The organism is Gilliamella sp. wkB7 (assembly GCF_001693435.1).
GTDB classification, from domain to species: domain Bacteria; phylum Pseudomonadota; class Gammaproteobacteria; order Enterobacterales; family Orbaceae; genus Gilliamella; species Gilliamella apicola_N.
The window spans coordinates 1,903,158-1,960,828 of sequence record NZ_CM004509.1 but is presented as its reverse complement, the minus strand read 5'-3'; the positions used below and the strand labels follow the sequence as shown (position 1 = coordinate 1,960,828).

The 57,671-nt window shown below is 32.9% G+C and carries 49 protein-coding genes (1 of these 49 only partly in view); 22 read left to right on the top strand and 27 right to left on the bottom strand.

The genetic code is table 11. The annotated features are described in order from the left end of the window. Positions 1-847: 847 nt before the first annotated feature. The 6 genes from A9G17_RS08645 to murA form a co-directional block, all read right to left on the bottom strand. The gene (locus A9G17_RS08645) at positions 848-1,918 is read right to left on the bottom strand and encodes an acyltransferase (protein WP_065738357.1); all 1,071 of its coding nucleotides are present in this window, start codon (positions 1,916-1,918) and stop codon (positions 848-850) included. Between the two features lie 148 nt (positions 1,919-2,066). Beyond that, positions 2,067-2,324 carry a GNAT family N-acetyltransferase gene (locus A9G17_RS08640; protein WP_065738356.1) on the bottom strand — a complete coding sequence of 86 codons (258 nt, stop codon included), beginning with the start codon at positions 2,322-2,324 and terminating at the stop codon, positions 2,067-2,069. A gap of 258 nt (positions 2,325-2,582) precedes the next feature. Beyond that, on the bottom strand, positions 2,583-3,545 hold the full coding sequence (gene pfkA, locus A9G17_RS08635; RefSeq protein ID WP_065738355.1) for a 6-phosphofructokinase: 963 nt from the start codon (positions 3,543-3,545) through the stop codon (positions 2,583-2,585). 92 nt (positions 3,546-3,637) lie between these two features. Further along, a complete protein-coding gene (locus A9G17_RS08630; RefSeq protein WP_065738354.1) occupies positions 3,638-4,534 on the bottom strand; it encodes a cation diffusion facilitator family transporter in 897 nt (298 codons plus the stop codon). Between the two features lie 11 nt (positions 4,535-4,545). After that, positions 4,546-5,121, bottom strand: a complete 576-nt coding sequence (locus A9G17_RS08625) for a DJ-1 family glyoxalase III (RefSeq protein WP_065738353.1) — start codon at positions 5,119-5,121, stop codon at positions 4,546-4,548. 56 nt (positions 5,122-5,177) lie between these two features. Then, on the bottom strand, positions 5,178-6,431 hold the full coding sequence (gene murA / locus A9G17_RS08620) for a UDP-N-acetylglucosamine 1-carboxyvinyltransferase (RefSeq protein WP_065738352.1): 1,254 nt from the start codon (positions 6,429-6,431) through the stop codon (positions 5,178-5,180). Between the two features lie 292 nt (positions 6,432-6,723). Between murA and A9G17_RS08615 the strand changes: the two genes are divergently transcribed. The 4 genes from A9G17_RS08615 (at position 6,724) to can (ending at position 9,977) form a co-directional block, all read left to right on the top strand. Further along, entirely contained in the window at positions 6,724-6,921 is a 198-nt protein-coding gene (locus A9G17_RS08615) for a YbdD/YjiX family protein (protein ID WP_025314505.1), read from the top strand. 16 nt (positions 6,922-6,937) lie between these two features. After that, entirely contained in the window at positions 6,938-7,978 is a 1,041-nt protein-coding gene (locus A9G17_RS08610) for a CobW family GTP-binding protein (protein ID WP_065738351.1), read from the top strand. A 209-nt stretch (positions 7,979-8,187) separates the two neighbouring features. After that, positions 8,188-9,246 (top strand): FAD-binding protein, encoded by a 1,059-nt coding sequence (locus A9G17_RS08605; RefSeq protein ID WP_065738350.1) that lies wholly within the window; start codon positions 8,188-8,190, stop codon positions 9,244-9,246. A 68-nt stretch (positions 9,247-9,314) separates the two neighbouring features. Further along, positions 9,315-9,977 carry a carbonate dehydratase gene (gene can / locus A9G17_RS08600; protein WP_065738349.1) on the top strand — a complete coding sequence of 221 codons (663 nt, stop codon included), beginning with the start codon at positions 9,315-9,317 and terminating at the stop codon, positions 9,975-9,977. 10 nt (positions 9,978-9,987) lie between these two features. Here can and nrdG read toward each other — a convergent pair whose 3' ends face one another. The 5 genes from nrdG to trxA all read right to left on the bottom strand — a co-directional run bounded on the left by nrdG (position 9,988) and on the right by trxA (position 16,515). Continuing rightward, entirely contained in the window at positions 9,988-10,452 is a 465-nt protein-coding gene (nrdG, locus tag A9G17_RS08595; RefSeq protein WP_065738348.1) for an anaerobic ribonucleoside-triphosphate reductase-activating protein, read from the bottom strand. Between the two features lie 17 nt (positions 10,453-10,469). After that, complete coding sequence (gene nrdD, locus A9G17_RS08590; protein ID WP_065738347.1) at positions 10,470-12,605, bottom strand: anaerobic ribonucleoside-triphosphate reductase; 2,136 nt, start codon at positions 12,603-12,605, stop codon at positions 10,470-10,472. 385 nt (positions 12,606-12,990) lie between these two features. Then, a complete protein-coding gene (gene gndA / locus A9G17_RS08585) occupies positions 12,991-14,406 on the bottom strand; it encodes an NADP-dependent phosphogluconate dehydrogenase (RefSeq protein ID WP_065738346.1) in 1,416 nt (471 codons plus the stop codon). Positions 14,407-14,580: 174 nt separating this feature from the next. Then, positions 14,581-15,843: a transcription termination factor Rho gene (gene rho, locus A9G17_RS08580; RefSeq protein ID WP_065565045.1), complete on the bottom strand. Its 1,263-nt coding sequence runs from the start codon at positions 15,841-15,843 to the stop codon at positions 14,581-14,583. Positions 15,844-16,188: 345 nt separating this feature from the next. Further along, on the bottom strand, positions 16,189-16,515 hold the full coding sequence (gene trxA, locus A9G17_RS08575) for a thioredoxin TrxA (protein WP_065738345.1): 327 nt from the start codon (positions 16,513-16,515) through the stop codon (positions 16,189-16,191). Positions 16,516-16,669: 154 nt separating this feature from the next. On the opposite strand from trxA, the gene rhlB reads away from it, so the two are divergent. Continuing rightward, positions 16,670-17,899, top strand: coding sequence for an ATP-dependent RNA helicase RhlB (gene rhlB, locus A9G17_RS08570; protein ID WP_065738344.1), 1,230 nt, complete (start codon positions 16,670-16,672; stop codon positions 17,897-17,899). Between the two features lie 111 nt (positions 17,900-18,010). Here rhlB and A9G17_RS08565 read toward each other — a convergent pair whose 3' ends face one another. Continuing rightward, the gene (locus A9G17_RS08565) at positions 18,011-18,625 is read right to left on the bottom strand and encodes a TfoX/Sxy family protein (protein WP_065738343.1); all 615 of its coding nucleotides are present in this window, start codon (positions 18,623-18,625) and stop codon (positions 18,011-18,013) included. 319 nt (positions 18,626-18,944) lie between these two features. Between A9G17_RS08565 and A9G17_RS08560 the strand changes: the two genes are divergently transcribed. Then, positions 18,945-19,586: a hypothetical protein gene (locus A9G17_RS08560; protein WP_141677576.1), complete on the top strand. Its 642-nt coding sequence runs from the start codon at positions 18,945-18,947 to the stop codon at positions 19,584-19,586. A 6-nt stretch (positions 19,587-19,592) separates the two neighbouring features. On the opposite strand, the gene glnB is transcribed toward A9G17_RS08560, so the two are convergent. Next, positions 19,593-19,931 (bottom strand): nitrogen regulatory protein P-II, encoded by a 339-nt coding sequence (gene glnB / locus A9G17_RS08555; RefSeq protein WP_039126013.1) that lies wholly within the window; start codon positions 19,929-19,931, stop codon positions 19,593-19,595. Positions 19,932-19,955: 24 nt separating this feature from the next. After that, positions 19,956-21,560, bottom strand: coding sequence for an NAD+ synthase (locus A9G17_RS08550; protein ID WP_065738341.1), 1,605 nt, complete (start codon positions 21,558-21,560; stop codon positions 19,956-19,958). A gap of 120 nt (positions 21,561-21,680) precedes the next feature. Between A9G17_RS08550 and aroB the strand changes: the two genes are divergently transcribed. Next, positions 21,681-22,760: a 3-dehydroquinate synthase gene (aroB, locus tag A9G17_RS08545; protein ID WP_065738340.1), complete on the top strand. Its 1,080-nt coding sequence runs from the start codon at positions 21,681-21,683 to the stop codon at positions 22,758-22,760. 94 nt (positions 22,761-22,854) lie between these two features. On the opposite strand, the gene A9G17_RS08540 is transcribed toward aroB, so the two are convergent. Genes A9G17_RS08540 through A9G17_RS08530 form a run of 3 tightly spaced genes read right to left on the bottom strand, consistent with a single transcriptional unit; the run spans position 22,855 to position 27,138 of the window. Further along, complete coding sequence (locus A9G17_RS08540) at positions 22,855-24,075, bottom strand: L-lactate MFS transporter (protein WP_065738339.1); 1,221 nt, start codon at positions 24,073-24,075, stop codon at positions 22,855-22,857. After that, positions 24,050-26,515: a flavocytochrome c gene (locus tag A9G17_RS08535; protein ID WP_065738338.1), complete on the bottom strand. Its 2,466-nt coding sequence runs from the start codon at positions 26,513-26,515 to the stop codon at positions 24,050-24,052. The genes A9G17_RS08540 and A9G17_RS08535 overlap by 26 nt, the downstream gene beginning before the upstream one ends. After that, positions 26,515-27,138: an NADPH-dependent FMN reductase gene (locus A9G17_RS08530; RefSeq protein ID WP_065738337.1), complete on the bottom strand. Its 624-nt coding sequence runs from the start codon at positions 27,136-27,138 to the stop codon at positions 26,515-26,517. Before A9G17_RS08530 ends, A9G17_RS08535 begins: the two co-directional genes overlap by 1 nt. Before the next feature lie 245 nt (positions 27,139-27,383). Between A9G17_RS08530 and A9G17_RS08525 the strand changes: the two genes are divergently transcribed. After that, entirely contained in the window at positions 27,384-28,328 is a 945-nt protein-coding gene (locus A9G17_RS08525; protein WP_065738336.1) for a LysR family transcriptional regulator, read from the top strand. A gap of 24 nt (positions 28,329-28,352) precedes the next feature. On the opposite strand, the gene A9G17_RS08520 is transcribed toward A9G17_RS08525, so the two are convergent. After that, entirely contained in the window at positions 28,353-29,276 is a 924-nt protein-coding gene (locus tag A9G17_RS08520) for an FAD:protein FMN transferase (protein WP_065738335.1), read from the bottom strand. 326 nt (positions 29,277-29,602) lie between these two features. On the opposite strand from A9G17_RS08520, the gene A9G17_RS08515 reads away from it, so the two are divergent. Then, the gene (locus A9G17_RS08515) at positions 29,603-30,688 is read left to right on the top strand and encodes a 3-deoxy-7-phosphoheptulonate synthase (protein WP_065738334.1); all 1,086 of its coding nucleotides are present in this window, start codon (positions 29,603-29,605) and stop codon (positions 30,686-30,688) included. Between the two features lie 61 nt (positions 30,689-30,749). Here the strand turns inward: A9G17_RS08515 and purL are convergent, their stop codons facing one another. Beyond that, positions 30,750-34,652: a phosphoribosylformylglycinamidine synthase gene (gene purL, locus A9G17_RS08510; RefSeq protein WP_065738333.1), complete on the bottom strand. Its 3,903-nt coding sequence runs from the start codon at positions 34,650-34,652 to the stop codon at positions 30,750-30,752. Positions 34,653-35,432: 780 nt separating this feature from the next. On the opposite strand from purL, the gene A9G17_RS08505 reads away from it, so the two are divergent. Beyond that, on the top strand, positions 35,433-35,708 hold the full coding sequence (locus A9G17_RS08505; RefSeq protein WP_065738332.1) for a hypothetical protein: 276 nt from the start codon (positions 35,433-35,435) through the stop codon (positions 35,706-35,708). A gap of 52 nt (positions 35,709-35,760) precedes the next feature. Beyond that, positions 35,761-35,991, top strand: a complete 231-nt coding sequence (locus A9G17_RS08500) for a hypothetical protein (RefSeq protein ID WP_065738331.1) — start codon at positions 35,761-35,763, stop codon at positions 35,989-35,991. Positions 35,992-36,049: 58 nt separating this feature from the next. Here the strand turns inward: A9G17_RS08500 and glnS are convergent, their stop codons facing one another. The 4 genes from glnS to A9G17_RS08480 form a co-directional block, all read right to left on the bottom strand. Further along, entirely contained in the window at positions 36,050-37,726 is a 1,677-nt protein-coding gene (gene glnS, locus A9G17_RS08495) for a glutamine--tRNA ligase (RefSeq protein WP_065738330.1), read from the bottom strand. Between the two features lie 230 nt (positions 37,727-37,956). After that, complete coding sequence (locus tag A9G17_RS08490; RefSeq protein WP_065738329.1) at positions 37,957-39,168, bottom strand: MFS transporter; 1,212 nt, start codon at positions 39,166-39,168, stop codon at positions 37,957-37,959. A gap of 120 nt (positions 39,169-39,288) precedes the next feature. After that, positions 39,289-40,632, bottom strand: a complete 1,344-nt coding sequence (locus tag A9G17_RS08485; protein ID WP_065738328.1) for an ATP-binding protein — start codon at positions 40,630-40,632, stop codon at positions 39,289-39,291. Then, positions 40,629-41,357, bottom strand: coding sequence for a winged helix-turn-helix domain-containing protein (locus A9G17_RS08480; RefSeq protein ID WP_065738327.1), 729 nt, complete (start codon positions 41,355-41,357; stop codon positions 40,629-40,631). The genes A9G17_RS08485 and A9G17_RS08480 overlap by 4 nt, the downstream gene beginning before the upstream one ends. A 158-nt stretch (positions 41,358-41,515) precedes the next feature. On the opposite strand from A9G17_RS08480, the gene A9G17_RS08475 reads away from it, so the two are divergent. From A9G17_RS08475 to A9G17_RS08460, 4 genes are read left to right on the top strand one after another with little or no spacing between them, the layout of a single operon-like run. Then, positions 41,516-42,256, top strand: coding sequence for an MtnX-like HAD-IB family phosphatase (locus A9G17_RS08475; protein ID WP_065738326.1), 741 nt, complete (start codon positions 41,516-41,518; stop codon positions 42,254-42,256). 2 nt (positions 42,257-42,258) lie between these two features. Continuing rightward, entirely contained in the window at positions 42,259-43,092 is an 834-nt protein-coding gene (locus A9G17_RS08470) for an alpha/beta hydrolase (protein WP_218059715.1), read from the top strand. Next, positions 43,092-43,448, top strand: coding sequence for an EamA family transporter (locus A9G17_RS08465; protein ID WP_065738325.1), 357 nt, complete (start codon positions 43,092-43,094; stop codon positions 43,446-43,448). Before A9G17_RS08470 ends, A9G17_RS08465 begins: the two co-directional genes overlap by 1 nt. A gap of 1 nt (position 43,449) precedes the next feature. Then, entirely contained in the window at positions 43,450-43,851 is a 402-nt protein-coding gene (locus A9G17_RS08460) for a DMT family transporter (protein WP_065738324.1), read from the top strand. 79 nt (positions 43,852-43,930) lie between these two features. Here the strand turns inward: A9G17_RS08460 and A9G17_RS08455 are convergent, their stop codons facing one another. The 3 genes from A9G17_RS08455 to A9G17_RS08445 all read right to left on the bottom strand — a co-directional run bounded on the left by A9G17_RS08455 (position 43,931) and on the right by A9G17_RS08445 (position 47,493). Beyond that, positions 43,931-44,803, bottom strand: coding sequence for an arginase family protein (locus A9G17_RS08455; protein ID WP_065738323.1), 873 nt, complete (start codon positions 44,801-44,803; stop codon positions 43,931-43,933). Beyond that, the gene (locus A9G17_RS08450; protein WP_065738322.1) at positions 44,800-45,849 is read right to left on the bottom strand and encodes a GNAT family N-acetyltransferase; all 1,050 of its coding nucleotides are present in this window, start codon (positions 45,847-45,849) and stop codon (positions 44,800-44,802) included. The genes A9G17_RS08455 and A9G17_RS08450 overlap by 4 nt, the downstream gene beginning before the upstream one ends. A 234-nt stretch (positions 45,850-46,083) precedes the next feature. After that, a complete protein-coding gene (locus A9G17_RS08445) occupies positions 46,084-47,493 on the bottom strand; it encodes an aspartate aminotransferase family protein (RefSeq protein WP_086307851.1) in 1,410 nt (469 codons plus the stop codon). Between the two features lie 166 nt (positions 47,494-47,659). Here A9G17_RS08445 and A9G17_RS08440 point away from each other — a divergent pair, with 166 nt between their 5' ends. The 7 genes from A9G17_RS08440 to gyrB all read left to right on the top strand — a co-directional run bounded on the left by A9G17_RS08440 (position 47,660) and on the right by gyrB (position 56,954). After that, positions 47,660-48,409, top strand: a complete 750-nt coding sequence (locus tag A9G17_RS08440) for a MipA/OmpV family protein (RefSeq protein WP_065738321.1) — start codon at positions 47,660-47,662, stop codon at positions 48,407-48,409. 126 nt (positions 48,410-48,535) lie between these two features. Next, a complete protein-coding gene (locus A9G17_RS08435) occupies positions 48,536-49,444 on the top strand; it encodes a recombination-associated protein RdgC (RefSeq protein ID WP_065738320.1) in 909 nt (302 codons plus the stop codon). 191 nt (positions 49,445-49,635) lie between these two features. After that, positions 49,636-50,742: a porin OmpA gene (ompA, locus tag A9G17_RS08430; RefSeq protein WP_065738319.1), complete on the top strand. Its 1,107-nt coding sequence runs from the start codon at positions 49,636-49,638 to the stop codon at positions 50,740-50,742. A 156-nt stretch (positions 50,743-50,898) separates the two neighbouring features. Next, positions 50,899-52,257 carry a chromosomal replication initiator protein DnaA gene (dnaA, locus tag A9G17_RS08425; protein ID WP_065738318.1) on the top strand — a complete coding sequence of 453 codons (1,359 nt, stop codon included), beginning with the start codon at positions 50,899-50,901 and terminating at the stop codon, positions 52,255-52,257. A 16-nt stretch (positions 52,258-52,273) separates the two neighbouring features. After that, a complete protein-coding gene (gene dnaN, locus A9G17_RS08420) occupies positions 52,274-53,377 on the top strand; it encodes a DNA polymerase III subunit beta (RefSeq protein WP_039125981.1) in 1,104 nt (367 codons plus the stop codon). Positions 53,378-53,426: 49 nt separating this feature from the next. Then, positions 53,427-54,500, top strand: a complete 1,074-nt coding sequence (gene recF, locus A9G17_RS08415; RefSeq protein WP_065738317.1) for a DNA replication/repair protein RecF — start codon at positions 53,427-53,429, stop codon at positions 54,498-54,500. A gap of 42 nt (positions 54,501-54,542) precedes the next feature. After that, positions 54,543-56,954, top strand: a complete 2,412-nt coding sequence (gyrB, locus tag A9G17_RS08410; RefSeq protein WP_065738316.1) for a DNA topoisomerase (ATP-hydrolyzing) subunit B — start codon at positions 54,543-54,545, stop codon at positions 56,952-56,954. A gap of 116 nt (positions 56,955-57,070) precedes the next feature. On the opposite strand, the gene A9G17_RS08405 is transcribed toward gyrB, so the two are convergent. Further along, positions 57,071-57,671: the 3' end of a hypothetical protein gene (locus tag A9G17_RS08405; protein WP_065738315.1), read on the bottom strand. 872 nt of this gene lie beyond the right edge of the window; 601 of the gene's 1,473 nt are visible here — the last part of the coding sequence; its start codon lies beyond the right edge, outside the window; it ends in the stop codon at positions 57,071-57,073.

Genomic DNA, 57,671 nt, shown 5'->3' with positions numbered 1-57,671 from the left:
TAATCTTTCGTCTCGCAAGTGCCCACACAGATTGTCTGTTTCTTCTTTTTAAAGAGCTGACAGCTTTTTAAGTTAACTAAATGTTTTGTTATTTAGTTTGCTGTCTCAAGGGCTGCGTATACTACGCTACACCTTCTTATTCGTCAAGATCTTTTTTCAAAATTTTTGACCTTGCTCACTCACACCTTTTTCGTCTGCTTGTCGCTGACGCCGTGTCAGTGGATGCGCATTATAGGCACTTTAAATTTTACTGCAAGTGTTTATTGCTATTTTTTTTCTGTTTGCATTTTTTTTGGACTATTTCTTTTATGAAAAACTTTTCAAGCCGATAATAAAAATTAATATTAAATTATAAAAAACATATTGTTACCCATATTATCCAAGTAAAATTTAACTGTGCACGTATTTTTTTAATTTTCGAAATAAATAATAGAACGAAAAGATTAGATGACTATTAGGCTTTTGTGGTTTTTAGTAGAAAAGCATTTAATCGACTAAAATTGTATATAAAAATTATATTAGAACATAATTTTTTAATGCATTGGTTATTAAATTGATTATGTTTTACATTATTCAATTCTCAAAATCTTTCTTATCAATATTTATTTAATGATACTTAACAGGCTAATCGGATAGTTTTTTATTATAATCAGTAAAAAAATTATTTTTGTAAGAATTAAATGCCACCCATATGATAATTAATGGGTGGCATTTTTTCTGCTAATGTGAAAATAATATTCAATATATAATAATTTTCAGAGATTTGCGTACCTAATAGGCTCATAGGTACGCTAAATAAAAAAATTTATTTTAAAACTGTTAACGTCGGAAGTTTATTAAACTTGTTTTAACGCATTCCTCCGATAAGATATTTTGCTTTATCTTTGAAAACTAATTTTATTATGTTAGCAATGATGACACTTATCACTAAAGTTGAAACTAAAAAGCTAATTGCCCCTAATGATGCTAATTCACCATTACTTGTTTTAATAATATCACCCATTGGTGACATATAAAGCTGGCGCTCAAGTTCTATCACTATAATTTCATGAATAAAATAGATAGGAAAACTCACGTTTGCCATATAGGAAAAGAATTTATAAATCTTTCCTTCATTTACTTTATGATTTAATCCTTCTAAAAAATAAAGGGCGAGTATAAATAAAATAATTTTTTGCAAAGTATCAAAATAAAGATTTTGAATACCAAAATAATCCACATAACGATAGGCAAATGGAACAAAAAAACACAAACCAAAAAGAAGGATAATTAATGATAAGTTATCTTTCACAGACTTCATAATAGTTTCATAATTTTGTTTAAGCATCATACCAATTAAATAAACTGGACCATAATGTAATAAGTTTAAAAGTGGCTTTGTAAAATCAGGTTTAGTAAACATTACCACCCAAAGCATAGCTATTAGACCAGGCACAATTAAATTTTTCTTCGACCAATAAAAAAGAAGTGGTCCCATTAGGTATACAATTATTATCATTGGCATAAACCACAAAGGTAAAAGCTGCGTGCCAGTTAACATCATTCTAATTACTGAGCTAATAACGCTAGGTTCAGTTGAAGAGTACCATGGTAATCCCGATAGATATTGATAGTGATAAAAGAAAAAACAAAAAATAGACACTGAAATATAAGGGCATACTACTGTTTTAAATTTTGATAAATAGTATGTTTTAGTATCAAATTTGTATGTTAAATGTTGAAACAAAAAACCAGCAATCAACACAAAAAAAGTTGTGAAATTAAATGCAAACAAATTTAAAAAAGAGAATAAATAACTATTCGCAATTAGATTAGAGTTTTTAAACACACCTAAACAGTGGCTAAAAACAATCATAATAATTGCAACACCACGCAATACGTGAATAGAATAAATTTTTTGAGGTTTGGCAGATTCCATCTTAAAATCAAAATACTATGCTAATATATATATAGTTATACATTAGCACATATTCAAATAACTGGAACTAACATTTATAAAAATAATATTTAAAATAAAACTTGACAATTTGTTAATTAAAATATGTAAATTATTTAAATCAGTAGGCCTAATTTTGTTTGTTCAATTTTTTAATAGCAAAAGAGCAAATAGGAATAATTTTACGGTTTTCTTGTTGTAACTTTTTTACAACAAGATCTAATAATTTCTCAGCAATACCTTGACCTCGATAATCTGGAGCTATGTAAGTGTGATTGATAGTAGCTTGATTTTGCCCTATTCGAGTAAATGTCATCTCGGCTATTTGTTTATTATTTATATCACATACATAAAAACGCTCATTATCTTCTAAATAATTCAATGACATAATATTTTCCTGCTATTTAAACTATTATTTGGAATTTGAAATTTAATAAACTGAGTAAATACATATCAACAAGTGTCTATAAAATTGTTATCAAAAAGATAAATTAAGTTTATTGATAGTATGTAAGTTAACTGAACATTAAGAAAAAAGTTAATAATGAATGATTGAAAATACGTTCTATCAATCATTCAATTATTAAAGAAAGTTTTATTATTATTTATAGTTCTGTAGATTGTTTAATCGACATAATATTAATAACTAAAATAAACGTTTTGCAGTATTATAAAGATCTACGTCAAATGGACGCTTCATATTATTAATAGCTTCTATTATATCATGATGTACCAATTTACCATTTTGGACACCTACACATCGCCCTGCATGACCTTGTTGTAATAATTCAACAGCATAAGCCCCCATGCGTGAACCTAAAATACGATCGTAAGGAACAGGAGAGCCACCTCGTTGAACGTGACCTAATACTGTTGCACGAGTCTCATGATGCACGGCTGCCTCTATGTCTGCTGCAAGCTGGTTAACGTCACACATATGCTCTGTAACGGTTACAATTGCATGTTTTTTACCTTTTGCAAAGCCTAATTTAATTTCTTCAATTAAATCTTCTTTCGTATAAGACATTTCTGGAATAATCATGAATTCACAACCACCAGCAACTGCAGCATTTAATGTTAAATCACCACAATCCCGTCCCATGATTTCAATCACAGATATTCTATGATGTGAAGAACAGGTATCACGTAATCTATCAATAGATTCAACAGCAGTACTTAGTGCGGTGAAATAACCAATCGTATAATCGGTTCCGCGAATATCATTATCAATGGTGCCCGGTAAACCAATACATGGAAAACCTTCTTCTGTTAAACGCATAGCCCCCATATAAGAACCATCACCACCAATTACGACTAAAGCATCAATTTGATGTTTTTTCAAATTCTCAATAGCTTTTTGTCTTACTGTTTTATCTTTAAACTCTGGGAATCTGGCAGAACCGAGAAACGTACCACCACGAGTAATGATATCTGACACACTAGAACGTTCTAACTGAGTAATTCGATCTTCACAAAGACCTAAGTAACCATCATAAACACCAAAAACTTCTAACCCTTCCGTTAAAGCAGTTCTAACTACTCCTCGTATGGCTGCATTCATCCCTGGTGCATCACCACCACTGGTCAAAATACCTATTTTTTTTATCATAGAAAATAACTCCTAATAATTAACTTTTGATTATTATAGAGTCTTAACAGATTTCTAACAATAGATGATAAAAGGTATTTTGGTGTTTTTTTCTACCGCATCGTTTCAATGGGTACAACCGAAATTGGATCTTGATGAATAATTACTGTTGCAGGAGAAAAGAGTTCAGCAATACGCTTTTCGATTGAATCAGCTATAGCGTGTGCTTTAACTAAGGGCATATTATCATCAAGTTCTATATGCAATTGAATAAATTTTATGGGGCCTGCTTGTCTAGTTTTTAAATCATGAAAACCATGAACATTCGGATATGATGCAACAATATTAGCAATTTTCTCGTTATCACTTTCTGGCAATGCTCTATCAAGCAAATCCTGTATCGCATTGTAAGAAATCTTATAAGCATTATAACAAATATATAAAGCAATCAAGAATGCAAATGTAGCATCAGCAAAAGAAATTCCATACCAACTTAAAAAGAGTGCAATGATAACTGCAATATTCATTAACATATCAGAAGAATAATGTAGCATATCAGCTTGAATGGCCTTACTTTGAGTAATTTTCACAACATATCTTTGATATAAAACAAGTATAGAAGTAATCACTGTAGAAATGGCAGAAACAGTAATTCCCAACAATGGAGCTTTTAGCTCACTAGGATGAACAATAGACTTAATACTTGAAAGCAATAAAATTGTCGCTGAACCTATAATAAATGTACTTTGTGCTAGCGCTGCAAGTGATTCAGCTTTACCATGACCAAAGGTATGATCATCATCAGCTGGTTTTAAAGCATAACGTACCAAAAAGAAATTAAGACCAGAAGCAAGTAAATCAATACTCGAGTCTAACAATGATGCAAATAAACTTATTGAACCTGTTATCCAACAGGTAATAAATTTTATAAAAATTAGAAAGATAGATATTAAAACAGCAATTAATGTTGCTCTTTTAACTAATTTTTCGTACAAATGTGAATTTGACATTTGGTACCTTTTTATTGATAGGATTCAACCCCCACTGGAAGGACTAACTGCTGAGCAACCTCGGCTGCCTTTTCTCGCCCGACCAAAACATCAATAATTTTCAAAGCAAAATCAATTGATGTCGCAGGACCTTGACTAGTAATAACTTTATTTTGCTCATCAAAATATACTCTATCCGTTTTCCAAAGTTTAAATGCACTTTTAGTAGATGGGTAACCTGTCATATATGCATTTGGAAATAAATTGTGATGTTGCAGAACTATTGCAGGAGAAGCACAAATTGCCGCTATAACATCACCTACCTGATGAGTTTTTTTCAATATTTCGATTAATAACGAACAATCTCGAAAATTTTCGGCTCCTTTAACACCACCAGGTAAAATAACCACATCAAAATTTTCATTTTGAATTTCTGAAATAGTTTTTTGGGCTAAAATTGTTACTCCACGAGAACATTTAACTTCACAACAATTTGAAATACTTGCAGTTATGACATTAATACCCGCTCTGGTGAGTAAATCAATTGTTGTTACTGCTTCTGTTTCTTCACAACCTTCTGATAAAAAGACTAATGCTTGCTTCATCATTATTGTACTCCTTTTAACCAATAAATAACTTATTTAAGTTTTAATTATGATGAATTTTATTTCACCCTTTCAATATTTGCTCCTAAACCTCGTAGTTTTTCTTCAATATTGTCATAACCTCTATCAATGTGGTAAATGCGGTCAACGATTGTTGAACCTTCTGCAATACAACCAGCCAACACTAAACTTGCTGATGCTCGTAAATCTGTCGCCATTACTTGTGTACCACTGAGTTTTTCTACGCCATGAGTAATTAGTGTATTACCTTCAATTTCTGCTCTAGCACCCATACGGATTAATTCTGGCACATGCATAAATCGATTTTCAAAAATCGTTTCTTTAATAATTCCAGTACCTTCAGCAACCATATTTAATAATGAAAATTGTGCTTGCATGTCTGTAGGAAAACCTGGATGTGGGGCTGTATGGATATTTACAGCTTTTGCTCGTTTATTTTGCATATCTAAACAAATCCAATCGTCACCGACTTCAATATGTGCACCAGCTTCTTTTAATTTTGATATGACAGCATCAAGCAGGTTTGGATCAGTTTTACGACAAGTAATTTTTCCTTTTGAAATAGCAGCAGCTACTAAAAAAGTTCCTGTTTCAATTCGATCTGAAACAATTTCATGCGTACCACCACCTAAACTTTCAACTCCTTCAATTTCAATGCGCATTGTTCCAGCACCGGTAATTTTAGCACCAAGCATATTTAAGAATTTAGCTGTATCAACAATTTCTGGCTCACATGCTGCATTTTCAATTATCGTTTTACCTTCGGCTAAAGTTGCAGCAGACATAATCGTCACTGTAGCGCCAACACTCACTTTATCCATAACAATATGAGCGCCTTTTAATCGACCATCTACAGTAGCTTTAACATATCCTTCATCCAAAATAATTTTTGCACCTAATTGCTGAAGCCCAGTAATATGAAGATCAACAGGTCTTGCACCAATCGCACAACCGCCAGGTAATGAAACCTGTCCTTGACCAAAACGAGCAACCAATGGTCCCAACGCCCAAATGGAAGCTCGCATAGTTTTTACTAATTCATAAGGTGCGCAATAATTATTAAGATGAGCCGCATTAAGCTGGACAGAACCATTGCGTTGACATTTCACACCTAACTGACTTAATAGTTCCAGTGTAGTATCAATATCTTTTAACTTAGGTACATTTTTTAGCTCTACAGGTTTTTCTGCTAAAATAGCAGCAAATAAAATAGGCAAAGCAGCGTTTTTAGCGCCTGAAATAATAACTTCACCGTTTAAAGAAGTTGGACCTTTAAGGAGAAACTTTTCCATTATTAAACTCTAATAAATAATAAATTAGTCAATATTATAAAAGTTATTTATTAATATATAAATCAATTTAATAAAAATATATTTAATTCATTAAAAGAGCTAAGATAAATTTCATCCATTATTATTCGATAATATTGTCGATTTTTATGTAATTTTATAAATTACTTCAAATCAATGATTGACTCAATTTAGATAGCACCTTATATTGAAAATGCGTTAATTATTAATACGGTCGATTACGAGAAAAATTATAACTCCTAATATTCTTTTCAAAATAATTAAGAGATAAAACATGTTCGATTCACTTGCCAAAGCAGGAAAATATCTCGGTCAAGCTGCTAAGCTTATGGTCGGTATCCCTGATTACGATAATTATGTTCAACACATGAAACTAACCCATCCTGAACAAACACCTATGACTTATGAGGAATTTTTTAAAGAACGACAAGATGCACGTTATGGTGGTAAAGGTGGATTTAAATGTTGCTAAAATTTAGAGATAACAAATGACAAACCCAATTATTTTGCAACCACTACCTGTCACTTTACTAACAGGATTTCTCGGTTCAGGTAAAACTACATTAATTAATCATTTATTAGAAAATAATCGTAACGAAAAAATAATCATTATTGAAAATGAATTTGGTCAAATAAATCTTGATAGTGATTTATTAAATGCCCATTGCGATATTCAAATTGTTGAGATGACCAATGGTTGCATCTGCTGCACCGTACAAGGTGAACTTACCGATGCGCTTCATAAATTACATGCTCAGCGCATAGCTGGTGAATTAACATTCGATCGTCTTATTATCGAAACTACAGGACTTGCCGATCCTGCACCAATTATTCAAACATTTTTTATTGACGATTTGATTCGTGAAACGATTAAACTTGATGCTATTATTACTTTAGTTGATGCTCAACATATTTTACAACACTTAGATGAACATAGAGTAGCACTTTCACAGATTGGATTTGCTGATCGAATTATTATTACTAAAACTGACTGTGTAAGTGAACAGCAAAAAAATGAGATTATTAGTAGAATTAATAAAATTAATAATAAAGCTGCAATCATTGTAGCGATAAATGGACAAATACCAAAATCACAATGGATTGACATTCATTCATTCGATTTAAATGACGATTTAATCATTAATAAAGGTTTTTTTGTTGTCAATCCATTAAAAAAAATTGAAACTAATTTTAAAATTCTTCCATTACAAAATCACACTCAATCATGGAAAGATGATATTTGCTCCTATCTTTTTGAAGCTGGTGAGCTTGATTTGAAAAAGATAGGCTCATTTATGGAAAACTTAATTGAGCAATATGGTAATGACATGTTACGGTATAAAGGTATATTAGCGATTAAAGATAACCCACAACGTTTGATTGTTCAAGGAGTGCATAAAGTTGTTGGTTTCGATTATGGTTCTTCATGGCAAGATCCTTCTGAAAAAATATCTCGATTAGTCGTAATTAGTCGTATTTTGCCATTTGATGATTTGAATCACGAATTTTTAAAAACTATTGCTAAATAAAAATTAGAACATGTTTAACACAATAAAAAAATAATTTCTATTTTATTGGTGATTTGACCATCTATTTTTATACTCAAACGTATAGTTAACCTGAAAGATCTTTACAAAAATCTAAATTAACAAGAGTATAACCATAATAGTCACTTTTTATTTTATATATGATAATATGACAAGCTTTTTTAAATTTATTGAGTAAGTAATATAATAATATGGATTACGATATTGCAATCATTGGCTTAGGCCCTGCAGGTAGTACGTTAGCACGTTTACTTAACCCATCTTTTAAGATTATTGCTTTAGATAAAAAATATCAAACTGGCGATAAAGGCTTTCATAAACCTTGTGGAGGATTATTGGCAAATGATGCTCAAAAATCATTCATTAGACAAAAATTAAATATTCCAACTGATATTTTAACCAATCCACAAATTTTCAGTGTTAAAACTATAGATTTACAAACTAAATTAGTCCGTAACTATCAACGTAGCTATATTAGTTTTGATAGACATAAGTTTGATCTATGGCTAAAGTCACTTATTCCTACCACAGTTACAATTTTACATAACACTCTGTGTAAAGAAGTAAGGAGAATCATTGATGGTTATCAAATTACTTATGTCGATGAAAATCAAATAGAACATAATGTTACTGCTCAATATGTAATTGGGGCTGATGGTGCAAATTCAGTTGTTAGACGAATGCGTTATCCAAATCATTCCATCAGACAATATGTAGCAATTCAACAATGGTTTACAGAAAAACATTCAAATCCTTTTTATTCTTGTATTTTTGATAACCAATTAACCAATTGCTATGCTTGGAGTATGTCTAAAGATGGTTATTTTATACTTGGCGGAGCATTTCCTAAAAAAAATGCCAATAAACATTTTGAACAATTAAAACATAAAATAACTCAACAAGGTTTTATCTTTGGCGAATCGGTGAAAGTTGAAAAATGTTTAGTTATCTATCCTAATCGTTTCCGTGACTTTTATACTGGCAATGAAAATATATTTTTAATAGGTGAAGCAGCAGGATTTATAAGTGCAAGTTCATTAGAAGGAATCAGTTACGCTCTTGACAGCGCTGAGATTTTAAGCAAAATATTAAACAATGGTCAATCGAAACCAAATAAGCGATATTATCAAAAAACAATACCATTACGTCTTAAACTATATAGCAAAATTATTAAAGCCAAAATATTAACTACTCCAATTTGGCGAAAAATTATTATGAAAAGTAAGATCCAACATATAAAAACGAATTAATTAGTATAGAATTTATACCAGTTAAATAACTCAATAATAATAAATATATAATACAAGGAATAGTTACAATGTTTAATGTTAACGATTTAATCCGTTTTAATCACGAATGGTCAGAAAAAATAGAGCAAGAAGATCCCGAATTTTTTAAACAACTTGCCATTGCACAAAATCCAAAATTTTTATGGATTGGTTGTTCAGATAGCCGAGTTCCAGCTGAAAGATTAATTAAGCTGAAACCCGGTGAATTGTTTGTTCATCGAAATGTCGGTAATTTGGTTATTCATACAGATCTAAATTGTCTATCTGTTGTGCAATATGCCGTTGATGTGCTAAAAATAGAAGATATTATAGTATGTGGACATTTAGGATGTGGTGGAATAAGAGCTGCGGTTGAAAATCCCGACATAGGATTAATTAACAACTGGTTGCTGCATATTCGTGATTTATGGTTTCGTAATAGTTCTCTTATTGGTGAGTTTCCACCAGATATCAGATTAGATATTTTGTGTGAGCTTAATGTTATTGAACAAGTTTATAATTTAGGCCATTCAACGATTATTCAATCAGCATGGCAACGCGGTCAAAGAGCGAATTTACATGGCTGGGTTTATGGTATCGATAATGGCAAAATTACTGATTTACATATCACATCATCTAGTCGTGAAAATCTCGAAATTAATTATCGAGAAGCAATTTCCTATCTTTTAAATTTACATAAATTACAACAATAATTTTAAAGCTTTACTTAAAACGGTAAATGATTTGATTGCTACTTCCTCGCCATAACAGTCGAGGATCAGCAAGTTCTCGGACAAATTTACCATCAATTAGCACATCAATATAAGATACAACTTCTTGTTGATCAGTACTTAATTCACCAAGTTTATATCCAGTCCATAGCCAAATATCTTTATTATCACATTCAGATTTAACACGTTTAACAAGTTTTAATATTGCTGGAACATTTTTTGGATGTAAAGGATCACCACCAGAAAGCGATAATCCTTGACGTTTTATTTCTGTATCTTGTAAATCTTTAATGATTTGATCTTCAAGTGATTGTGTAAACGGCGAACCTGAATTAACTCCCCATGTACTTTTGTTATAACAACCCGGACATTGATGTTCACAGCCAGCAACAAAAAGTACACAACGGGTTCCTTCGCCATTTACAACATCAACAGGATAATAGCGATGATAATTCATATTTTTTAAAACAATGATTAACCAATTTGACCATTATTTAAATGTTTAACTCGACGTTTGACTTCTTCTTGTTTTCCAGCATTAAATGGACGGGCATCAGGACTACCTAAGTAACCACAAACACGACGAGTCACTGAGACTTTAGATGAATCATGATTACCACAGCTTGGGCAAACAAAGCCTTTACTGGTACAAGAAAATTCACCCGTATAACCACATTCATAACACTCATCAATTGGTGTATTAGTACCATAGTAAGGTACTCGGCTATAGCTATAGTCCCAAACATCTTCTAATGCTTTAATATTATTTATCATATTAGGATATTCTCCATAACAGATAAATCCGCCACTTGCTACTGGTGGATAAGCTTTCTCAAACTCAATTTTTTCATATGGATTAACTTTTTTCTCAACATCAAGATGAAAACTGTTTGTATAATAACCTTTATCAGTGACACCAGAAATGATGCCAAACTCAGCAGTATCAAGTCTACAGAAACGATCACACAAATTTTCGCTTGGTGTACTGTACAAGCTAAAACCATAACCAGTCTCATCTTTCCATTGTTCTACAGCTTTACGTAAATGTTCAACAATGGCAATACCTTTTTGACGTAAAGTTTCATTATCAAATGGGTGAGTTTGATTACCATAAAGTGCATTTAGAGTTTCATGAATACCTATATAGCCTAATGAAATAGATGCACGACCATTTTTGAATATTTCAGACACGCTATCATCTTCTTTTAGTCGCACACCACAAGCGCCTTCCATATATAAAATAGGTGCTACACGGGCTTTAACCCCTTCTAAACGAGCAATACGTGTCATTAAGGCTTTTTTACATAGAGCTAAACGTTTATCTAAAATTTTCCAAAACTGCGATTCATCGCCATGTGCTTCAATTGCAATACGTGGAAGATTTAAACTAATTACGCCTAAATTATTACGACCGTCATGAATTTTATGACCATCTTCTTCATAAACGCCTAAAAAACTTCGACATCCCATTGGTGTTTTGAATGAACCAGTGACTTCAACGACTTTATCGTAATTTAATATATCTGGGTACATACGTTTGCTTGCGCACTCTAATGCAAGTTGCTTAATATCATAATTTACATCGTTTGGTTTATGATTAATTCCATCTTTAATTGCAAAAACTAATTTTGGAAAAACAGCCGTTTTATGATTTTTACCTAAACCTTTTATACGAACTTTAAGAATTGACTCTTGAATTAAGCGTGACTCCCAGCTTGTCCCTAGACCAAAGCCAAAAGTAACAAATGGAGTTTGACCATTAGCAGTATGTAAAGTATTGACCTCATATTCTAAAGATTGAAAAGCATCATAACACTCTTTTTGAGTACGACTCTCAGCATAAGCTTCTGGATTTGAAATATTCCATTCTTCTGCTACTTGTTTATGTTTTTGATAACTGATAGTGACAAATTTAGCTAAAATTTCATCAATACGATTTATAGTTGTTCCACCATAAATATGACTAGCAACTTGAGCAATAATTTGCGCTGTTACTGCCGTAGCCGTCGCAATTGATTTTGGAGGTTCAATTTCAGCATTCCCCATTTTGAAGCCATTTGTTAACATACCATCTAAATCGATTAGCATACAGTTAAACATTGGAAAAAATGGTGCATAGTCGAGATCATGATAATGAATTTCACCACAATCATGGGCTCGTGAAATTTCTTTAGGTAATAGATATTGTTTAGCGTAATGCTTTGCCACAATCCCCGCAAGCAAGTCTCGTTGTGTAGGAATAACTTTACTATCTTTATTAGCATTTTCATTTAAGATTGCAACATTACTTTGTTCAATTAAACCACGAATATCCTGAGTTAATCGACTACGTTGTTCACGTTCTCGATCGCGATCATGTCTATACTCAATATAGGTTCTTGCTAACTTTTTATAAGGGCCTGACATAAGCTGATTTTCAACTGCGTTTTGAATTTCGTTAATATCGACACTCTCACGCTCAGCCATTTGATTAGTAATCTCTTGGGCAACAGCAGCACAATAATCTGGATCATTAACATTAGCAGCAACTGCTGCTTTAACGATAGCATCTCTGATTCGACCTTCATTAAATGCGGTCTGGCAACCATCACGTTTAATTACTACAGGCATATATACTCCTCAACATTCATTAATAAATAGTAGTTAGCATAGGATTTATATCAATATTAATACTCATGTTCATTGTAATGATTAAAACAATTGATTTTTTTATTAGAATATTAGACTTTATTTGATATAGACCGGAATTTTCACATTGCTTAGATGATACTACATATAGTAAATATAATTGAATTATACACCATATATTGTGTTTTTCCAGATTTTTTAGTAAATAAAATTGCTTGACAAAGCAAAGATCAAGTACTACAAGCCTTTTTATAGGTAGCTTAAAAAATTCGAATGAATTTATTGGATGATAAGAAAACAATTATTATAAGAGTGTAAGGCAATCTTACACTCTTATAACAAAAATTATTGCTTAAATTAAAAATAATTATGATTCAATGTTTAACCAATCAGTATGGAAAACACCCTCTTTATCGATACGTTGATAAGTATGAGCACCAAAATAATCTCGCTGTGCTTGAATTAAATTAGCTGGTAATACAGCAGAACGATAACTATCATAATAGGCTATAGCTGCTGAAAGCGTTGGCACAGCAATACCTTGTTGGATAGCTAACGAGATTACATCACGCAATGACTGTTGATAAACTTCGACAGTTTGATTGAAATAAGGTGCTAATAACAAATTATCAATCTCATTATTATCTGCATAGGCATCTGTAATTTTTTGCAAGAATTGTGCACGAATAATACATCCAGCCCTAAAGATTTTGGCTATTTCTCCATAATTTAAATTCCATTGATATTTATGAGAAGCAGCTTTTAACTGTGCAAACCCTTGTGCATAAGAGATAATTTTACCCATATACAATGCTTTACGCACTTTTTCAATCAACTCTTTCTTGTCACCAGCATAAGGATTTTGTTTAGGCCCTTTTAATACTTTTGATGCAGCCACACGTTGATCTTTAATTGCAGAAAGATAACGAGCAAACACCGATTCAGTTATCAATGATAAAGGTTCGCCAAGATCTAAAGCACTTTGACTCGTCCATTTACCGGTACCTTTATTACCAGCGGCATCTAAAATCACATCAACAAGATATTTGCCATCTTCATCTTTAAATTTAAAAATATCAGCCGTAATCTCAATTAAATAGCTATTTAATTCACCCTTATTCCAGTCAGAAAAAACATTAGCTAATTCATCATTAGTTAGACCTACAACATGTTTTAAAACTGAATAACTTTCAGCTATAAGCTGCATATCACCATATTCAATACCATTATGCGCCATTTTAACATAATGACCTGCACCATTTGGACCAATATAAGCAACACATGGTTCACCATTAGCTTTAGCGGCTATTTTTTCTAATATGGGCGCAACTAATGCATATGCTTCTTTTTGACCCCCAGGCATAATTGAAGGACCTTTTAACGCACCTTCTTCACCACCAGAAACACCGGCCCCAATAAAGTTAAAACCTTCATCGGAAAGCATTTTATTTCGGCGAATGGTATCTTCAAAATACGCATTTCCGCCATCAATAATAATATCACCTTTATCTAATAGTGGACGTAACTCATTAATAACGGCATCTGTTCCTTTACCTGCTTGAACCATAATAAGGATACGGCGAGGTTTTTCTAATGAATTTACAAAATCTTCAATAGTGAAGTAAGGAACCAATTGCTTATCAGAATGCTCCGCCATTACTTGTTCTGTTTTATCTTTAGAACGATTATAGATAGCAACAGAAAATCCACGACTTTCAATATTGAGAGCAAGATTGCGCCCCATAACTGCCATTCCAATAACACCGATTTGTTGTTTAGACATGATTTGGCTCCTATATTAAATCTATATATAACCTTAAACACTAAGGCTTTTTAACAATACCTAAAACTTATTTAAGTTTTATAAATTACGCTATATTTTTCCACAAAAAAACCGTATCAGATATAATACGGCTTTTTTAGCAACTTTAATGATATTTAGTACTCATTACGCAAATCATGAACGCTTCATCATTTCAAAAAACTCATCATTCGTTTTAGTCATGGCAAGTTTATCAATTAAAAATTCCATCGCGTCGATTTCACCCATTGGGTTAAGAATTTTGCGCAAAATCCACATTTTCTGTAATTCATCTGGTGAAGTCATTAAATCTTCTTTACGTGTACCAGAACGATTAAAGTCAATTGCAGGGAATACACGTCGCTCTGCAATTTTACGAGATAAATGTACCTCCATATTACCAGTACCTTTAAACTCTTCGTAAATAACTTCATCCATTTTTGAACCAGTATCAATCAGTGCAGTTGCAATAATAGTTAAACTACCACCTTCTTCTACATTACGCGCAGCACCAAAAAAACGTTTTGGTCGATGTAATGCATTTGCATCTACACCACCAGTTAATACTTTACCTGATGATGGAACAACCGTATTATAGGCTCGAGCTAGGCGGGTAATCGAATCGAGCAAAATAATGACATCTTTTTTATGTTCTACTAAACGTTTAGCCCGTTCAATAACCATTTCAGCAACCTGAACATGCCTTGCAGCAGGCTCATCAAAAGTTGATGCAACTACTTCACCTTTTACTAAACGTTGCATTTCAGTGACTTCTTCTGGACGTTCATCAATCATCAATACCACAAGTTCACACTCAGGATGGTTTACAGCCAAACTTTGTGCAATATTTTGCAGAAGCATGGTTTTACCAGCTTTTGGAGGTGCGACAATCAAACCACGTTGACCTTTACCAATCGGTGAAGCTAAATCAAGTACTCTAGCAGTAATATCTTCAGTAGAACCATTACCGCGTTCCATACGTAATCGAGAGTTTGGATGAAGTGGGGTTAAGTTTTCAAAGAGGATTTTATTGCGAGCATCTTCAGGTTTATCATGATTAACTTCGTTAACTTTAAGTAAAGCAAAATAACGTTCGCCTTCTTTTGGTGGTCTGATTTTACCAGCAATTGTATCACCTGTTCTTAAATTAAATCGCCTAATTTGGCTTGGTGATACATAAATATCGTCAGGTCCAGCTAAATATGAACTATCGGCAGAACGTAAGAAACCAAACCCATCTTGCAAAATTTCAAGTACGCCATCGCCAAAAATATCTTCACCACTTTTAGCATGCTGCTTTAAAATTGCAAAAATAATGTCTTGTTTTCTAAGACGAGCAAGATTTTCAAGACCCATTGTTTTTTCGCCAAGCGTTACAAGCTCGGAGACAGAAGTGTTTTTTAATTCAGTTAAATTCATAATTTTAAAAATTCTTGAGGATAAAATTGATATGTTTGCAATTACCGCTATTTTTTGTATATTTTTTTAATTTACTTATAAAAACCTCTTTCTGGCAATAAACAAACGTAATCAATTATTAATTTCTTATGATAATATACGTTTAGATATAAACTATTTACCCACTTAATCAATAAAAACAATGGATTGCAGAAAGGAGTTCTTGTAAGAGGTTAGCAATGTACACTAAAAAAGGTACTATGTCTATACTTAATTATAGTTTATGTATAGAGATATATTTATTTAAAATAAAAAATAAGAGTAATTTTCATTACTCTTATTTTTTGTAATAACTATTTAACACAATTAAAGTTGCTCATCAATAAAGCTTTTAAGCTGTGCTTTAGATAAGGCTCCCACTTGCGTTGCAACAACTTTACCATGTTTGAAAATCAATAGTGTAGGGATTCCACGTATATTAAATTTAGGGGCTATATTAGGATTTTCCTCAATATTTACTTTAGCAAAAAGCACTTTATTAGCGTATTCTTGTGCAACTTCTTCTAAAATTGGCGCAATCATTTTACAAGGTCCACACCATTCAGCCCAGAAATCAATCAATACTGGTTTTTCAGCATCATTGATTTGTTTGTCAAATGTCGCCTCAGAAAGTGAAACAATATTATTACTCATTTGTTTATCCCCCAATAAATATTTATATTTATAATATTAATAAATTTTCTGTTTTTCCACTAGTAATTAGTATAATAGGACATAATTATTAGTGATGTCTGTATGACTAATATGCTATAATTCTCAAATATTGATAATTACATTTGAAACCACAATGATTCCATCTTATCTTACCAAAACAACTTTTAGTCAATTTCCATTACATCCTCTAGTGATAAAAGCACTTGATAAGAAAGGCTTTACTTATTGTACGCCAATTCAAGAACAAACATTACCGTTAACAACAAATGGAGTTGATATAGCTGGGCAAGGACAGACAGGAACAGGTAAAACCATTGCTTTTTTGGCCTCAACGTTTAATCATTTATTAAATCATGAGCCGTTACCAGATCATAAAGCAAACCAACCTAGGGCGATCATTATAGCCCCAACTCGTGAGCTTGTGGTACAAATTTATCACGATGCAGAAGTATTATCTGAAGAAACAGGTCTTAAATTAGGTTTAGCTTTTGGCGGTGACGGCTATGATAAACAATTAAAAATGTTATCAGCTGGCGTAGATATTTTAATTGCTACCACAGGGCGATTAATCGACTATGCCAAACAAAATTATATAAATTTAGAAGCAATTCAGGTTGCCGTTTTGGATGAAGCCGATCGTATGTTTGACTTAGGGTTTATACGTGATGTCCGCTGGATTTTTAAACATATGTCTCCTCCTTCAAAACGATTGACCATGTTATTTTCAGCAACATTAACACATAATGTACGTGAATTAGCTTTTGAGCATATGAATAATCCACAATATGTTGAGGTTGAGCCTGAGCAAAAAATTGGTCACCGTATCAAAGAAGAGCTATTTTTTCCATCCAATGAAGATAAACTTGCACTGCTACAAACACTTATTGAAGAAGAATGGCCCGATCGCTGTATCGTATTTGCTAACACTAAAGTGGCCTGTGAAAAAATATGGCGACATTTAATTGCAGATGGTCATCGTGTAGGGCTATTAACCGGCGATATTGCTCAGAAAAAACGTTTGTCAATTTTAGAACAGTTTACTCGTGGCGATCTAGATATTTTAGTCGCAACGGATGTTGCCGCACGTGGTTTACATATTCCTGATGTTACACATGTTTTTAATTATGATCTGCCGGATGATTGTGATGACTATCGTCATAGAATTGGAAGAACAGGACGTGCAGGGGCTGAAGGTTACTCAATTTCACTTGCTTGTGAACGTTATTCTCAAAATTTACCGGCAATTGAAAAAGCAATTGATCATACTATTCCCGTTAGCCAATATGATCCATCTGCATTATTAGTTGATTTACCCATGCCAAAAACTTTCAAACGTGCACCTCGTAGAAGATCATCTACATAATACAATAATATAGAATTTACTTATATTATTATAATCAAATACAGTTATCTTAAAATATTAACCATAATTAAGATAACTGTTAGCAAAATAAATTAATTAAAAATTAAATAATTAATTTTCTTTTTTGTCTTTTAAAAAATCTTCATATGCTAATTCAATCTGTTTTTTAGTTGCTTTAGATAATGATGCAACATGACGATGATTCAATGAGCCATATAAAATAAATAAAACATTATTCGAAATACGAGAATTTTTATTTTTCATCCTGTAATATGCTTCTAAATATCCTACTTTATAAAATATTTCTATATTAGTAATACCAACACTAAATAGTAATTTTTCTAATGATAGTGTTATATTGGGGAGTGTTTTAATTCTATGCTTTTTTAACTTGATTTTCTCATCTTGTTCTAACTGAGCATATTTAATAACCATTTTAACCATGGAATGAAATGTTTGTGAATCCTCAAATAATTCATCACTTACCTTGTAATAATCTAACGATTTTGTCGAAATACCTGAAGGTAAAGTTAAAGTTGTCATTCCTAACTCGATAAAAACTGAACGATAATGAGAATGACCTCTTAAATAAAACTCCTGTTCGCCAATCCAACCGAACATTACTCCTCTGCTATTAATGCTAAATCCCCCAAAAAAGGTTTTGATTGAAATATCATCAAAGGAAGATAAATCCTTAAGGATTTTATTTGTAAATGTTGAACTCATAATTTATCTCTACTTAACTTAATTAATTGAATAACATAAATAACTTACTACTTAAATTAAGTTATAGTAAATAATTTAATAATCAAACTATTTTTTTTAATAAATTCATATTTTTGGGATCTATCTTCCATAAATAAACATAAATGAGATTAATACTTGATAAAATATATTTTTGTACTTCTAATATTTGTTTCTAATAAAAAACTAATTATAAATAAACAAATCTTAATAATTCTTTAAAAAGAAAAGATGCTTTAACATTGTTATTATGTTGTAAAAATTATACAATCAACGTACTAAGAATTATATGGTTTCAATATTGTCAATTCACATTAACATGATCAAAATTGCTGTTATTTTGTTTATTTTGTTTTGTTCATCTGCTGCAACTGCAGATAAACTTGCATTAATACAATCATTGACTCTTTGTAATCCTAATTTTTTCAAAGAAGTTTATGTTAACAAAAGTGAATTGCAAAAATATACAACTATCCGAACATTTGATAAGAATAAAGCTTATATTTCTGTCGAAAATCGTACAGATACCTATAAAAACTATACTTATTTCAAAATTCCTATGACTTATAAAAATTTAACAATTAAAGGCTATTACGATAGTGCCATGGATCTAGGAAAAATGGGAAAATATTATTTTTGGGGCTTTATTATTGACAATGACATTAACGAAATTAAAGATACATTGAATTTTATTGATTGGAAAAATATGGAAGACAATTTGCTTTATATTGCTAATCCAATGATTCGTAATATCAATGATGAAATACATGTATGGAATGAAAATACCGGTACCGTAGTTGGTGTAAAAACCATTCCTGCACCGGATACAACTGAAAAGCTATTATTACTTGAAAAAGGGGCAAATATGAATCTGTTAATTTGTTCAATTCAAGGTATTGTCACTGTAGAATTACTTAAACAAGAACGCCCTGATATCAAATAAATTTAACTAAATTGCCGAGTCATCCATTTCTCCAGTACGAATACGAATAACTTGCTCGACATTATAAACAAAAATCTTCCCATCACCGATTTTGCCAGTTTGAGCAGTTTTCATAATGGTTTCGATACACGTTTCTAAAATATCGTCAGAAACTACAAGCTCAATTTTTACTTTTGGTAAAAAATCTACCATATATTCAGCGCCACGATAAAGTTCTGTATGCCCTTTTTGACGACCAAAACCCTTCACTTCAGTAACGGTCATACCCGTTATACCTTGATCGGCTAACGCTTCTCGAATATCATCTAATTTGAATGGTTTGATAATAGCTTCAATTTTTTTCATACTTATTTTTTCCTCAATTCGAGATCACCAATTTTTAAATCCAAATGCAGATGTTATTGGATAACGTCTACCTTTTCCAAAATTGCGTATTGTGATTTTTGGACCAATAGCTGATTGACGTCGTTTATACTCATTAATGTCAACCAGTTTAATAACACGTCTAACTGTAATTTCATCATAACCTTGCTCAATGAGTTGTTCAACAGAAAGATCTTGTTCAACATAACCACTCAATATTCCATCTAAAATATCATATGGCGGTAAACTATCTTCGTCTTTCTGATCTGGAGCCAATTCAGCTGAAGGAGGACGAGTAATTACCCTTTCAGGAATAACATATGAATGGGTATTTCGATATTTTGATAATGCAAACACCATAGTTTTAGGTACATCTTTGAGCACATCAAAGCCTCCAGCCATATCTCCATAAAGCGTAGCATAACCTACTGACATCTCACTTTTATTACCAGTTGTTAATACCAAACGTCGCCTTTTATTAGATAAAGCCATTAAAATAACGCCACGACAACGTGCTTGTAAATTTTCTTCTGTAGTATCTTTTTGTGTCCCTGCAAACATAGGTTTTAAAGATGACATAAACGCATCAAACATTGGTTCGATCGAAATAATATCAAATTCCACACCTAATATTTCAGCTTCTTCTTTGGCATCAGCAATACTAATATCAGCCGTATAACGAAATGGCATCATAACAGCTTGCACCTTATCTTTGCCGAGTGCATCAACCGCAATAGCTAGTGTTAACGCTGAATCAATACCACCAGAAAGACCCAATACTGCGCCTTGAAAACCATTTTTGGTAATATAATCACGTGTTGCAAGTACCAATGCATCATATACTGACGCTAAAGGATGATTTTCATCTTCAGCAATAGTAGTTTGGTTAGGTACACCTAATTCAAAACGAGTGACTTGTTCTACAAACGATTTTAGTTGGCAAACAATATCACCATATTCATTGCAAACAAAAGACCCGCCATCAAAAACAAGTTCATCTTGACCACCAACTTGATTAACATAAATAATAGGTAATCGGGTTCGAGTGGCATGGGCTTTGATTAAATCGTGTCGACGCTGCTGTTTTTCATAGTCATAAGGAGAAGCGTTAATAGTTATTACTAAATCTGCATTCTGAGCACTAATTTGATCGATAGGCTGATTTTGCCAAAGATCTTCACAGATTAATAATCCAATTCTTTTACCTTTAAAATCGACAATACAACTCTGATTATCTGAGGTAAAATAACGTTTCTCATCAAAAACATCATAATTAGGTAGCTGTTGTTTGTGATATCGCGTTAATAACTTTCCTGCATAAAAAAAGGATAATGCATTATAGATATGTCCATCTTGCCAATGTGGATGACCGATAATTACAGCACAATCAGTACTAGCCTGTTGAACTAAAGATAGCGCTTTTTCACACCGATCTTTAAAATCAGCACGATAAATTAAATCTTCTGGCGGATAACCGCAGATAGCAAGTTCCGAAAAAATAATAAGGTCATTAGATGAATGGCAATGTATTAACTCAACAATTTGTTCAGTATTACCCTCTATATCGCCAACTCGCCAATTCTTTTGTGCTAAAACAGTAGATAAAGACATATAAAATTCAAAATCACAAATAAAAATTGGCGTTAAGTTTAAATGATTCTAAGTTGCGCTGCCACTTTTTTATCGTTAACATGAAGTAATAAATTAGCTTTGACTGGATTGGAAATTATTATGCAAAAGATTTTAAATGTAGCACTAGCCAAACGTAGTTATCCTATAATTATTGGTGAAAATTTACTAAATGAATTCCACCATTTTAAACTTCAGGCAGGTCAGCGCGTGTTAATCGCTACCAATGAAACTATTGCTCCACTTTATTTACAACCATTAATTGATATGCTAGAAAAGAATGGTGTGAAAACGGATTTCATTATTGTTCCAGATGGAGAAAAATATAAAACCATGGAAACATGGAATACTATTTTAACTGCTTTGCTTGCTAATAATCATACACGTAACAGCATACTTATTGCTTTAGGTGGTGGCGTAATAGGTGATGTTGCAGGTTTTGCAGCATCGGCATACCAACGAGGAATTAAGTTTATTCAAGTGCCTACGACACTATTATCACAAGTTGATTCTTCAGTCGGTGGTAAAACAGCTATTAACCATCCATTAGGCAAAAATATGATTGGTGCCTTTTATCAACCTCAATCAGTTGTTATTGATTTGAATTGCTTAAAAACTCTACCTCAACGTGAATTTTCCGCAGGTCTGGCCGAAGTCATAAAATATGGGATTATTTTAGATGAAGATTTCTTTAATTGGTTAGAAATACATATTGAAGAGTTACTTAATCTAGATGTCAAAGCACTCAGTTACTGTATTTATCGCTGTTGCCAACTTAAAGCCCAAATAGTTGCAGCTGATGAAACTGAACAAGATATGCGCGCTATATTAAATCTAGGTCATACTTATGGGCATGCAATTGAGGCTGAACTTGGATATGGCAATTGGTTACATGGTGAAGCTATCAGTGTTGGTATACTCATGGCAGCTCAAACCGCTAAATTATTAAATAAATTAACAGATAATGATATTGATCGTATAAAAAACTTATTAATTAAAGCTAAACTTCCTGTAATAAAACCTAAACAAATGTCCATAGAGTCTTACCTTCCACATATGATGCGCGATAAAAAAGTACTATCAGGACAATTACGCTTGGTAATACCAACTAAAATTGGACATGCTGAAATTATTGATGGAATTGAAAAAGAGATAGTATTTGAATCTATACAACAAGTTTAAATCTCTATTTTTAATAATATTAAATATTTCTGTTATAAAATAAAAGGCGTGATACATTACGCCTTTCATTTTTTATAATAAAAATAACTTAATTTTACATTTTTGTTTTTTTAATCTGTTTATAAATAAGATTTAATATTAGCCCCAAGAACGCCACCGCAATTGCAATATAAAATGCTTTAGTATAATCACCATCATTATTGACTAGAATATCAGCAGTTAGTTTTGGCGCAAAAAATGCAGCTGAAGAGTAACCAACAAAGATGATGCCATAGTTTACACCTTGGTTGGCAGGACCATAATTTTCCATCACCATTGGTGGGAAAACACCCATTACGCCCCCAAAACATAAGCCAAGTGCGATTATCCCAATGGCAAATCCTGCTTGTGATGGAATAAATAAAAAAGAAATAAAAGCAAATATAATTACCGAAAAGATAATATCTAATGTTTTATTTCTTCCTAATTTATCTGATACAGTGCCCCATACTACTCGCCCAGCACAATTACTTAGTGAATATAAACTGACATAAAAAGCAGCAAGGGCAGATGTTAATCCAAACATATTTTGCCCAATACCAGAAGCATTTGAAGCAATCATCAATCCGGAAAAAGCGCCAGTACCTAACATAAAGAAAATTAGATAAAAATATGGCGTTTTTAACATCTCTTGCCAGTTTTTATTAATGATAGGTTTACTTTGTTGACTGTTTGCTTGAACCCAACCTTCAGGTTGATAATTAGCTGGTGCTACTTTAATAAAAAAACTAGCAACCATAACAACCACGATATAGGTACAACCTAAAATTTTAAAGGCATACAGCACATCAAAACTTTCAATCAAATAGTTACCGATTGGTGCAGCAATAATTGCTGCACCTCCCATACCGGCAGTAATAATACCTGATGCAAGTCCACGTTTATCTGGAAAGAATTTAATTGTATTACTTAAGCAACCTGAATAAGCTAATCCTTGTCCAAAACCACTTAATAAACCATAAGTAATATAAAGCATCAAAGGACTAGTCACATAACCACTCAGATAAAACCCAAGCCCAAACAACAAACCACCAATAACACTAGACCATTTAGCTAAACCTTTATCCGTTAAAAAACCACCTAATATCATAGGAATTGGCCCAACGGCGGAATTTATGCCAAATGCAATCATAACATCTGACATACTCCAATTTTTTGCAATACTCAACGGTCCTGCAAAAACACTAAAGGCATAAATAGCACCAGTACAAAGTAATATTGATGTTGATGCAACTAGAATAATCCATCTGTTAACATAATTTTTCGCTTTTACCATTATTAGACTCCATTCTTAGATTTATATCCTTTAATGCAGTCTTGCCAGCAATTCGACCGAAAGTGAAAATATCGGTTAATGAATTACCACCAAGCCTATTACCTGCATGAATACCGCCAGCAACTTCACCTGCGGCATATAAGCCTTTAATTTTTTGTCCTGATTTATCTAACACATGGGTTTGTGTATCAATCCTTAGTCCACCCATAGTATGATGAACAGCTGGTTTTCTTGGTGTAGCATAAAATGGAGGAATTTGGACTTTTAAATCAAAAACATCTTTTCCAAATTCAGGATCGTTTCCAGCATCAACATAACTATTATAATTAGTTATAGTCTGTTTGAAGACGTTTGCATCCATACCCAGTTTTTGTGCTAACTCTTCTAAAGTATTAGCACAAAATAATGTGCCAGCCGCAATTTGTTTATCAATTTTTTCTTGAGAAGTGTTATAAGCAGTTTTCTTGATTGCTTCATCAGCAATTAAATAAAATAACCCACCATTATCAATTGCAGCTTGGGTAAGTTTGTCTCGACTACCATACTCATTAACAAAACGCCTACCTTGCTTATTAACCATAATGAAGTTTTGAGGAGGAACTTGTAATCCACTAAACAACGCACCTGTTTCAGGATCAGAAACAGGCATCATTTGTGAAAAGCCCATACCAACAAGATCAGCTCCAACACTTTGACCTAAAACAATACCGTCACCAGTAATAGCAGGCGAATTAGATGTTTTAATATCATCGTCAATTTCTGTCCAATAAGTATTATATTCTTTTAACATTTTGGTATTAGCACCAAAACCACCAGAAGCTAAAATAACTGCATCAGCTTTCACAGTAACTTTTTTACCATTTAAACCACTGCCAATCACTCCTGCAACTTGTCCATTTTCAACAATTAGCTCTTTTACTGCTGTATCAGTAATGATTATACCACCATGCTCTTCAACATATTTTTGTAACGCTGAGACATAAGCATAACCTTCACTTTTTAGTGGTTTATGACCTCTACGCCATAATGCCCCAACAGGCATTGTCACATCATGTTTATCAAATTCAACACCAATATCTTCCAACCATTTAACGGAATCTAACGCTTCATCAGTTAAAATTTTAACTAAATCGTATTGACCATAAATTACATTGCCTAACTGGTCAGTTCTTTTACCGCCAAGATAGGTTTGGATACGATGCAACAACGCAGAATCAAATAAATAACCGGTCTTATCTTTATTTTCAGCCAGATAATCATTAATTTGCTGTCTTAATATTTTAAAATCATCAAGATATTCAGAATCAATAGTCGACTCATCCATTGTGGCAATTTCTTGTAAAGTATGACTCTCACCAGCAATAGCAGCAAACGTATTTTGCCATTTAGGATTGGCCGCATTCATTGGTCCTCCCGTACGGACAGTATTACCACCGACAGCAGGGAACTTTTCAACAACTATAACTTTTTTACCTTCTTGTAAAACACTTGCTGCAGCGGATAAACCAGCACCACCAGCACCCACGACAACCACATCAGTTTCATATTGCACATCGCTATTATCAATCGCACTTGGAGCTTTTGGTCGTTTACGTAAAACATCAGGATTAGCACCAGCCATCTTAATTGCTTTAGCCACACCATCAATCACACCATTACTGGTGACGGAGGCACCTGATAAAATATCCACATTAAGAGTTTGTCCTTCAAGAATTTGTGATGGAATACGTTTAAATACCACATCAGCAATGCCTTCTGATTCACCTTCAGTATCAATATCAATTGACTCAATACGATCATTCGACAATACAACCACCATTGGTAAATCACCGTTATGACCTGGTGCTGTAACGAAATATCTTCCAGGTTCAAAAGAGATTTCCTCTGGAACATTAAGTAAACTAACAACTTGGGTAAAGCGAATAAAACGGAAAAAACAACTATCTAAGAAATCAATAGTGCGTTCTGATTTGAGATCACCTTTTTCATCAAATGCTTCATGTGCTCGTCCAAGCAAGAATTCATAGCCTGGCATAACAGTGGCATTTACACCTGGCGCATCAAGTATTTGTCTTAGATGTAATTGTGCTCTTGACGAACCTTGCACATCATAAGAAGCACCTACAATCATCACTGGTTTGCCATCAAATGGATGTAAATTAAATGAAAGCCATTCAATAATACTTTTTAGTGCTGATGGAATAGAATGATTATGTTCTGGAGTAGCAATAATTACACCATCTGCTTGTATAATTTTATTATTAAAATTCTGAATAACCGGATTATTAGATTGATCATCTGTTTCATTAAACATTGGCACATCAATCAATTCTAATATTTCAATTTCGGCTTTATTAGCAAAATGTTTTTGCATATATTGTAATAATATACGGTTATAAGATTCCTGAGCATTTGTTCCAACAATTCCAATTAATTTCATTATAGTGCTCCTTCTTCAGCTGCTTGTTTCCAACTAAATTTCTTATTTTGTTCCGTATTAAATTTTGCTTTCTTGAGTAATTCATTAGTAAGAGTAACAAACAAAATGAACTCATCGAAACATTCATCTAATTCTTTAACTTTATCGTGGTAGATAAGATCACCATTTTCATCAAAAGCTTGGAGAGAATGCCCTAAAAGAAATTCTGAACTTGGCATAATTCGTGCTTTTAACTCTGGTGCATCTAAAATTTGCCGTAAATGCGCCTGTGCTCTTGAAGAACCTAACGAGCCATGAGAAGCCCCCACAATCATTACACATTTATTAATGAGTGGACGAGTTGTGTAAGACAACCACTCAATAGCACTTTTTAAAGCTGCAGTAATTGAATGATCATATTCTGGTGTGGCAATAATTACCCCATCAGCATTTTCAATTTTATCTGATAACTCTTTTACTGTTGAAGGTGGCGTTTTATCTTTAGGTTCATTAAATGCGGGCAACGACTTAATTTCACAGACTTCAATTTCTGCTTTGTCTGCAAAATGCGCTTTCATAAAATGGAGTAATTTTCTATTAGTTGAACGATCCGAATTTGTGCCAACTATGCCAATAAATTTCACTTTAAAACCTCACTTAGTACCTTTCAGTACAAATTTTATTAATATCTAACTTTTTCAAAATAAATTCTTTAGAAATCCCGCAAAACAGTTGTATATTTAATTATTAGATTTAGTATGTTTATATTTGGGTAATATGCTTATAAAAGTTAGTTTAGAACAGAAAAACCCATTTGTGAAATAGCTGATTAATTATAGAGTTATAAGCGATTTGTTATAACAAAGTAAAACAGGAAATGAGATATAAAATGACTAAAATAAATTCATTAAATATGCTGCAATACATTGATGTTTTACTTAAACATGGTAATTACACCAAAGCTGCAAAAAATCTTTATATTTCTCAATCATATTTAACGCAAACAATAAAAAAAGTAGAAAACCAAATTGGTATTGAAATCATTAATCGTCAAACGATTCCTTTACAATTAACAGAAGCAGGTAAAATTTATCATCAATATCTAGTTTCACTGGTGGACAAACAAGAACAATTTAAACGAAAAATCAAAAAGTACACGGATACAAATTACACAGTAATTCAAATAGGTGTATTACCTAGTTTAGGTACATATTTACTGCCACTATTTTTGCCTGCATTTATGCAAAAATATCCAAATGTAAAAATTGAATTACATGAATATACGCCAACAAGTCTTGAAGAAAAAACAGAAAATAATATGTTGGATTTTTTTATTGGACAAAACCCCGAAACAATATCACAAAACTTAATTAGCCATGCTTGTGGCAAACATTGCTATTATGCGCTAATCCCGCAAAGCTCAAAAATTTATCAAGAAAATCCTAAAATAGTTGAATGTAATGATGATGTTATAAAAAAGTTACTACAAGAAAAACTTATTTTAACAGCGCATGGCTCAGCGATTCGTCATCAGATTGAATATCTAATTCAAAAATATAAAATCGAACCCCAAATAATTCTTGAAAGTAGTAATATTTTTACACTTGTTGAGTTAGCCAAAAAAGGGATTGGCATCACTTTTATTCCAGAAAGTGTCAATATTTGTAGTAAAAAAAATGATCAAGCTTATAATTTATTACCATTGCCATTAGAACTGATTTCGCTTAATTATTTTATTGCATACTCTGCAAATAAAACTTTAAATTCAGCGGAAAAGGGACTTGTTGATATTTTTATATCATCCCTTAATCGTGAAGCGATGTCATTTAACTAATACCAATTTAATTTGTAAAATACTTTATTGAGTAAGCAAACCATCTGAGCAAGCAAACTTATGATTAACTGTAACAATCATTCCTTCAATGTTAGGTATTTTATTTATAGCTGATATAGCATACCGAGCACTTGCACCATAAAGCTGAGTAGTCAAAATTTCACCGTCTAGCGATTTTTTTGACACAATACTGATACTGGCTAGATCTGTTTCTACGGGGTACCCGGTTTGGCTATTAAAAATATGATGATAGGTTTTGCCATTATAATTAAATGTTCGTTCATAGATACCTGATGTTACCACTGACTGATTTTTAATTTTTAGCGCAGTGATAACATTTCCTCTCGGTTGAAAAGGATTCTGAATACCAACTCGCCAGTATCCATCATCATGAAAAGGACAATCACCAAAAGTTAGAACATTTCCGCCTAAATTAATAAATGCTGCTTTGGCATTTTGTTGTTTAAAAAACTCAATAATTTTATCAGCAAAAAAACCTTTAGCTAATGCACCTAAATCAATAGCCATTCCCGGTTGAGCAAGAAAGACTGAATTATTAGATTCATCTAAAACAATGTTATTAGGATTAATAAGCTTTAATTTTTGTTGTATTTCTATATCAGAAGGATATCTAGCATCATAAAAACCAACTCGCCAAGTTTGAATTAAAGGCCCTATTGCAATATTTAAAAAACTATTATCAATAGTACTTTGGATTTTACCAATCCTAATTAATGCAAAAAGGTCTGCTGACACTGACACGAATTTAACACCAGCATTATGATTTATCTTCATTAATTCTGATTTAGGATTATTGGCACTAAAACGACGCTCATAATCTATCAACCGCCTTTCAGCTTCATTTAATAACACTTCTGCATTATCGTCCAACAACCATATTTCAATTATAGTCCCCATTATATGAATATATCGTCTTTGTTGATGCATTGTTTATTGTTCCTAAATTAACAATTTTACACATTACAATTATTTGTTAACAAAAACCAGTCGCTACTAATGTCCATTATCCATGATAAATTAAAAAGCAGATTATTTGTAAATTTTTTATTACACCACTAACGGATAACTTATAAATTCATTAATTTATAAAAAACGCCATTATATAGAGTATAAAACATTATAAAAACATCATAATGATATAAAAATTAAAAATTCTATTTACTATTATGTAATTCTGTGTTTACATAGTGGGCGTTTATGTAATTAATATTTTACATATAAAATGTTTAAAAGATTTTCATAAGGAAAGCAAAATGTTAAAAGATACTTTGAATAATGTTCGAATTAGAGATGAGCATATGTTAATCACCCCTGATGAAATAAAACAACTTTATCCACTTTCTCCAGAATTAGAAAACCAAATTGCCTCATCACGCAAAACTGTAGTTGATATTTTAGAAAGAAAAGATCCGCGATTACTTATTGTCTGTGGCCCATGTTCTATCCATGATCCTCAAGCAGCCATTGAATATGCACATAAACTAAAAAAATTATCTGACGAAGTCAGTAATGATTTATTTATTGTTATGCGTGTTTACTTTGAAAAACCTAGAACAACTGTTGGTTGGAAAGGTATGATAAATGATCCACATATGGATAGTTCATTTGATATTGAGCATGGACTCAAAAAAGCCCGTAAATTATTACTTGATATCACTAAAATTGGTTTACCTATCGCTACCGAAGCATTGGATCCAAACACACCACAATACATTGCCGATTTAATTAGCTGGTCTGCCATAGGTGCAAGAACCACAGAATCACAAACCCATCGTGAAATGGCATCAGGTTTATCCATGCCAGTTGGTTTTAAAAATGGTACCGATGGCAATTTAGATGTCGCAATTAATGCCATGAAGTCAGCTTCTATGCCTCACCGCTTTGTAGGTATCAACCAACAAGGACAAGTGACGGTTTTACAAACTGTCGGTAATTCGCATGGACATGTGATCTTACGTGGGGGTAAAGCTCCAAATTATGATGCTGAAAATGTCGCACTATGTGAAATACAGATGAAAAAAGCAGGGTTGTTACCAAATTTAATGATCGACTGTAGTCATGCCAATTCTAATAAGGATTATCGTAACCAACCAATTGTTGCCGATTCAATTATTGAGCAAATCAAACATGGCAATAACTCAATTATTGGAGTGATGATTGAAAGTAATTTGGTTGAAGGTAATCAATCTTCTGAGCAACCAAAAGAAAACTTTAAATATGGAGTATCCGTGACCGATGCTTGTATCAACTGGAATGAAACAGAAACATTACTTCGAAAAATGGCAAGTACGTTATCACAACCACTTGTAGCAAGACAAACACAAGATGCTAGTGTTTAATGTAACCATTTTCACTTAACAAAAAAACCGCCGACAAATGTCGGCGTTTTTTTATATTACATTACCCTAACTGTTTACGTGCATTACGAAATATTCGCATCCATGGACTATCTTCTCCCCAATTATCAGGATGCCATGAATTAGTTACGGTTCTAAATACTCGTTCTGGGTGAGGCATCATAATAGTTGCACGACCATCATTTGAAGTTACCGCCGTAATACCATTTGGTGAGCCATTTGGATTAGCAGGATACTGCTGCGTTACATCGCCGAAATGGTTAATGTAACGAACAGTAATTAATCCTGATGCTTCTAAATTAGATAAATGAACATCATCACGAACTTCAACTCGCCCTTCTCCATGTGATACCGCAATTGGCATATGTGAACCCGCCATATCAGTAAACAGTAATGAAGGACTAGATTGAATTTGAACTAAACTAAAACGTCCTTCAAATCGTTCTGATAAATTACGCACAAAACGAGGCCACAAATCAGCACCAGGAATTAGCTCTTTCAAATTCGACATCATCTGACAACCATTACAGACACCGAGTGATAAAGTATCATTGCGATGAAAGAATTGTTCAAATTCATGTCTAACTTGTTCATTAAATAAAATTGATTTAGCCCAGCCTTCTCCTGCTCCTAAAACATCACCATATGAGAAACCACCACAAGCAACAAGAGTATTAAATTGATCCAATGTCACCTGACCTGATAATAAATCAGTCATATGGACATCAATTGATTCAAAACCAGCTCGATCAAATGCAGCCGCCATTTCAACATGAGAGTTAACACCTTGTTCACGTAATATTGCAACTTTCGGTTTCACTCCTTTTGCAATATAAGGTGCGGCAATGTCTTGCGTTGGATCAAACGTAAGTCGCACATTCAAGCCCGGATCGTCCTCATTTTGTTTAGCCTGATGTTCTTGATCGGCACACACTGGATTGTCGCGTAAACGCTGCATTTGCCATGTGGTTTCAGCCCACCACGTTCTTAACATTAAACGAGATTCACTATAAACTACAGCAGCATTATTACGTATAATGAATTGCTGCCCTGCTTCAGCTTTACCTAACGTATGAATCGCATGAGAAAGCCCAAAGCGCTTAAAGCATGCTATAACCTTATCTAAATCCCTACTATGAATTTGAATAACGGCACCCAGTTCCTCATTAAATAGTGAAGCAATCACATCACTACCTAGCGTATGAATATCAACATCAATACCACAATGCCCGGCAAATGCCATTTCCGCTAAGGTAACCAATAAACCACCATCCGAACGATCATGATAAGCAATCAGCATATTTTCAGCGATTAATGTTTGAATAGCTTGATAAAAAGCCGCTAATTCATTAGCATCATGAACATCAGCTGTTATTTGCCCTAAATGACGATAAACTTGAGCTAATGCTGTTGCTCCTAATGCTTGATGACCTTTAGATAAATCAATAAGCAATAATAAATTATCTTCATCTGTACATAATTGTGGTGTGACAGTTTTACGAACATCTTCAACTCGAGCAAATGCAGAAATCACTAAAGATAACGGTGAAATAACTGTTTTTTGTTCACCATCTTGTTGCCATGTTGTTTTCATTGACATTGAATCCTTACCAACAGGAATTGCCAACCCTAAAGCAGGACATAGCTCTTCACCAATAGCTTTAACTGCTTGATACAAACCGGCATCTTCACCTGGATGACCCGCAGCAGCCATCCAGTTAGCCGAAAGCTTAATCCGTTTGATATCGCCAATGTTAGTCGCTGCGATATTGGTAATTGCTTCACCAACAGCCAATCTTGCTGATGCAGCAAAATTAAGCAGAGCAACAGGAGCACGTTCACCAATAGACATAGCTTCGCCATAATAACTGTCTAAGCTAGCTGTAGTCACCGCACAATCAGCTACAGGCACTTGCCAAGGTCCAACCATTTGATCGCGTGCGACCATTCCTGTTACTGATCGGTCACCAATGGTAATTAAAAAAGTCTTTTCAGCAATAGTTGGCAAATGTAAAACGCGTTTAACAGCATCATATAAATTAATATCATCTGTTGAAAAGTTATCACCATGAGCTTGTTGAGATTTAACTTCACGTAGCATTTTTGGGGGTTTACCTAATAAAACATCTAACGGTAAATCTATCGGATTATTATTAAAATATTCATCATGTAAAACCACTGATTTATTAACTGTTGCTTCACCAATTACTGCATAAGGAGCACGCTCACGTTGGCAAAGTTCATCAAACAATTCAAGACTTTCTGGATGTATTGCCAATACATAGCGCTCTTGTGATTCATTACACCAAATTTCTAACGGTGACATGCCTGGCTCATCACTTAATATTTTGCGCAGTTCAAACTGACCACCACAGCCACCATCACTAACTAGTTCCGGCATAGCATTAGATAGGCCACCAGCACCAACATCATGGATAAACAAAATAGGGTTTTCATCACCAAGTTGCCAGCAACGATCGATTACTTCTTGGCAACGACGTTCCATTTCAGCGTTATCACGTTGAACTGATGCAAAATCAAGATCAGCATGAGATTGCCCTGATGTCATTGAAGAGGCCGCCCCTCCTCCTAAACCGATATTCATGGCAGGTCCACCAAGAACAATTAATTTTGAGCCGATAGGGAATTCCCCTTTTTGGATATGTTCACGACGAATATTTCCCAAACCACCAGCTAGCATAATAGGTTTATGATAACCTCTAACTTCTTCACCATTAAAGCTATTTACTTTTTCCTCATAAGTACGAAAATAGCCTAATAACGCGGGACGTCCAAACTCATTATTAAATGCGGCACCACCTAAAGGACCATCCATCATAATGTCAAAAGCACTTACAATTCTGTCGGGTTTACCAAAATCTTGTTCCCATGGTTGTTCAAAATTCGGAATTCGTAAATTTGAAACAGAAAAACCAACTAATCCAGCTTTTGGTTTGGCGCCTTTTCCTGTTGCACCTTCGTCACGAATCTCCCCACCACTACCCGTTGCTGCGCCCGGCCAAGGTGATATTGCTGTTGGGTGATTATGCGTCTCAACTTTCATTAAAATATCAGCATATTCCTGATGATAACCGTAAATACGATTACCATAATCTGCAAAAAATCTGCCTACTTTAGAACCATCCATAACCGCAGCATTATCTTTATAGGCAGATGACACATAATCAGGTGTATTTTCAAAAGTGTTTTTGATCATTTTAAACAAAGATTTAGGTTGCTTAACACCATCAATAATCCAATCTGCATTAAAAATTTTATGTCGACAATGCTCTGAGTTTGCTTGAGCAAACATATACAGCTCAATATCTGTCGGATTACGATTTAATTTTTGAAAATTTTCAACTAAATACTCAATTTCATCAGATGCTAACGCTAAACCTAACTTGATATTAGCCTCTTCTAATGCTTGACGCCCTTGACCTAATAAATCCACAACAGTTGCTGGTGCTGGTTTATCGGCTTTAAATAATTGTACAGCTTGATCAAAACTGGTTAATACGGTTTCCATCATACGATCATGAATCAACTCGGCAAATTTATCTTGCTGAGACTGCGTCAAAGGCGAACTTGTTACAACATAATAAGCAATACCCCGCTCAATACGATGAATTTGAGTTAACCCACAATTGTGAGCAATATCAGTTGCTTTTGATGACCATGGGGAAATCGTACCGGCACGAGGGGTGACTAAAAAAAGTTGTTTTTTGGTATTACAATCTTTATCTATGTGAACAGATTTGGGACCATATTGTAATAACTTATCAAGTGTTAATTGTTGCTCAACTGTGAACTCATTAATTGAATCAATAAAATGGACAAATTGTGCTTCAAGGCTAATAACAGGAATGGATTTTTCATGACAAACAGATAGGATTTTACTAATACGAAATGCGGATAAAGCAGAAGAACCAGCTAAAATTTTCATACTAATTACTCTTTTTGAAACCAAAACAGGTAAAAAATAGAACAATAGTATAAAAGAAACTGCACATTATGGCTATCTTAAAAACAGTTTATATTGAGTTGATTAAAAAATATTGAATTACATAAATTTTTGATAAACACTGAATATAAGATAATAGAGAAATTCACAACATCATGTTTTAATTATTTTTATAAATAAACATTAACCCTACATTCTACTTTATACACAGAACTAAACTCAAAGTAGTCGCAGTGCTAATCAACAAGATTCTATTTATATGTTAAATAAATTTCTAATAGACGAAGTTAGCCCCAACTAATTTATGACAACGAAATACACCTGTTTTGCTATCAGGAAATTTTACCCAATTTACTCAATAAAAAAACTTCTATTAAAGAGAAAAACAGCTTAATTTAAATGAAAATCTTTAGATAATCGAGAAAAAGAGGCTAATTTTGAAAAAAGTGAAAATTGTAATCAAACATTACAGATAATATTACTCGACCAGCTAAATAGATAGCACCATGATAGAAACTGATATCTAAAGTACTACAAATTTAAAAAAATGATATCAAAATTAACTAAATATAAGTAAATTAATGAAAATATATTAATTTACTATAAAATAAAATACATATTACTAATAAAAACTATAAACAGTAATTATCGTTTTTATGAATTATAAGGAAAATTTAAAGTGGAATTTATTTTTTTATTCCTCATTATTATCGCTCTGTTTATTGGAGTATTTGTTAATATTTCTAATTTGAAAGAACAAATTTGAGTATTACAGACTCAACTAACAGAATTACAAAAGTATCTTTTACACAGCAGCACTATTTGTCGAATAAAGCTAATATTGAAGAAGAAAGTTACACTCAAACATCATCTGAACCAATAGTTGATAACAATCTAAATACCCAAAATAAAAATAACCAAACAAAATCTTTAGGTCATTTATTCAATCATCGGACTGATAATAAAACTAACATTAAAAGAATTATTATTAACTATCAAAATAATGTTGCTACATATCAATCTTGTCACCTTGCATAAAATGACTTTTAAATATAATCGATTTAAGAAAAATTACCACTATTGTTATTAATTGATTGTATGGATATGGTTAGATGACCATTTATATAATTCTTTAAATAAGACGATACTCGTTAGTGAAGTAGCTCGAGGGCAAAGTAAGTATCCTTTATATATCACCGCGTTAGGTATATCATTAGAAGAGGCTGCGGAAAATATAAAATTAATGTCAGGTAAATATAAAATGCCTGATTTGCTTAATTATTTAGATCAACAAACAAAATTATTTAAATTTGAAGATTAAAGATAAAATTATTGATAATTCGCCGACCTAAATCGGCGAATATCATACATATTATAGCTTAAGCATCGTTCCAGCTATCTCTCAAGCCCACAGTTCGATTAAATACCAAATTATCATCTGAAGCATATTTGCTATCTAAACAAAAATATCCTTCACGTTCAAATTGAAAAGACTTACCTACCTCAGCATATTGTAAACTTGGTTCAACAAAACCTTTTTTGATCAATAAAGAATTAGGATTAATGGTTGATAAAAAGTCATCAGCCGATCCAGGATTTGGCGTATTAAACAAACGATCATAAAGACGAATTTCAGCTGGCTTAGCAAATTTAGCTGACACCCAATGAATCACCCCTTTAACTTTACGCCCATCTTCAGGATTTTTATTTAACGTAGCTGGATCGTATGTACAATAAATAGTTTGGATATTACCTTCTGCATCTTTTTCAACGCGATCCGCACGAATCACATAAGCATTACGCAAACGAACTTCTTTTCCTAAAACTAAACGTTTATAATTTTTGTTAGCTTCTTCTCTAAAATCAGCTCGATCGATATAAATTTCACGAGTAAAAGTTACTTCACGATTTCCTAACTCTGGACGATTAGGATGATTTGGCATGCTTAATACTTCATCAATTGTTTCTGAAAAGTTTTCAATTACCACTTTAATAGGATCAAGCACAGCCATAGCACGTGGCGCATTTTCATTAAGATCTTCACGAATACAAAATTCAAGCGTGCTCATCTCAACAGTATTTTCTTGCTTTGTTACGCCAATGCGACGACAAAATTCACGAATTGAAGCTGGTGTATACCCACGACGACGTAGACCTGAAACAGTGGGCATACGTGGATCATTCCAACCATCAACAATCTTTTCTGTGACTAACAGTGTCAATTTACGTTTAGAGGTTATTGCATATTCTAAATTTAAACGAGAAAACTCATACTGATGCGGCCGTGCTTCAATGGTGATATTATCCAATACCCAATCATATAAACGACGGTTATCTTGGAACTCAAGTGTACAGAGAGAATGAGTAATGTTTTCAATCGCATCAGATATACAATGGGTAAAGTCATACATTGGATAGATACACCACTTATTACCTGTTTGGTGATGTTCTGCAAATTTAATACGATATAAAACAGGATCTCGCATAACTATGAATGGGGATGCCATATCAATTTTAGCGCGTAAACAAGCTTTCCCTTCTGCAAATTTACCTTCTTTCATTTGTTTAAAAAGCACTAAATTTTCATCAACACTACGGTCACGGTAGGGACTATTTTTACCAGGTTGGGTTAGAGTTCCTCGATACTCGCGGATTTCATCAGCTGATAATTCATCAACATAAGCAAGACCTTTTTCGATAAGCTCAATAGCATACTCATATAAACGGTCGAAATAATCAGATGAATAACAAATTTCACCATCCCATTCAAAACCTAACCAGCGCACATCTTCTTTAATTGACTCAACATATTCAATATCTTCTTTAGCTGGATTAGTATCATCAAAACGTAAATTACATTTACCTTGATAATCTTGAGCAAGACCAAAGTTTAAACATATTGATTTAGCATGGCCTATATGTAAATAACCATTTGGTTCCGGTGGAAAACGAGTATGCGTTGTTTTATATTTTCCTGCTGCAAGATCTGCATCAATAATTTGGCGAATAAAATTTGTTGGACGATTATCAGTCTCAGCCGGTAGTGAACCGCTCATAAAAAAACCTCTGATTATATATTTCAACGACGAATTTAAAAATTCGTTCGATCACTTTTTATCATTTTGACCAAAGAATATAACAAATTTTTTGTTTTTCTGAAATGGAAAAAAATAGACTTTTTATATTGATAAAACAATATGTTTTATTACAATTTATGCATCTCTGTGATTTCTGACAAGATAACCTGCAAGTAACGATGATTAAAAATAGATAATATCATTACGATTTAGTTAGCAGTTTGTCTTTCTCTGACAAATAGCATCGCGGTTATTCCAACCATTGTAATAACTGCAGCTAAGTAAAAACCACTATTTAAACTTCCTGTTTTATCGGCAATCAAACCTGTAAAATAAGGAGCACAAATCGATGCTGTCATGCCAAAAAAATTATACAGTCCAAATGCAGTACTTAATGATACTTTAGGAACATTATCAGCAACTAAAGCTATTAGTACGGGATTTAAACTAATTTTACCAATAAAACCGTACAATACAAGCACTGCAATAAGTTCAATATAAGAATGACAATACACTATTGAAAAAATTGCAATTAGTGATAATGGCATCATAAATAATATTACAGGTTTGCGACGACCCAATTTATCAGAAATATAACTACATAATATTGTCCCAATAATTGAGATCCAAGGCACAATTGATGCAATTTGTGAGGCTTCTATTTTGTTCATGCCCTTTTCTACTTCAAGATAGTTTGGCAACCAAGTAATAATAACAAAGAACCCATAAATAGAACAAAAGATGGTGATATAAATTAAAACAAGATTACGATTTTTAAAAAGTTTAGAAAAATTAGTTTTTTGAGAACTTGGTATTTCAACTAAAGCGCTTCCTTTTTCCTTAATACAAAAAATCATTAAAAGAGTAACAATTACTATTGGAATTGCAACCACCACAAACGGTATTTTCCATGAAGTATTGAAAACCGAAATCATCACACTTGAAAGATAATATCCCATCGCGATACCAAATGACATACCGCTACCAATAATTGCACTACCTAATGTTATCCATTTTTTGGGGATTGCTTCTGTAGATAAGGCATATTGTGGTCCATAATAACATCCTTGTGCCGCACCGACTAATATCCAAAATATAAGGAAGATTGAGAATGAAGACGCAAAATATACACAAGCTATAAAGATAGCATAGAGAGAAAATCCTGTAACTAAAACACGTTTACGACCTATTCTATCACCAAAAACGCCTGATGGTATTTGAAACAATGTATAAGCAAGGAAAAACAAGCTCATAATACCTCCAGTTTGTGCTTTAGTTAAACCAAACTGAGTTTGTAACTCACCTACTAAAGGACTTAAAACAGATCTTCCTGCATAAATAACAATCCAACCCAAAAAGAAAATAACAACTAATTTAATCCAATAAGATTTTGGAGTTGAATGCTTTGAGTGTTTGATCATAATATTTACCCCACTGCTCAATAAAGTAAATATTATCTTATGATAGCTCCCTAAAATATATTACAGGAACTTCACAATTATGATTATTTTTAATAATAACGCATTAATTATAAAAAATAATTAAAAATAGATAGACTTTAATGAAACCACAAATCTTGCTCCTCCCAGAGGACTGGTAACAACAAAAGCATTACCATCATGAAATTCTGCCATTAATTTAACATAAGCTAAACCAAGACCATAACCACCAGATGAAAGTGTTCGACTGGTATCAAGTCTAGCAAAGGGCATAAAAATCTTTTCACGCGATTCAAAAGGAATTCCTGGACCATCATCATCAATTTCAATTACCACGCCATTTTTTCGTTTTTTAATATTTAATACTGCTTTATGCGTTGCATATTTAAATGCATTAAGAAGTAAATTTTTAACAATTGTTTCTGCTAAACTTGTATCAATTATAGCTAAAACATCTTGACTATTGCACACTAACTTAAATCCTTTTGGTTTAAATAGTTCTAAAGACTGACAAACTTTTTCACCCCATTGTTTTAATGAAACTTGAGTTAAGTTTAACTCAATATTACTTTGTTGCATTTTAAAGTAATTTAAGCTGGCATTAATTAAGGTTTCTAGTTCGTTAATATCATCACTCATCCCTTTTTGTAAAAGTAATTTTTCTTGTTTATCATTAGATTCTTCAAGCATACCAAGCGCAAATCGCATACGGGCAAGCGGAGTACGCAATTCATGCGCCATGGCATGAGAAATAGTTTGATTAGTACTAACTAAATGTTCTATATGTGTTCCCATATTATTAAGTACATCTGCTAGTGGTTTAAATAACCAACCTTTGACGTTTTCAGTTCTGGCTTTCAAATTGCCCTGTCCAAGCTGCTCTGCAGTTTGTCTTATGTTTACTAAATCTTTCCAAACTGCACTAAAAGCGAAATAAATTAGAATAAAAAAGATGATTGCACTAAATAGCGCCCAAATGATTATAAAAACAGTTAATGACATAGTGTTAGACTGTAAAATATCGCGCATTATGATAGGACCTAACTGTAATAAATTACCATCATTTAAATCAATGTAGATAACTTCTTTATCACTATCATAAGAAAAACCAAGATTTTTTAATTCTTTAAAAACTGAATGCGGTAAAGTTGTATTGATCGGTAAAATTTTTATTGGGTAGCTAAAATAAGGTTGTAACTCGTCAACAACTTCTTGCAAAGGGCGATTTTTATTTTCGTTAATTTTTATACGAATTAAGTTTACAGTACCACGTTGTGACTCACGAAATACAACATGATCATCTGGCATATCGGTTAACGAGGAAGGTAAAGAATCAAAAACCAATAAAGCACTATAAGCAATAATACATTGCAAAAAGAGTAAAATAACCAGATAAAATACCATTCGTCGATTGAAAAATAATGGTTTCGCTAATAATTGACTCAATGACTTTCGCCCTCACGCATAAATAAATAACCTTTCCCTCGAACTGTTTTAATTCGTGATGGATTATCAGGATCATCAAGCAATTTACGGCGAAGTCTCGATATACGGGAATCAATTGAACGATCGCTACCATCAAAATCAATACCACGAACTTGTGAAAAAATATCATCTCTAGATAGTATGTTTCCGGCATTATTGGCCAACAACCATAAAAGATCAAATTCAGCTGTAGTTAAATCTATCTCTTGTTCTTTTAATACAACTTTCCTATTTTCACCATCTATCACTAAATTATCAAAAATAAGGGTTTTATTATTTAAAGGTACAATCAAATCTTTGACACTATCTTTTTCATTTTCTATCTGTTTTCGGCGTAACAAGGCGCGTATTCGAGCAAGCAACAACCTTGGTTCAACTGGTTTTGCCAAATAATCATCAGCACCAAGTTCAAGTCCTACAATTTCATCAATGTTATCTTCACTGGCTGTCATGATCAAAATATAGTTGGTGAACCACCCACGTATATCACGACAAATATCAAAACCTGATTTTTGTGGCAACATGACATCTAATATAACCAGATCTGGATTGAGTTGATGAATTTTTTCCTCTGCCCCTTCCCCAGTATCATGCCAATCAACGATATACCCTTGTCGAACAAGATATACTTGTATGAGATTGGCTAATCTTGAGTCATCTTCAATGATTAATATATGTTCACTCATTATATGTTCTCATTATTATAGCTTATACCTAGTGAAATTTTATTATACAGATAATTTCGCCATCGTTACAAAATATATACAAAGAGTCTACAAAATTTAAAACTACTTTATGAGAGAATCTGCGCCACTATCTATGATAAGACTATTTTTATTTTAAAATGAATACTTTTTCACCAATTGCTGACAGTCTTTTTTATCCATCTTATACTCAGCATCAGACCCCTATTGTTTTATGTGATTTTGATGGAACTATCAGCGTTAAAGATGTAACCGATACTTTACTGAGTTATTTCGGTCAAGATGGTTGTGATGAGCTTGAAGAATTGTGGGTTAATGGTAAAATTGGTTCTCAAGAATGCATGAGTAAACAAATTGCTTTAATGGATGCGAGTTTAGAGGAAGTCAATCAAGTTCTCTCCAAAATTGAAATTGATCCAATGTTTAAATCGTTTCTTGATTATACTGTACAAAATAATATTCCTGTTCATGTAGTCAGTGATGGGTTAGATTACTCAATTCAGTTTATATTAAAGCATCATGGTATTGAGCATTTACCCATTTTTGCCAATAGGTTGCTTCATGATAATGCTCGTAGTTGGCGACTTGAATTTCCTTATGCCAATAAGGATTGTATTAAACAAAGTGGTAACTGCAAATGCAATCATGTTAAACAACAGCAATTTTTTCCAAAAATACTTTATGTAGGAGATGGAACCTCAGACTACTGTGTATCACATCATGTTGATTTTGTTTTTGCCAAAGACAAGCTTGTTAACTACTGTAAAAAAAATAAGATTGCGCACTGTGCTATCAATAGTTTTACTGATGTAACCAAAGCGTTAGAGCAAGCACAACATTCTTTTAATTCCCATTATGACAATAGAATAATAAAGGAATAATAATGAGTAATATGCAAGATTTATCTTATTTTTTACCTGGTAATAAAAATGGTGTACTACTAATTCATGGTTTAACTGGTACACCTAATGAAATGCGAATCTTAGCTAATGGTTTACATAAAGCTGGATTTACAGTTTATGCGATTCAACTAGCTGGTCATTGTGGTACCGAAGCAGATCTTTGTAAAACATCTTGGCAAGATTGGTACCAAAGCGTACAAGACGGTGCTGATTACTTAGCTCAACACGTGGATAATGTTTTTGTTGCTGGATTATCAATGGGCGCACTATTAGCACTTAAACTAGCTTCTGACAGACCAGAACAGATTAAGGGTGTTGGCGTTTTAGCACCAACTTTTTGTTATGATGGCTGGAGTATACCTCTGTGGGCAAAAAAAACCTTCTGTTTTTTAGTCTTTTATAAAAAAATAGGAATTTTCCAAAAAGTTTCTTTTATTGAAAAACCACCCTACGGAATTAAGGATAAACGAATTCGAGCCGTCATATCTCAAAAAATGTTAAGTGGAGATGCCGCTTCAGCAGGACTTGCCGGAAACCCATTCCCAGCACTAGCCGAAATGCAACTACTTGCCAAGAATGTGAAAGCGCAACTGCCTAAAATTGTTTCACCGTGTTTAATTATGCATTCAGGTAATGATGATGTTGCCAATATTGAAACTAATGCCAAACTAGTTGAAAAACACGTTTCTGGTCCTAAAAAACTAGTGATCTTAAATGATAGTTATCATTTGATAACAGTTGATAGGCAACGACGAGAAGTAATTAAAGAATGCATTACATACTTCAATAATATAGCAGAAGGGATAAAGGTATAATGTCACCGTTAGTAATCATACTTTGGGTTAGTAACATCTGTTTTGATACTTTAGGACAAATCGCTTTTAAATTTGCGGCCATCTCACCAAGTAATCGTGACGGTTGGTATTATTGGTTGGATTTGGCAAAAAATCATTGGATTTGGATTGGCATTATATCTTATGTTGTCGAGTTTTTATTATGGTTAGCATTTTTAACCTTAGTTCCCCTTTCACAGGGTATATTGCTAGCCTCATTTAATATTATTACTATTATGCTTGTTGGACGCATTATTTTCAAAGAGCAGCTTACCTTTTATCGTTTAATTGGCATGCTATTAATTACAGCTGGCGTAATTTCTGTAGGAATATCTTAATATGGCAAGATTCTATATTATTGGTTTTTCAGTATTACTTTTTTTTGATACTATTGCACAATGCAGCTTTAAATTAACAGCAATCCATGCACAACCGCTAGAAATGAGTATTGATTGGTTAGTACGTGTTTTTACTAACCATTGGATTTATATCTCAATTGCAGGATATATTTTTACTTTTTTTACTTGGATGACGCTATTAAAAAAGGCACCAGTCGGTCCAGCATTTGCTGCATCTCACTTTGAAGTAGTGACAGTAATGGTTGCATCAATCTGGTTATTTCATGAACCTATTACGTTATTTAAATTGATTGGTACAATTTTAATTGTTTCAGGTATTTTGTTTTTAGCATTAGCGGAAAGCAAATTATCTAAACAGACTTCTTCTAATCATGATTCTTAGATTTTGTTTAAATCATTGGAAAAGTGGGTCTGAGTTTTTACTCGGACACCTACATTTCCTGAAACTTTTTTACAATAGCTTATCCTGAAAGAGCTTTTAATAACGTCAAATTAAGCTGATGTTGCTCACGTTGCCAATTGGAAAGATCATCAGATGATATTGCCGGTTGTTTATCTAGTGAACTAAGAAAACGTTTAAACCAATTTGACGATCTCCATATAGAAAGTTCGCCTGTAATATCACTTCCAATAAGCCGTGGTTTGATTGATGTGATAGTATCAAGGATATGATATGTTTGTAGTCTACCTTGATCCCAATTGGTATGTACAACTTCCTCACTTAATACATCTTTATCAATTGATAAATAAACAGGTTGTGCACTATGATATTGTTCTGAAAGGAAGCTAGCAATGAGATCATCTGGAGTTGCAAAATGGCGAAAAGCATGACTTAAGCCAATTTTTTTTGCCCAAGCAACATTGACATCTAAACTCCAATAAGTCAATTTTTTATGGAATAACGGCAACCATCTATTTTCCCAAAAATGAGAAAGACTAATATCGTGAGATGAAATACCTAATACATGTACATGGCTAACAAAAGGTAAACTTGCCACATAACTAATCCAAGAACCACAATGTATACCAAATAAATAACGCATATTATCTGGATGATTATCAAAAACGACAACTTGAATAGGATTGCTAGACGAATATTCTTTAGCTAAACGTTCAATCAATAATAATGAAACATGATGAAAGTCACCACTTCCCATCAATACCGTTCCATATTTATCAGGTAGAGATTGTTGTAACACATGTTCAAATTGGAAGAATTTTTTCTCAGTACAGCCAAAGCGAATGGCATCCTGCCACTCAGTTACATCGATTATTCTAGCATTATTTATTTTACCTACACTTTTATCGAAATTGAGTATAATAGGACAGGTCATGCTACTTTCTCCTTATCGCTTTCAAAGTAACCGATAAATTTACGTATTATTACACGTAATAATGGATTACGAATATGTACCAAATGTTTAGTAAAAGTGAATTTGGCACCCAATGATGCTTTTACTTCAGGATCCGTCCAACCTGCAATATAATAATTAAATCCTTGTTGCAAAGCATATTCAAGATTGACAAACCAGCTTACAAAGTAAAGATTTAGTTCGCGTGCTTGTGGATAAACCATGCCAATGTATTTATCAACCAGCATATTATTTACTTTAAAACAGATATTATAACCAATAAATTCACCATTACTATGGTAAGTGAAAATATAGGCTTTAGCTTCTTTGCTTTGCAACAATTGGATAAAAAAAGATTTAGTTAATAAATCAAAATGTACTTCACTTTGCTGATAAACATTAAGATAGAGTTGATAATATTCGTCTTGAACAGTTTGATTAAAAAAACATTCATCCCCACTATGTAACAGATTAATGTCTAATTTTTCGCGTGATTTTAATTTCCTTCTAAAATTTTTTCGGCGACTATATGAAAAGCGTGAAAAAAATTCGTTCATATCGATAAAATCAATAGGTACCCAAGCTAATGCTTGTCCTTCCATTTCAATATAACCTTGTTCTTTTAACGCTGCTATAAGCTGCCTTGAATAGTGATTATCTTGTTCACTTAATAACGGAGATGCTAAAGGAAGATCTTTAACAACCATAAAAGAATATTGTTTGGCATAAGCTTTTTTAAGATGTTTAGCTAATTGATTAGCATCGATCTTATCTGTTAATAATGCATATTCCGAAACAGTCGTCCCAACAAAACAGGTTTTTGGCTGTAAACAGCGTTGCCATTTTTTATAAAAAGGAAGTTTTTGGATTTTATATTTAAAATCCTTATCCGCAGTTGTAAGTAAATCAAACTTGCCAGAAAAAATAGGCACACCATGATCACTTAACCAAACTGAAAAATCCTGTGGTGGATAACTTAAAAAATTGTCTATTAATTCATTATTTTCTAATTGATTGATGTATTTCATAAATTTAACAAATGATTGGCTATAAAACGCAACCTGCCAACAAAAGTTGGCAGGAAGATTAGAATTAAACTATTAAAAAATTTTTCTTTGCTCGTGTGATTAATGGCCCGAGTAATTCGATAGCTTGCTCGATTTCTTGACGAGAATATATAATGATTGAGCAAAAGTAATAACATTTTGGTTATAAAACGCAACCTACCAACAAAAGTTGGTAGGAAGTATGGGGCTAAACGACTAAAGTTCTTTCTTTGCTCGTGTGATTAATTGATCGAGTAATTCAATACCTTGATCGATTTCTTGACGAGAAATATGTAATGATGGAGCAAAAGTAATAACATTTTTGTAGTAACCACCAATATCAAGCACTAGACCCATTTTGGTTCCTTTCCAATCAAGATCACCTGACATACCGATATCAACCATCTTATCAACTAATGCTTTATTTGGTGTAAAGCCATCTTCAGTACAAATTTCTGCTCGAAGCGCTAAACCTAAACCATCCACTTCACCAATTTCTTTGTGTTTTTTCTCTAAAGTTTTTAAACCTTCAAGGAAATAAGCACCACTGTCCATAACCATCTTTTCATAATCTGTTTCAGAGGTCATTTTTAACACTTCAAGACCAACAGCTGTACCAAGAGGATTTGAAGCAAAAGTAGAGTGAGTTGAGCCCACAGGGAAGACTTGAGGATTAATTAATTCTTCACGTGCCCATATTCCACCTAACGGATTAAGACCATTGGTTAATGCTTTTGCAAATACTACTACATCAGGTTTAACGTCAAAATGCTCTATTGACCATAGTTTACCCGTACGATAGAAGCCCATTTGGATCTCATCAACCACTAATAAAATACCATATTGATCTAAAACTTTTTTAAGACCTTTAAAGTAATTACGTGGAGGAACAATATAACCACCCGTTGCTTGTAAAGGTTCAGCATAAAATGCTGCATATTCAGCTTGCCCAACTTTTGGATCCCAAACACCGTGGTATTCGGTTTCGAATAAGCGTGCAAATTCAGCAACTAAATGTTCACCATATTCTTCTGCGGTCATTCCTTTTGGACGACGGAAAGGATATGGAAATGGTACAAACATCGCACGATCACCAAAATGACCATAACGACGACGGTAACGGTAGCTTGATGTGATTGAAGATGCGCCCAATGTACGACCATGATATCCACCTTGGAAAGCAAACATTAATGATTTACCACCTGAAGCATTACGCACCAATTTTAATGAGTCTTCAATACATTGTGAACCACCAACATTAAAATGAACCCGACCTTCATAACCAAAGCGTTTTTCCATACCTTGAGCAATCGTTTTAGCGAGTTCAATTTTAGTTGGATGTAAGTATTGGCTTGCACATTGAGGTAAGGTATCAATTTGTTTTTTAAGGGCATTATTTAAACGCTCATTGGCATAACCAAAATTACATGCAGAATACCACATTTGTAAGTCAAGGAAGGCTTTACCCTCTTTGTCATACATATAACTACCTTCACAACCGTCAAAAATTTTTGGTGGTTCAACATAATGAACTGTGTCACCGAAAGAACAATATTTTGCTTCATCCGCCAATAATGTTGCATCATCAGGGCGGCTATTAATCATTTCTAAATTTGGTTTACTCATAACTTCTCTCACTATTCGATATTCAAACATGATAAAATGTGGCATTATTATTAAGGAAATTCATTTGTTACAATGTACAATTAATGTATTGATTGTGTGACCATAAACTCAGATGAATAATGCTTAATTAGATAATAGCATTATTACTTTCATAGATATAAAAAAGATGAAAAAAACACTTTGTGCAATTTCTATTTTACTATTAATCACTTTACCAACTATACCTACAGTATTCGCCAACCCAACATCTATCGGATTAGGTATTGGTTGGGTAAATTCTCCATATAAAAGTTATAGTTCAAAATTTTATCCTATTCCACATATTGATTATGATAATGGTCTATTTTTTATCGATGATTTATCAGCGGGTATTTATGTTTATAATACAAATAACCAAAGTCTATCTATTGGAGTAAGTTACTTATCTAATGAATTTAAACCGCATGATTCCAATAATCATCAATTAAAACTTCTTGATAGCCGTCACTCAACCTTATTGGCAGAAATTGAATACTCTATAGATACCAACTTTGGAAGTTTTTCAAGTAGTATAGGGGCTGATATATTAAATGAAAGTAATAGTTTATTAGCCAATGCTGATTATAGTATTCCTTATATGCAAGGTAACTTAGTAATTGTTCCAACTATAGGTATAAACTGGGCAAACAGCAAACATAACGATTATTATTATGGTATTCCTCATAAAGAATCGTCACGTTCAAAATTACATTACTTTAATGCTGACTGTTCATTCACCCCTTACGCTGAAATAGGAATGCAATATTTATTAACTGATAATATTTCTACATTTGGTAGTTTACATATTGATAAATTAACTGGTGATGCTGCAGACAGTCCAATGGTTGATAATAGTACAGTAACATCTATTTATATGGGTATATCTTATAAATTCTAATTTTAGAAAGAGGCTAAATTTCAGATCAATAATAAAACAATAACTGTTTTACAGTTTATAAGCAGTTAATAAAAACTAAACATGGTAAAATAACAACCATAAACACACTTTAGGAACGATAAATACATGCTCTGGTTTAAAAATGCCATTATTTACCAATTGAATAATGACAGTTTATTCAACAAAGATACTATTGAAAAAGCAATTAAATCTCACCTATTTACACCATGTGGCAACTTAGACACAACAAAAATGGGTTGGGTTTCACCTTATAACGATAATAATCAAAGTGATTTTATTGTCGATATGCAAGGACATTTATTATTACGTATAAAAAAAGAAACCAAAATATTACCAGCGCCCGTCATTAAACAAACTTTATTAGAAAAAATTGATAAACAAGAGCAAGCTTTGAGTAGGAAACTTACAAAAAATGAGAAAGCTAGCTTAAAAGATGAAGTTATGATTGACTTAATGCCAAGGGCTTTTAGTAAATATAACTATTATTGGCTTTGGATTGATACAGAAAACAAACGCATTGTAGTTGATTGTAGTAGTTTTAAGCAAACTGAAGATATTCTAGCGATTTTACGTAAAGAACTTGGTGCATTAGCATTAACTCCATTATCAATTGATAAACCGCTTGAACAGATTATGACAACATGGGTTAAAGAAAAGCTCAATTTCTCTCCTTTTATATTAGGTGACCAAGCAGAACTGAAAGATCCACTTGAAGGCAACGGAATTATTAGCTGTAAAAATCAAGAAATCACAAGCGATGAAATGCGCATTCATTTTGATTCTGGTAAATGGATTACTAAAATGAAAATTGTCGATGAAAGAGGTGTTAACTTTATTGTTAATTCTGATCTAACATTTAAACGAATTAAATTTGATTCAATTATACTTGATGAAAACGAAGATATAAGCTCAGATGAATTTGATAAACGGCTTGAAGCTGATTTTTTTATTATGTCAAAAGTATTATCGAATACAATTAATGATTTTTCTACAGTGATTAACAAAATATTTTGATAGCATTGTTTAAATTTTTTGAACACAATGTCATTAGATGTAGATTTGCATATAATATATGCTATAATCAATTAAGATTATGTGTAACATAATTAATACAACAATAAGTAATTATTCTTTTATTTAAAGTGAAATTTAAACAAAAGGAAACTAAACATCGTCTATAACAACATTAAAGTTGAGGCAAAAAAATGAAAAAAACAACTCTAGCTCTAGCAATCGCAGTTGCAAGCTTAACAGCTACTGCAGCTAATGCAGCATATGAAGATAACACTTTTTATACAGGTGCTAAATTAGGTTGGTCTGAACTCTACAGATTAGATGCAAATAAAATCCGTGAAAACTCAAACGTTGGTGTTAGCACTTCTGATCGTAGCAATATTGGCGGCGGTGCTTTTCTTGGTTTCCAAGCAAATCCTTATTTAGCATTTGAATTGGGCTATGACTGGTTAGGTTCTGCTAAATATAAAAAGAGTTACAATGATCAAGGAACACACCGTGATCTAGGTCATAGCAAAGTGTCTGCACAAGGTGTTTCTTTAACTGGTAAATTAAGCTATCCAATATCATTCATCTCTGATGACCTTGATATTTATGGTCGTGCTGGTGGAATGGTAACTATTGCTAAATGGAAAAATAGCGGTTTGGTTAAAGATAGATACGGACACGGTGGTACAAAAACTGATTTATCTCCTGTTTATGCATTAGGTCTTGACTATCGCTTTGATGAAGACTTCTCTACTCGTTTAGAATATCAATATGTTCAACATATTCATACTAAAACTAATGCATCACCAGACGCAGGTTTGTTAACTTTAGGTATTACTTACCGTTTAGGTTCACCAACTGTAACACCACCACCAGAAGTTGAAGTCAAAACACAAGAAAACCGTTATGTATTAAATGAAGATGTATTATTTGCTTATGCGAAGTCAGATTTAAAAGCTGAAGGTCGTCAAGCATTAGACAACTTATTAACATCTCTTGTTAAAATTAACCCAACTCAAAGTGCTATCGTTGTAATTGGTCATACAGACCGTATCGGTTCAGATAACTATAATCAAAAACTTTCTGAACAACGTGCACATTCAGTAATGAAATACCTAGTAGAAAAAGGTGTTCCAGCTGATTTAATCAGTGCACGTGGTGTAGGTAAAACACAACCAGTTACAGGTACTAAATGTAATGGTCTTCACGGCGCTAACTTAAAAGCATGTTTAGCACCAGATCGTCGTGTTGAAATTGAAGTTAAAGCACGTAACATTCAAGAAGTTAAAGTTATTGATACAACACATTAATTATTAGTTCTACTGAAAAAACCCGGTTAAACCGGGTTTTTTTATCTATATAATTCTTAGTCATTAAATTATATAGTCGCTTCTATCTATAAATAATCCACAAAAAAGATTATAATTATAAAAGCATTGTTAGTAATTTAAATTAAAGGAGTTGCTGTGCCTACCGCTATTTGGCAAGATTGTCTTTCTCAATTACAAGAAGAGCTTCCGACAACTGAATTTAATTTATGGATTCGACCATTGCAAGCGGAAATGGTTGATAATAAACTTTATATTTATGCTCCTAATAGATTTGTTTTAGATTGGGTCAGAAATAAATATTTAACAACAATATCTCAATTACTAAATAAGCATTTTAATAATGATTCTTTGAAATTACATCTTGAAGTTGGTTCAACTATTTCAACGGATAAAAAAGTCAAAAATGAACAACCAAAAGCAGAACTGGTTCCTGCTTGGAAAATGACTAAAGAAAGTAATAATAATCACGCTTATCATTCTGGTATTAATCATAAACACACATTTAATAGCTTTGTTGAAGGTAAGTCTAATCAACTTGCAGTTGCTGCTGCCAAACAAGTTGCACAGAATCCAGGAAAAGCTTATAACCCATTGTTTTTATATGGCTCAACTGGGTTGGGTAAAACCCATTTATTGCATGCTGTTGGTAATCAAATAATTGAAGAAAAAGATAATGCAAAAGTTGTTTATATGCATTCAGAACGTTTTGTACAAGATATGGTAAAAGCCTTGCAAAATAATGCGATTGAAGAGTTTAAAAACTATTATCGTTCTGTTGATGCATTGCTTATTGATGACATACAATTTTTTGCTAATAAAGAACGTTCACAAGAAGAGTTTTTTCATACTTTTAATTCACTTCTAGAAGGTAACCAACAAATAATATTAACCTCAGATCGTTATCCAAAAGAGATAAATGGCGTGGAAGATCGCTTAAAATCACGTTTTGGCTGGGGATTAACAATAGCAATAGAGCCACCAGAACTTGAAACACGTGTGGCAATTTTAATGAAGAAAGCTGAAGAAAATAATATTAAGCTATTAGAAGAGGTTGCTTTTTTTATTGCTAAACGTCTACGTTCCAATGTACGTGAATTAGAAGGCGCGCTTAATCGCGTTATTGCTAATGCTAATTTTACTGGTAAATCTATTACTATTGATTTTGTAAAAGATGCTCTAAAAGATTTACTTGCTTTGCAAGAAAAACTTGTAACTATTGAAAATATACAAAAAACAGTTGCTGAATATTATAAGATCAAAGTATCTGATTTGTTATCAAAACGTCGTTCACGATCCGTTGCAAGACCTCGTCAAGTTGCAATGGCGTTAGCGAAAGAGTTAACAAACAAAAGTCTTCCTGAAATTGGTGATGGATTTGGAGGGAGAGATCATACAACAGTATTACATGCATGCCGTAAAATCGCAGAATTAAAAGAAGAAAACAATGATATTAAAGAAGATTATTCTAATTTAATTCGAACATTATCAACCTAAAAAAAGAATCAACATTATGAAATTTATTATTGATCGCGAAAAACTTATCAAACCATTGCAACTTGTTAGCGCACCACTCAGCAGTCGTCCGACATTACCAATTTTAGGTAATTTATTATTACAAGTAAGTGATAATGTTTTATCAATGACAAGTACAGATCTAGAAATTGAGATGATTTCTCATTTACCTTTGATCGAGGCAAATGAGCCAGGTGCAACAACGGTTCCCGCGAAAAAATTTCTCGATATTTGTCGTAATTTGCCTAGTAATGCTCAAATTTCAATAACGGTTGACGATAATCGATTAATCATTCAATCTGGTCGAAGTAAATTTTCTTTAACGACATTACCTGCTAGTGATTTTCCTAATCTTGAAAATTGGCAAAGTGACATTGATCTTTCCGTCCCACAAAAAACCATAAAACGACTTATTGATGCAGTTCAATTCTCAATGGCTAATCAAGATGTAAGATATTATTTAAATGGTATGTTATTTGAAATTGAGGATGGTTTATTAAAATCAGTTGCGACTGATGGTCACCGCTTAGCATTTTGTGCTCAACCTATTGGGCAAAATATTTCTGCTGCTTGTTCCGTAATTCTTCCAAGAAAAGGTGTAATTGAACTTGCAAAACTTGTTGGTGATAATGAGGAACCGATTAATATACAAATTGGAAATAATAATTTACGTGTTAATCTTGGTGATTTCACTTTTACATCAAAATTGATTGATGGAAGATTTCCAGACTATAAACGAGTACTACCTCGTAATCCGGATAAACCTCTAGAAGTATCATGTGATGAATTAAGAAATGCCCTATCTCGGGTAGCAATTTTATCTAATGAAAAATTCCGCGGAATAAGATTGTATGTACATAACAATCAAATAAAAATCACAGCAAATAATCCAGAACAAGAAGAAGCTGAAGAATTAATTGATGTAAAATATAAATCAGCAGAACTTGAAATTGGCTTTAATGTAACCTATTTATTAGATATATTAAACACATTAAAATGCGATAGCGTACAGCTTTTATTAACTGATGCAACATCAAGTGTTCAGATCGAAGATATTAATGATCAATCAGCCATTTATGTTGTTATGCCAATGCGTTTATAATCAAATCTCATCTAGCTTCTGGTAACAACCAGAAGCTTTATTCATTAATATGACAATTTCACAAATCAAAATTCATCATTTCCGTAATATTGATTATGCTGAGTTATCATTATCTCATCATTTCAACTACATTATAGGTGATAACGGTAGTGGCAAAACCAGTCTACTTGAAGCCATTTATATGCTTGGGCATGGTCGTGCATTTAGACACATTCAATCCAACCGAATTATACAACATGAACAACCAGAATTAGTTTTATTCAGCCGAATTAAATCAATCAATCAGCAAATCCGAACAATTGGTCTTGCAAAAAATCGTAATAATGATAATAAAATAAAAATTGATGGTGATGATGGTTTCCGATTAACTGATTTAGCTAAACTTTTACCGATCCAATTAATCACACCAGAAGGTTTTGATTTACTTACTGGAGGTCCAAAATATCGACGTTCGTTTATTGATTGGGGCTGCTTTCATCATTATCCCGAATTTGTTCATCTTTGGAACAATTTAAAACGTTTATTAAAACAACGTAATGCTCTACTAAAACAATGTGATAACTATAATAAATTACTACCTTGGGATAAAGAACTTTCCCCTATCGCTGAAAAAATAAGCCAGATTAGAGCGGATTATTCTCAAAATATTTTCCCTGAGATTATTCATACTTGCCAAGATTTTCTACCTGAATATCAAATTAATTGTCAATATTATCAAGGTTGGGAACATGGTATTGAATATTCCGAAATATTACGTAAACAATATGAAAGAGACAAATTCATTAATTACACTTCGGTTGGTCCTCATAAAGCAGATATTCGATTACGTGTCGATAATATTCCTGTTGAAGATCTGTTATCTCGAGGTCAGCTAAAACTATTAATGTGCGCGTTACGTCTTTCTCAAGGTGAGTATTATTCAAAACAAAACTCACAACCTTGTGTTTACTTGATTGATGATTTCGCTTCAGAATTAGATAACACCAAACGAGAATTATTAGCAAAGCGTCTAAAATTAGCTAATTCACAAGTATTTATTACTGCAGTTAGTCAAGATCAGATTACCCATATGATCAATGAAAATGATAAGATTTTTCACATAAAATCTGGTATAATTTCTTAAATATACAGAACGATATAAACAATCAAACAAGTCGAGAAATTCATGTCTAATTCTTACGATTCTTCTAGTATTAAAGTACTCAAAGGGCTTGATGCTGTCCGAAAACGTCCTGGAATGTATATTGGTGATACAGATGATGGAACAGGACTTCACCATATGGTTTTTGAAGTAGTCGATAATGCCATAGACGAAGCATTAGCTGGTTATTGTCACCATATTGAAGTAACTATTCATCCTGATAACTCTGTTTCTGTGCGAGATGATGGTCGAGGTATTCCAACTGGTATTCATGAAGAAGAAGGAATTTCAGCAGCTGAAGTTATCATGACCGTGTTGCATGCTGGTGGTAAATTTGATGATAATTCTTATAAAGTTTCTGGTGGTTTACATGGTGTAGGTGTTTCGGTTGTTAATGCCTTATCAGACAAATTAGAATTAATTATTTACCGCGATGGAAAAATTCATCGCCAAGTCTATAACCTTGGTGTTCCGCAAGAGCCACTTAAAGTCATTGGTGAAACAACGGAATCAGGTACCTATGTTCGTTTTTGGCCAAGTCCGGAAACCTTTACCAATATCGAATTTATCTACGAAATTTTAGCTAAACGCTTACGAGAACTCTCATTTTTAAATTCAGGTGTATCGATAAGACTACTTGATGAGCGCACAGGTAAAAGTGAACATTATCATTATGAAGGTGGGATTAAAGCGTTTGTTGAATACTTAAACAAAAATAAAAATCCTATTCATCCTAAAATTTTCTATTTTAGTACTGAAAAAGACGGTATTGGCGTTGAAATAGCATTACAGTGGAACGATGGATATCAGGAAAACATCTATTGTTTTACTAATAATATTCCACAGAGAGATGGCGGCACCCACTTAGCTGGTTTTCGTGGTGCTATGACTAGAACACTTAACAATTACATGGAAACGGAAGGGTACAGTAAAAAAGCGAAAATCAGCGCGACAGGCGATGATGCTCGTGAAGGTTTAATTGCAGTAGTATCTGTAAAAGTTCCAGACCCTAAATTTTCATCACAAACTAAAGATAAGTTGGTTTCATCAGAAGTTAAATCAGCGGTGGAATCTACTATGGGTGAAAAATTAGCTGAATACTTACTTGAAAACCCATCAGATGCCAAAATTGTTGTTGGTAAAATCATTGATGCAGCAAGAGCCCGTGAAGCTGCACGTAAAGCACGTGAAATGACACGTCGTAAAGGCGCCTTAGATTTAGGGGGATTACCTGGCAAACTTGCTGATTGCCAAGAAAAAGATCCTGCTCTTTCAGAACTCTACTTAGTGGAAGGGGATTCTGCTGGTGGCTCGGCTAAACAAGGTCGTAACCGTAAAAATCAAGCTATTTTACCGCTTAAAGGTAAAATTCTAAATGTTGAAAAAGCGCGTTTTGATAAAATGCTGTCCTCCCAAGAAGTAGCGACATTAATTACTGCTCTGGGTTGTGGAATTGGTCGTGACGAATATAACCCTGATAAAATGCGTTATCATAGTATCATTATTATGACCGATGCTGACGTCGATGGTTCACACATTCGTACGTTGCTATTAACGTTCTTTTATCGCCAAATGCCAGAAATTATTGAACGTGGTTATGTTTACATTGCTCAACCACCTTTATATAAAGTAAAAAAAGGCAAACAAGAACAATATATTAAAGATGATGAGGCGATGACTCAATTTCAAATTGCTTTAGCTCTTGAAGATGCATCATTACATGTAAATGATCATGCACCAGCATTAGCTGGGGAAGCATTGGAAAAGCTCATTGCTGAATATCAAAAAGTCGAGAAGTTAATCACTAAAATGGAACGACGATACCCTAAAGCGCTGCTTTCTGAAATGGTTTATCATGAAGTATTAGATGAAAATATACTAAAAGACCAACAGCAAGCGGAAAATTGGGCAAAAACCATTGTAGAAAAATTATCAAGTAAAGAACAACATGGCAGTAGCTATGGTTATTCAGCTCCTTTTAATGAAAAAACACAATTATATGTACCAATTATAAAAGTAAGAACACATGGCGTTGATACTAATTATGCATTAGACCAAGTCTTTATTCATAGTAATGAATATCGCAATATCTGCCACTTAGGAGCACAATTAAAAGATCTACTTGAAGAGAGTGCATTTATTCAACGAGGTGAGCGTAAACAGCCTGTTAATTCTTTTGAAGAAGCTGTTGATTGGCTAATTCGCGAATCTCGTCGAGGACTCACTATTCAGCGCTATAAAGGTCTAGGAGAAATGAATCCGGAACAACTATGGGAAACAACGATGGATCCAACTAGTCGCCGGATGTTACAAGTGACGATCAAAGATGCTATAGAGGCTGATCAACTGTTCACCACATTGATGGGCGATGAAGTTGAACCTCGCCGATTATTTATCGAAGAAAATGCATTAAAAGCAGCTAATTTAGATTTTTAAAATTGTTTTTTCAAAAAAATAAATTAAAAAACCAGACAACTGTCTGGTTTTTTTTAAAATTAATATCATTCTTTTACCACCTTATTCAATCTATTGAATCGATTAAATAAAAGAATTTATTGACACACAGGCCTATCTACTTTCAGATCTGAAACGGCTTTATTCATCTGTTTAATCATATCTTTTGAACTTTGAGCTATATAAACTTTTCCTCCTGTCATATTAGCAACACAATCGATTTTATGTTCGCCTGCAATATCAACAATATTAATTTTTAGCTTTGGTTTTTTTGTAGCAATATAATTTGCTAATGTACAGATATTATTCTTAGAACAGTTATCTTCACCATCACTTATAATTAAAATATAATCTTCACGTTTAACACCATCAAGCATGTTACTTGCTTTCTCTAAACCACTATAAAGTGGCGTTCCTCCACCACCAACAGCCGATGGATTAAGTCTATTTATATTATTTTTTAAAATATTACGGCTGGAATAATCATAAAATTGTGTAGCATTTGCTGCTGGACAATGATTTAAAGTTACAAGCGAAATGTCGATATTAGGTTGTATTTTATCAATACTTGATAAAGCTACTTTTTTACTTGTCGACAAACGACTTGGTAAACGAGTCATCTTCTTATAATATTTAATTTTTTCTTGTTCTGACATATAATTTGGATAACCGTAACTTAAATATTGAAAGAACTGCTCT

Excerpts from the sequence above, each read along its gene's own strand:
- A9G17_RS08645 (WP_065738357.1), bottom strand. The coding sequence starts at position 1,918 with ATGGAATCTGCCAAACCTCAAAAAATTTATTCTATTCACGTATTGCGT.
- A9G17_RS08640 (WP_065738356.1), bottom strand. The coding sequence starts at position 2,324 with ATGTCATTGAATTATTTAGAAGATAATGAGCGTTTTTATGTATGTGAT.
- pfkA (WP_065738355.1), bottom strand. The coding sequence starts at position 3,545 with ATGATAAAAAAAATAGGTATTTTGACCAGTGGTGGTGATGCACCAGGG.
- A9G17_RS08630 (WP_065738354.1), bottom strand. The coding sequence starts at position 4,534 with ATGTCAAATTCACATTTGTACGAAAAATTAGTTAAAAGAGCAACATTA.
- A9G17_RS08625 (WP_065738353.1), bottom strand. The coding sequence starts at position 5,121 with ATGATGAAGCAAGCATTAGTCTTTTTATCAGAAGGTTGTGAAGAAACA.
- murA (WP_065738352.1), bottom strand. The coding sequence starts at position 6,431 with ATGGAAAAGTTTCTCCTTAAAGGTCCAACTTCTTTAAACGGTGAAGTT.
- A9G17_RS08615 (WP_025314505.1), top strand. The coding sequence starts at position 6,724 with ATGTTCGATTCACTTGCCAAAGCAGGAAAATATCTCGGTCAAGCTGCT.
- A9G17_RS08610 (WP_065738351.1), top strand. The coding sequence starts at position 6,938 with ATGACAAACCCAATTATTTTGCAACCACTACCTGTCACTTTACTAACA.
- A9G17_RS08605 (WP_065738350.1), top strand. The coding sequence starts at position 8,188 with ATGGATTACGATATTGCAATCATTGGCTTAGGCCCTGCAGGTAGTACG.
- can (WP_065738349.1), top strand. The coding sequence starts at position 9,315 with ATGTTTAATGTTAACGATTTAATCCGTTTTAATCACGAATGGTCAGAA.
- nrdG (WP_065738348.1), bottom strand. The coding sequence starts at position 10,452 with ATGAATTATCATCGCTATTATCCTGTTGATGTTGTAAATGGCGAAGGA.
- nrdD (WP_065738347.1), bottom strand. The coding sequence starts at position 12,605 with ATGCCTGTAGTAATTAAACGTGATGGTTGCCAGACCGCATTTAATGAA.
- gndA (WP_065738346.1), bottom strand. The coding sequence starts at position 14,406 with ATGTCTAAACAACAAATCGGTGTTATTGGAATGGCAGTTATGGGGCGC.
- rho (WP_065565045.1), bottom strand. The coding sequence starts at position 15,843 with ATGAATTTAACTGAATTAAAAAACACTTCTGTCTCCGAGCTTGTAACG.
- trxA (WP_065738345.1), bottom strand. The coding sequence starts at position 16,515 with ATGAGTAATAATATTGTTTCACTTTCTGAGGCGACATTTGACAAACAA.
- rhlB (WP_065738344.1), top strand. The coding sequence starts at position 16,670 with ATGATTCCATCTTATCTTACCAAAACAACTTTTAGTCAATTTCCATTA.
- A9G17_RS08565 (WP_065738343.1), bottom strand. The coding sequence starts at position 18,625 with ATGAGTTCAACATTTACAAATAAAATCCTTAAGGATTTATCTTCCTTT.
- glnB (WP_039126013.1), bottom strand. The coding sequence starts at position 19,931 with ATGAAAAAAATTGAAGCTATTATCAAACCATTCAAATTAGATGATATT.
- A9G17_RS08550 (WP_065738341.1), bottom strand. The coding sequence starts at position 21,560 with ATGTCTTTATCTACTGTTTTAGCACAAAAGAATTGGCGAGTTGGCGAT.
- aroB (WP_065738340.1), top strand. The coding sequence starts at position 21,681 with ATGCAAAAGATTTTAAATGTAGCACTAGCCAAACGTAGTTATCCTATA.
- A9G17_RS08540 (WP_065738339.1), bottom strand. The coding sequence starts at position 24,075 with ATGGTAAAAGCGAAAAATTATGTTAACAGATGGATTATTCTAGTTGCA.
- A9G17_RS08535 (WP_065738338.1), bottom strand. The coding sequence starts at position 26,515 with ATGAAATTAATTGGAATTGTTGGAACAAATGCTCAGGAATCTTATAAC.
- A9G17_RS08525 (WP_065738336.1), top strand. The coding sequence starts at position 27,384 with ATGACTAAAATAAATTCATTAAATATGCTGCAATACATTGATGTTTTA.
- A9G17_RS08520 (WP_065738335.1), bottom strand. The coding sequence starts at position 29,276 with ATGCATCAACAAAGACGATATATTCATATAATGGGGACTATAATTGAA.
- A9G17_RS08515 (WP_065738334.1), top strand. The coding sequence starts at position 29,603 with ATGTTAAAAGATACTTTGAATAATGTTCGAATTAGAGATGAGCATATG.
- purL (WP_065738333.1), bottom strand. The coding sequence starts at position 34,652 with ATGAAAATTTTAGCTGGTTCTTCTGCTTTATCCGCATTTCGTATTAGT.
- glnS (WP_065738330.1), bottom strand. The coding sequence starts at position 37,726 with ATGAGCGGTTCACTACCGGCTGAGACTGATAATCGTCCAACAAATTTT.
- A9G17_RS08490 (WP_065738329.1), bottom strand. The coding sequence starts at position 39,168 with ATGATCAAACACTCAAAGCATTCAACTCCAAAATCTTATTGGATTAAA.
- A9G17_RS08480 (WP_065738327.1), bottom strand. The coding sequence starts at position 41,357 with ATGAGTGAACATATATTAATCATTGAAGATGACTCAAGATTAGCCAAT.
- A9G17_RS08475 (WP_065738326.1), top strand. The coding sequence starts at position 41,516 with ATGAATACTTTTTCACCAATTGCTGACAGTCTTTTTTATCCATCTTAT.
- A9G17_RS08470 (WP_218059715.1), top strand. The coding sequence starts at position 42,259 with ATGAGTAATATGCAAGATTTATCTTATTTTTTACCTGGTAATAAAAAT.
- A9G17_RS08465 (WP_065738325.1), top strand. The coding sequence starts at position 43,092 with ATGTCACCGTTAGTAATCATACTTTGGGTTAGTAACATCTGTTTTGAT.
- A9G17_RS08460 (WP_065738324.1), top strand. The coding sequence starts at position 43,450 with ATGGCAAGATTCTATATTATTGGTTTTTCAGTATTACTTTTTTTTGAT.
- A9G17_RS08455 (WP_065738323.1), bottom strand. The coding sequence starts at position 44,803 with ATGACCTGTCCTATTATACTCAATTTCGATAAAAGTGTAGGTAAAATA.
- A9G17_RS08450 (WP_065738322.1), bottom strand. The coding sequence starts at position 45,849 with ATGAAATACATCAATCAATTAGAAAATAATGAATTAATAGACAATTTT.
- A9G17_RS08445 (WP_086307851.1), bottom strand. The coding sequence starts at position 47,493 with ATGAGTAAACCAAATTTAGAAATGATTAATAGCCGCCCTGATGATGCA.
- A9G17_RS08440 (WP_065738321.1), top strand. The coding sequence starts at position 47,660 with ATGAAAAAAACACTTTGTGCAATTTCTATTTTACTATTAATCACTTTA.
- A9G17_RS08435 (WP_065738320.1), top strand. The coding sequence starts at position 48,536 with ATGCTCTGGTTTAAAAATGCCATTATTTACCAATTGAATAATGACAGT.
- ompA (WP_065738319.1), top strand. The coding sequence starts at position 49,636 with ATGAAAAAAACAACTCTAGCTCTAGCAATCGCAGTTGCAAGCTTAACA.
- dnaN (WP_039125981.1), top strand. The coding sequence starts at position 52,274 with ATGAAATTTATTATTGATCGCGAAAAACTTATCAAACCATTGCAACTT.
- recF (WP_065738317.1), top strand. The coding sequence starts at position 53,427 with ATGACAATTTCACAAATCAAAATTCATCATTTCCGTAATATTGATTAT.
- gyrB (WP_065738316.1), top strand. The coding sequence starts at position 54,543 with ATGTCTAATTCTTACGATTCTTCTAGTATTAAAGTACTCAAAGGGCTT.